Origin of the sequence: Nitrosomonas sp. (assembly GCA_016703745.1) — a bacterium.
Lineage (GTDB): Bacteria > Pseudomonadota > Gammaproteobacteria > Burkholderiales > Nitrosomonadaceae > Nitrosomonas.
Genome location: JADJBK010000006.1, coordinates 2,420,759 through 2,478,429, shown reverse-complemented (window position 1 = coordinate 2,478,429; position 57,671 = coordinate 2,420,759). Strand labels below are relative to the sequence as shown.

65 protein-coding genes, 3 pseudogenes and 2 riboswitches (2 of these 70 running past the window's edge) are annotated in these 57,671 nt (G+C 45.8%); of the genes and pseudogenes, 12 read left to right on the top strand and 56 right to left on the bottom strand.

Annotated features, from left to right (window positions below; all coding sequences use genetic code 11):
- The 3 genes in view from IPG31_13030 to apaG are tightly spaced (at most 2 nt apart) and all read right to left on the bottom strand, a layout consistent with a single transcriptional unit that may run on beyond the window.
- Nucleotides 1–55, bottom strand: partial view of a hypothetical protein gene (locus IPG31_13030; protein MBK6619224.1) — the start only. 467 nt of this gene lie to the left of the window's left edge; the window shows 55 of its 522 coding nt (coding positions 1–55); it begins with the start codon at nt 53–55; its stop codon lies beyond the left edge, outside the window.
- Between the two features lie 2 nt (nt 56–57).
- Entirely contained in the window at nt 58–783 is a 726-nt protein-coding gene (locus IPG31_13025) for an SAM-dependent methyltransferase (protein MBK6619223.1), read from the bottom strand.
- Nucleotides 780–1,163, bottom strand: a complete 384-nt coding sequence (apaG, locus tag IPG31_13020; protein ID MBK6619222.1) for a Co2+/Mg2+ efflux protein ApaG — start codon at nt 1,161–1,163, stop codon at nt 780–782. Before apaG ends, IPG31_13025 begins: the two co-directional genes overlap by 4 nt.
- Nucleotides 1,164–1,284: 121 nt before the next feature.
- Nucleotides 1,285–1,367, top strand: a riboswitch (cyclic di-GMP riboswitch).
- 79 nt (nt 1,368–1,446) lie between these two features.
- Here apaG and IPG31_13015 point away from each other — a divergent pair.
- Entirely contained in the window at nt 1,447–3,252 is a 1,806-nt protein-coding gene (locus tag IPG31_13015; protein MBK6619221.1) for a S8 family serine peptidase, read from the top strand.
- Nucleotides 3,253–3,313: 61 nt separating this feature from the next.
- On the opposite strand, the gene ppa is transcribed toward IPG31_13015, so the two are convergent.
- The 18 genes from ppa to leuC form a co-directional block, all read right to left on the bottom strand.
- Nucleotides 3,314–3,862 carry an inorganic diphosphatase gene (gene ppa, locus IPG31_13010; GenBank protein MBK6619220.1) on the bottom strand — a complete coding sequence of 183 codons (549 nt, stop codon included), beginning with the start codon at nt 3,860–3,862 and terminating at the stop codon, nt 3,314–3,316.
- Between the two features lie 129 nt (nt 3,863–3,991).
- On the bottom strand, nt 3,992–5,503 hold the full coding sequence (ilvA, locus tag IPG31_13005; protein MBK6619219.1) for a threonine ammonia-lyase, biosynthetic: 1,512 nt from the start codon (nt 5,501–5,503) through the stop codon (nt 3,992–3,994).
- A gap of 16 nt (nt 5,504–5,519) precedes the next feature.
- A complete protein-coding gene (locus tag IPG31_13000) occupies nt 5,520–6,692 on the bottom strand; it encodes an O-succinylhomoserine sulfhydrylase (protein MBK6619218.1) in 1,173 nt (390 codons plus the stop codon).
- Between the two features lie 16 nt (nt 6,693–6,708).
- Complete coding sequence (purF, locus tag IPG31_12995) at nt 6,709–8,226, bottom strand: amidophosphoribosyltransferase (protein ID MBK6619217.1); 1,518 nt, start codon at nt 8,224–8,226, stop codon at nt 6,709–6,711.
- A 92-nt stretch (nt 8,227–8,318) separates the two neighbouring features.
- Complete coding sequence (locus IPG31_12990) at nt 8,319–8,816, bottom strand: CvpA family protein (GenBank protein ID MBK6619216.1); 498 nt, start codon at nt 8,814–8,816, stop codon at nt 8,319–8,321.
- Nucleotides 8,817–9,482: an SPOR domain-containing protein gene (locus IPG31_12985; protein MBK6619215.1), complete on the bottom strand. Its 666-nt coding sequence runs from the start codon at nt 9,480–9,482 to the stop codon at nt 8,817–8,819. It lies immediately after the preceding gene.
- A 16-nt stretch (nt 9,483–9,498) separates the two neighbouring features.
- Nucleotides 9,499–10,782 (bottom strand): bifunctional tetrahydrofolate synthase/dihydrofolate synthase, encoded by a 1,284-nt coding sequence (gene folC, locus IPG31_12980; GenBank protein MBK6619214.1) that lies wholly within the window; start codon nt 10,780–10,782, stop codon nt 9,499–9,501.
- 116 nt (nt 10,783–10,898) lie between these two features.
- A complete protein-coding gene (locus IPG31_12975; protein ID MBK6619213.1) occupies nt 10,899–11,768 on the bottom strand; it encodes an acetyl-CoA carboxylase carboxyltransferase subunit beta in 870 nt (289 codons plus the stop codon).
- A gap of 3 nt (nt 11,769–11,771) precedes the next feature.
- Entirely contained in the window at nt 11,772–12,599 is an 828-nt protein-coding gene (locus tag IPG31_12970) for a tryptophan synthase subunit alpha (protein ID MBK6619212.1), read from the bottom strand.
- Between the two features lie 55 nt (nt 12,600–12,654).
- Nucleotides 12,655–13,854, bottom strand: a complete 1,200-nt coding sequence (gene trpB / locus IPG31_12965) for a tryptophan synthase subunit beta (protein ID MBK6619211.1) — start codon at nt 13,852–13,854, stop codon at nt 12,655–12,657.
- The gene (locus tag IPG31_12960) at nt 13,841–14,467 is read right to left on the bottom strand and encodes a phosphoribosylanthranilate isomerase (protein ID MBK6619210.1); all 627 of its coding nucleotides are present in this window, start codon (nt 14,465–14,467) and stop codon (nt 13,841–13,843) included. The genes trpB and IPG31_12960 overlap by 14 nt, the downstream gene beginning before the upstream one ends.
- A 32-nt stretch (nt 14,468–14,499) precedes the next feature.
- Nucleotides 14,500–15,282 carry a tRNA pseudouridine(38-40) synthase TruA gene (truA, locus tag IPG31_12955; protein ID MBK6619209.1) on the bottom strand — a complete coding sequence of 261 codons (783 nt, stop codon included), beginning with the start codon at nt 15,280–15,282 and terminating at the stop codon, nt 14,500–14,502.
- A 263-nt stretch (nt 15,283–15,545) separates the two neighbouring features.
- Nucleotides 15,546–17,117 (bottom strand): hypothetical protein, encoded by a 1,572-nt coding sequence (locus IPG31_12950; protein ID MBK6619208.1) that lies wholly within the window; start codon nt 17,115–17,117, stop codon nt 15,546–15,548.
- Nucleotides 17,118–17,972: 855 nt separating this feature from the next.
- Entirely contained in the window at nt 17,973–19,085 is a 1,113-nt protein-coding gene (asd, locus tag IPG31_12945; GenBank protein ID MBK6619207.1) for an aspartate-semialdehyde dehydrogenase, read from the bottom strand.
- 122 nt (nt 19,086–19,207) lie between these two features.
- Nucleotides 19,208–20,281 carry a 3-isopropylmalate dehydrogenase gene (leuB, locus tag IPG31_12940; protein MBK6619206.1) on the bottom strand — a complete coding sequence of 358 codons (1,074 nt, stop codon included), beginning with the start codon at nt 20,279–20,281 and terminating at the stop codon, nt 19,208–19,210.
- A gap of 15 nt (nt 20,282–20,296) precedes the next feature.
- Nucleotides 20,297–20,935: a 3-isopropylmalate dehydratase small subunit gene (gene leuD / locus IPG31_12935; GenBank protein ID MBK6619205.1), complete on the bottom strand. Its 639-nt coding sequence runs from the start codon at nt 20,933–20,935 to the stop codon at nt 20,297–20,299.
- Nucleotides 20,936–20,960: 25 nt separating this feature from the next.
- A complete protein-coding gene (locus tag IPG31_12930; GenBank protein ID MBK6619204.1) occupies nt 20,961–21,089 on the bottom strand; it encodes an entericidin A/B family lipoprotein in 129 nt (42 codons plus the stop codon).
- 30 nt (nt 21,090–21,119) lie between these two features.
- The gene (gene leuC / locus IPG31_12925; protein ID MBK6619203.1) at nt 21,120–22,523 is read right to left on the bottom strand and encodes a 3-isopropylmalate dehydratase large subunit; all 1,404 of its coding nucleotides are present in this window, start codon (nt 22,521–22,523) and stop codon (nt 21,120–21,122) included.
- A 142-nt stretch (nt 22,524–22,665) separates the two neighbouring features.
- Between leuC and rluD the strand changes: the two genes are divergently transcribed.
- The 10 genes from rluD to IPG31_12875 all read left to right on the top strand — a co-directional run bounded on the left by rluD (nt 22,666) and on the right by IPG31_12875 (nt 31,647).
- Nucleotides 22,666–23,676, top strand: coding sequence for a 23S rRNA pseudouridine(1911/1915/1917) synthase RluD (gene rluD, locus IPG31_12920; protein MBK6619202.1), 1,011 nt, complete (start codon nt 22,666–22,668; stop codon nt 23,674–23,676).
- Between the two features lie 93 nt (nt 23,677–23,769).
- Nucleotides 23,770–24,204, top strand: coding sequence for a 50S ribosomal protein L13 (rplM, locus tag IPG31_12915; protein MBK6619201.1), 435 nt, complete (start codon nt 23,770–23,772; stop codon nt 24,202–24,204).
- A gap of 14 nt (nt 24,205–24,218) precedes the next feature.
- The gene (gene rpsI, locus IPG31_12910) at nt 24,219–24,611 is read left to right on the top strand and encodes a 30S ribosomal protein S9 (GenBank protein MBK6619200.1); all 393 of its coding nucleotides are present in this window, start codon (nt 24,219–24,221) and stop codon (nt 24,609–24,611) included.
- Between the two features lie 95 nt (nt 24,612–24,706).
- Entirely contained in the window at nt 24,707–25,075 is a 369-nt protein-coding gene (locus IPG31_12905) for a hypothetical protein (protein ID MBK6619199.1), read from the top strand.
- Between the two features lie 61 nt (nt 25,076–25,136).
- A complete protein-coding gene (lnt, locus tag IPG31_12900; protein MBK6619198.1) occupies nt 25,137–26,630 on the top strand; it encodes an apolipoprotein N-acyltransferase in 1,494 nt (497 codons plus the stop codon).
- Between the two features lie 33 nt (nt 26,631–26,663).
- Complete coding sequence (locus tag IPG31_12895; protein ID MBK6619197.1) at nt 26,664–27,593, top strand: glycine--tRNA ligase subunit alpha; 930 nt, start codon at nt 26,664–26,666, stop codon at nt 27,591–27,593.
- Nucleotides 27,590–29,713, top strand: a complete 2,124-nt coding sequence (locus IPG31_12890; protein MBK6619196.1) for a glycine--tRNA ligase subunit beta — start codon at nt 27,590–27,592, stop codon at nt 29,711–29,713. The genes IPG31_12895 and IPG31_12890 overlap by 4 nt, the downstream gene beginning before the upstream one ends.
- 7 nt (nt 29,714–29,720) lie before the next feature.
- Nucleotides 29,721–30,260 (top strand): D-glycero-beta-D-manno-heptose 1,7-bisphosphate 7-phosphatase, encoded by a 540-nt coding sequence (gene gmhB / locus IPG31_12885; GenBank protein ID MBK6619195.1) that lies wholly within the window; start codon nt 29,721–29,723, stop codon nt 30,258–30,260.
- Complete coding sequence (locus IPG31_12880; GenBank protein MBK6619194.1) at nt 30,250–30,999, top strand: 1-acyl-sn-glycerol-3-phosphate acyltransferase; 750 nt, start codon at nt 30,250–30,252, stop codon at nt 30,997–30,999. The genes gmhB and IPG31_12880 overlap by 11 nt, the downstream gene beginning before the upstream one ends.
- 123 nt (nt 31,000–31,122) lie before the next feature.
- The gene (locus tag IPG31_12875) at nt 31,123–31,647 is read left to right on the top strand and encodes a cytochrome P460 family protein (GenBank protein ID MBK6619193.1); all 525 of its coding nucleotides are present in this window, start codon (nt 31,123–31,125) and stop codon (nt 31,645–31,647) included.
- Nucleotides 31,648–32,057: 410 nt separating this feature from the next.
- Here the strand turns inward: IPG31_12875 and IPG31_12870 are convergent, their stop codons facing one another.
- From IPG31_12870 to btuB, 12 genes and pseudogenes are all read right to left on the bottom strand, one after another.
- A complete protein-coding gene (locus IPG31_12870; protein ID MBK6619192.1) occupies nt 32,058–32,933 on the bottom strand; it encodes a CBS domain-containing protein in 876 nt (291 codons plus the stop codon).
- Nucleotides 32,934–33,033: 100 nt separating this feature from the next.
- The gene (gene ybeY, locus IPG31_12865) at nt 33,034–33,480 is read right to left on the bottom strand and encodes an rRNA maturation RNase YbeY (GenBank protein MBK6619191.1); all 447 of its coding nucleotides are present in this window, start codon (nt 33,478–33,480) and stop codon (nt 33,034–33,036) included.
- A gap of 6 nt (nt 33,481–33,486) precedes the next feature.
- Nucleotides 33,487–34,479 (bottom strand): PhoH family protein, encoded by a 993-nt coding sequence (locus IPG31_12860; GenBank protein MBK6619190.1) that lies wholly within the window; start codon nt 34,477–34,479, stop codon nt 33,487–33,489.
- 8 nt (nt 34,480–34,487) lie between these two features.
- A complete protein-coding gene (gene miaB / locus IPG31_12855; GenBank protein ID MBK6619189.1) occupies nt 34,488–35,816 on the bottom strand; it encodes a tRNA (N6-isopentenyl adenosine(37)-C2)-methylthiotransferase MiaB in 1,329 nt (442 codons plus the stop codon).
- 163 nt (nt 35,817–35,979) lie between these two features.
- A pseudogene (locus IPG31_12850) lies at nt 35,980–36,674 on the bottom strand (NapC/NirT family cytochrome c).
- Nucleotides 36,674–37,383: pseudogene (locus IPG31_12845) on the bottom strand (cytochrome C554). The pseudogenes IPG31_12850 and IPG31_12845 overlap by 1 nt, the downstream one beginning before the upstream one ends.
- A gap of 178 nt (nt 37,384–37,561) precedes the next feature.
- Nucleotides 37,562–38,618, bottom strand: a pseudogene (haoB, locus tag IPG31_12840) (hydroxylamine oxidation protein HaoB).
- Complete coding sequence (locus IPG31_12835) at nt 38,615–40,333, bottom strand: hydroxylamine reductase (GenBank protein ID MBK6619188.1); 1,719 nt, start codon at nt 40,331–40,333, stop codon at nt 38,615–38,617. Before IPG31_12835 ends, haoB begins: the two are co-directional and overlap by 4 nt.
- Nucleotides 40,334–40,457: 124 nt before the next feature.
- A complete protein-coding gene (locus IPG31_12830; protein ID MBK6619187.1) occupies nt 40,458–41,669 on the bottom strand; it encodes a porin in 1,212 nt (403 codons plus the stop codon).
- A gap of 188 nt (nt 41,670–41,857) precedes the next feature.
- Nucleotides 41,858–42,475: a cob(I)yrinic acid a,c-diamide adenosyltransferase gene (gene cobO, locus IPG31_12825; protein MBK6619186.1), complete on the bottom strand. Its 618-nt coding sequence runs from the start codon at nt 42,473–42,475 to the stop codon at nt 41,858–41,860.
- On the bottom strand, nt 42,468–43,052 hold the full coding sequence (locus IPG31_12820) for a hypothetical protein (GenBank protein MBK6619185.1): 585 nt from the start codon (nt 43,050–43,052) through the stop codon (nt 42,468–42,470). The genes cobO and IPG31_12820 overlap by 8 nt, the downstream gene beginning before the upstream one ends.
- A gap of 22 nt (nt 43,053–43,074) precedes the next feature.
- Complete coding sequence (gene btuB, locus IPG31_12815; GenBank protein ID MBK6619184.1) at nt 43,075–44,916, bottom strand: TonB-dependent vitamin B12 receptor; 1,842 nt, start codon at nt 44,914–44,916, stop codon at nt 43,075–43,077.
- Between the two features lie 150 nt (nt 44,917–45,066).
- Nucleotides 45,067–45,297, bottom strand: a riboswitch (cobalamin riboswitch).
- Between the two features lie 72 nt (nt 45,298–45,369).
- Between btuB and ggt the strand changes: the two genes are divergently transcribed.
- Nucleotides 45,370–47,124: a gamma-glutamyltransferase gene (ggt, locus tag IPG31_12810; GenBank protein ID MBK6619183.1), complete on the top strand. Its 1,755-nt coding sequence runs from the start codon at nt 45,370–45,372 to the stop codon at nt 47,122–47,124.
- 85 nt (nt 47,125–47,209) lie between these two features.
- Here the strand turns inward: ggt and rplQ are convergent, their stop codons facing one another.
- The 23 genes from rplQ to rplV form a co-directional block, all read right to left on the bottom strand.
- Nucleotides 47,210–47,596: a 50S ribosomal protein L17 gene (rplQ, locus tag IPG31_12805; protein MBK6619182.1), complete on the bottom strand. Its 387-nt coding sequence runs from the start codon at nt 47,594–47,596 to the stop codon at nt 47,210–47,212.
- The gene (rpoA, locus tag IPG31_12800; protein MBK6619181.1) at nt 47,583–48,584 is read right to left on the bottom strand and encodes a DNA-directed RNA polymerase subunit alpha; all 1,002 of its coding nucleotides are present in this window, start codon (nt 48,582–48,584) and stop codon (nt 47,583–47,585) included. Before rpoA ends, rplQ begins: the two co-directional genes overlap by 14 nt.
- A gap of 23 nt (nt 48,585–48,607) precedes the next feature.
- A complete protein-coding gene (gene rpsD / locus IPG31_12795; protein MBK6619180.1) occupies nt 48,608–49,234 on the bottom strand; it encodes a 30S ribosomal protein S4 in 627 nt (208 codons plus the stop codon).
- A 12-nt stretch (nt 49,235–49,246) separates the two neighbouring features.
- Nucleotides 49,247–49,636, bottom strand: a complete 390-nt coding sequence (gene rpsK, locus IPG31_12790; protein MBK6619179.1) for a 30S ribosomal protein S11 — start codon at nt 49,634–49,636, stop codon at nt 49,247–49,249.
- 42 nt (nt 49,637–49,678) lie between these two features.
- Nucleotides 49,679–50,038, bottom strand: coding sequence for a 30S ribosomal protein S13 (rpsM, locus tag IPG31_12785; protein MBK6619178.1), 360 nt, complete (start codon nt 50,036–50,038; stop codon nt 49,679–49,681).
- A 26-nt stretch (nt 50,039–50,064) separates the two neighbouring features.
- Complete coding sequence (gene rpmJ, locus IPG31_12780; GenBank protein MBK6619177.1) at nt 50,065–50,178, bottom strand: 50S ribosomal protein L36; 114 nt, start codon at nt 50,176–50,178, stop codon at nt 50,065–50,067.
- 47 nt (nt 50,179–50,225) lie between these two features.
- The gene (gene infA / locus IPG31_12775) at nt 50,226–50,444 is read right to left on the bottom strand and encodes a translation initiation factor IF-1 (GenBank protein MBK6619176.1); all 219 of its coding nucleotides are present in this window, start codon (nt 50,442–50,444) and stop codon (nt 50,226–50,228) included.
- Between the two features lie 2 nt (nt 50,445–50,446).
- A complete protein-coding gene (gene secY, locus IPG31_12770; GenBank protein MBK6619175.1) occupies nt 50,447–51,769 on the bottom strand; it encodes a preprotein translocase subunit SecY in 1,323 nt (440 codons plus the stop codon).
- A gap of 8 nt (nt 51,770–51,777) precedes the next feature.
- Nucleotides 51,778–52,215, bottom strand: coding sequence for a 50S ribosomal protein L15 (gene rplO, locus IPG31_12765; protein MBK6619174.1), 438 nt, complete (start codon nt 52,213–52,215; stop codon nt 51,778–51,780).
- A 1-nt stretch (nt 52,216) separates the two neighbouring features.
- The gene (gene rpmD, locus IPG31_12760) at nt 52,217–52,402 is read right to left on the bottom strand and encodes a 50S ribosomal protein L30 (protein ID MBK6619173.1); all 186 of its coding nucleotides are present in this window, start codon (nt 52,400–52,402) and stop codon (nt 52,217–52,219) included.
- Between the two features lie 5 nt (nt 52,403–52,407).
- A complete protein-coding gene (gene rpsE / locus IPG31_12755) occupies nt 52,408–52,869 on the bottom strand; it encodes a 30S ribosomal protein S5 (GenBank protein ID MBK6619172.1) in 462 nt (153 codons plus the stop codon).
- A 90-nt stretch (nt 52,870–52,959) separates the two neighbouring features.
- Nucleotides 52,960–53,316, bottom strand: coding sequence for a 50S ribosomal protein L18 (gene rplR / locus IPG31_12750; protein ID MBK6619171.1), 357 nt, complete (start codon nt 53,314–53,316; stop codon nt 52,960–52,962).
- Nucleotides 53,317–53,323: 7 nt separating this feature from the next.
- Nucleotides 53,324–53,866: a 50S ribosomal protein L6 gene (rplF, locus tag IPG31_12745; protein ID MBK6619170.1), complete on the bottom strand. Its 543-nt coding sequence runs from the start codon at nt 53,864–53,866 to the stop codon at nt 53,324–53,326.
- Between the two features lie 16 nt (nt 53,867–53,882).
- The gene (gene rpsH / locus IPG31_12740) at nt 53,883–54,278 is read right to left on the bottom strand and encodes a 30S ribosomal protein S8 (GenBank protein ID MBK6619169.1); all 396 of its coding nucleotides are present in this window, start codon (nt 54,276–54,278) and stop codon (nt 53,883–53,885) included.
- Between the two features lie 27 nt (nt 54,279–54,305).
- The gene (gene rpsN, locus IPG31_12735; protein MBK6619168.1) at nt 54,306–54,611 is read right to left on the bottom strand and encodes a 30S ribosomal protein S14; all 306 of its coding nucleotides are present in this window, start codon (nt 54,609–54,611) and stop codon (nt 54,306–54,308) included.
- Nucleotides 54,612–54,617: 6 nt separating this feature from the next.
- A complete protein-coding gene (rplE, locus tag IPG31_12730) occupies nt 54,618–55,157 on the bottom strand; it encodes a 50S ribosomal protein L5 (protein MBK6619167.1) in 540 nt (179 codons plus the stop codon).
- Nucleotides 55,158–55,168: 11 nt separating this feature from the next.
- Entirely contained in the window at nt 55,169–55,486 is a 318-nt protein-coding gene (rplX, locus tag IPG31_12725; protein MBK6619166.1) for a 50S ribosomal protein L24, read from the bottom strand.
- An 8-nt stretch (nt 55,487–55,494) separates the two neighbouring features.
- Nucleotides 55,495–55,863, bottom strand: a complete 369-nt coding sequence (rplN, locus tag IPG31_12720; protein ID MBK6619165.1) for a 50S ribosomal protein L14 — start codon at nt 55,861–55,863, stop codon at nt 55,495–55,497.
- Nucleotides 55,864–55,920: 57 nt separating this feature from the next.
- Entirely contained in the window at nt 55,921–56,169 is a 249-nt protein-coding gene (gene rpsQ / locus IPG31_12715) for a 30S ribosomal protein S17 (GenBank protein MBK6619164.1), read from the bottom strand.
- A 6-nt stretch (nt 56,170–56,175) separates the two neighbouring features.
- A complete protein-coding gene (gene rpmC, locus IPG31_12710; GenBank protein ID MBK6619163.1) occupies nt 56,176–56,361 on the bottom strand; it encodes a 50S ribosomal protein L29 in 186 nt (61 codons plus the stop codon).
- A 1-nt stretch (nt 56,362) separates the two neighbouring features.
- On the bottom strand, nt 56,363–56,773 hold the full coding sequence (gene rplP, locus IPG31_12705) for a 50S ribosomal protein L16 (GenBank protein MBK6619162.1): 411 nt from the start codon (nt 56,771–56,773) through the stop codon (nt 56,363–56,365).
- Between the two features lie 60 nt (nt 56,774–56,833).
- Nucleotides 56,834–57,487 (bottom strand): 30S ribosomal protein S3, encoded by a 654-nt coding sequence (gene rpsC / locus IPG31_12700; GenBank protein ID MBK6619161.1) that lies wholly within the window; start codon nt 57,485–57,487, stop codon nt 56,834–56,836.
- Between the two features lie 25 nt (nt 57,488–57,512).
- Nucleotides 57,513–57,671 carry the end of a 50S ribosomal protein L22 gene (gene rplV, locus IPG31_12695; protein MBK6619160.1) on the bottom strand. The gene runs 171 nt beyond the window's last position, so only the last 159 of its 330 coding nucleotides appear in the window; its start codon lies beyond the right edge, outside the window — the gene reads right to left on this strand; it ends in the stop codon at nt 57,513–57,515.

Sequence of the window (57,671 nt, the reverse complement as noted above, 5' to 3'; positions counted from 1 at the left end):
TACCCCAACCAGCGTATAAGCTTCGTGTTGTTTTTATAAAAACCGAATTTGACATCCTTATCCCTGCAATAAAAAGACAGCCGGTTGCTTGTGGATGACTGGCAAGCTATTCTGACGCCACTCACCCACTGTCCGAGTGGAAACATATTCGTTTGTCAGCGTCAGGTTACATGCCAGACACAGTTGTGTCTGCGCGTTACAGCAACATAGCAGCGCTTCCAGTAAACGCAGATTGCGGTATGGCGTTTCGATAAATATCTGCGTTTCATTTTCCTGCCGGGAACGCTTCTCAATTTGCAGGATTTTCTGATCACGTTCATCCTGCGGAACCGGCAAATACCCGTGGAAGCAAAAGTGTTGTCCGTTCAGGCCAGAAGCCATCAATGCCAGAAGAATGGCCGATGGCCCAACAAGTGGCACTACTTGGATGTTCTGTTGATGCGCGAGCCGCACCAGTGCCGCACCCGGATCAGCAATCGCTGGACAACCAGCTTCTGACAGCAATCCAACATCCCACCCATTCAGCAGCGGCAAGAGTAAATCCGGGAGCATTTTTGCTGCCGTGTGCTCGTTGAGTTCTGCGAGTTCAAGAGATGCCAGTGGTGGCAACCCATTAATCTGTTTGAGAAAATAACGAGCAGTTTTTGGATGCTCTACCACAAAGTGCCTGATGGTAGACAATCGCCGCTGCACATCGGCTGGAAGAACCGACGTGATCTCATCCTTACCCAGCGGAGTGGGAATCAGATAGAGCTTACCGCTTAGATTCGCTCCATCAGTCAATGCAGCACCCTCGGCACACTCAGAATAAACTCGGGTATCTCCACGGAAAAACAGAAGCCATCCTCAGCCACCATCTGGTAGCTACCCTTCATGAAACCCACTGGTGTAAGAATTGCAGTTCCACTGGTGTACTCAAAACACTCTCCAGATTTCAGTAGAGGTTGTTCTCCCACCACCCCCAGTCCCCTCACCTCGTGCACGCTGCCATCCCCATCCGTGATGATCCAGTGGCGACTGATGAGCTGTGACGCCACACTACCAATATTAACAATAGTGATTGTGTAGGCAAAGACGAAGTGCTCTGCCTCAGCATCTGATTGATCCGGTAGATAAGTGGTTTTGACCTTGACTTCGATACGGTATTTTTCGTTGTTCGTCATTAGGTTATTTCATCTCAATATGTTATTTGTCGAATACTAACAAGTCGTTTCACAGAAAAGTATTTGTCACGTCTCAAAAAGAATATCTTAAGTTTACCAGTCTACCGCCGTCAGTAACTCTTACCGATAAAGGCTAACCTATCGTGAGGTAGGGGCGCAAAGCTTCCGATCTTGACAAATGCTCAAGAAAGCGGGGTTGCCGAAGTTCGCATTTCATGCTTTCCACTCAAGCGTGCTTGCAAACCTTTAGTCGGCATTTTTTCAACTACAGGAGCCAAGCATCATGCAATCTTTTTTGTTTCCCAAACACCGTATTACCATTCATTTGCTATTTCTGGGTTTATTAGTTGCGTTTCCTGGTGCAAGTACTGCCAAAGTAACCAAAGAAGCAAACGGCAAGCAGCCCGTTATTTCAAAGTCATCCCCCGATTCCGGCAAATGGGCCAAGGGTCGCTTGCTGGTCACTCCACGCGCGGGTGTGACTGCACAATCCCTCGATAAGGTGGATGGTATCAAGTCCCGACGCAAACTGGCAAAACTCAATGCCCATATTTATGAACTGCCGGATGGCGTGGATGAAGTCAAATTCATGAACAAGCTCCGCAAAGACAAGCGTTTTAAGTTTGTCGAACTTGACAGACTGATCGAACCAGAACAAATCGTCACCGATCCCTCCCTGGGAAATAGTTGGGCGCTACCCAAGATAGGCGCACCTGCTGCATGGGATATTACATCCGGTGATGGCATCACCATCGCGATTCTCGATACCGGAGTAGATAGCAGCCACCCTGATCTCGCAGTCAACATGGTTCCTGGCTGGAACATGTACGACAACAATGCAGACAGTTCGGATATTTACGGCCATGGCACCAAAGTAGCTGGTGCTGCGGCTGCAGCCGCCAACAATGGCCAGGGCAGCGCCGGAGTAGCGTGGAATGCGCGTATCATGCCGATTCGCATTGCTCGTCCTGACGGCATGGCCTACATCAGCACTATGGCACAGGCAATTCGCTGGGCGGCAGATAACGGTGCGCAAGTGGCTAATCTCAGCTACGGTGGCGCAGACAGCACAACGATTCACAATGCTGCCAATTATATGCGCAGCAAGGGTGGGGTTGTCGTCATGTCGGCTGGCAATACCGGTGCACTGCTAAACTCTCCTCCTACTGATGCCCTGATTGTCGCCTCTGCCACTGGCAGCAATGATGCCCGCGCCAGTTGGTCGACTTATGGACCGCTGGTCGATATCGCCGCACCAGGCGTCAGTATTTACACGACAACCAATGGTGGTGGCTATAGTTATGTTTCCGGCACCTCCTTTTCCAGCCCGATTACTGCCGCCACTGTCGCGTTGATGTTATCGGCTAATCCAGATCTCACGCCTGCAGATGTCGATGAACTACTCAAGACAACGGCGATTGATTTAGGCGAACCCGGATTTGATCAATATTATGGTCATGGACGTATCGATGCTGCGCGCGCTGTGGAAGCCGCTTATGAAAAAATTAGTGTAGATAACATATCACCCGAGATCAGTATTGCATCCCCGACAGGTGGGCAAATATCAGGCAGTGTTCCAGTGGATGTGAATTATTCTGACAACAAAGGGGTGGTGCGAGTAGAGTTGCGCGTCAATGGACAGTCGACCATTAGTGATATCAATGCACCTTTTGCCTTTATGCTTGATACCACCCAACTGCAAGAGGGAGAACACACTATAACCGCCCATGCGTTCGATGCAGCTGGTAATCAAGGAAACTCTGCACCGGTCATTGTCACTGTAAAAAATTCTGATAAATCAGATGATCCCGTTACCGACCCGGCATTACCTGAAATTACAGAGTTCAATCTTACTGACGGCATGAAAGTGAAACGTAACCAGACGGTAATCGCCAAAGCCAGTGAGACCACGGAAAAAATGACGTTGTCTATCAACGGCAACCTCGTTGCTTCCCACTCCGGCAATACAGTAGGCTATCGCTGGAGAAGCTGGGATGATGCCCCACGTGGTACATGGTTCATCATCACGGTAGAGGCCAGTGATGCGGAAGGCAACACCACCCAAAAAACTGTCAATGTGATCAACTAAATCGGCAACGCCTGCTGGGTAATTTTATCCAGCAGGCGTCTTGTTTTTGCTCAATATTAAATCAGAAATTAGGCTTGACGGGTGCTTCCTTGTACATAGCAATACTCGACAGAATTTCCTGTTTAGCATCTTCAAGCCCGCCCCAGTCCTGTACACGAACCCATTTCCCTTCATCCAGATCCTTGTAATGCTCAAAGAAGTGTGCGATCTGCTCCAGTAATAAAGGAGGCATATCATCCAGCAACTGCACTTTCTGGTAGGCCTTGCACAACCGGTTGATTGGAACCGCAAGTATCTTCGCATCGTCACCCGATTCGTCTGTCATTTTCAGCACCCCAATTGGTCGGCATTGAACAACTGAACCAACAATCAACGGTACGGGCGTCACTACCAGCACATCCACCGGATCACCATCCTTCGACAAGGTATGCGGCACATAACCATAATTACAGGGATAGTGCATCGCTGAACTCATGAAACGATCAACAAACATCGCGCCCGTTTCTTTATCAACTTCGTATTTAACGGGATCACTTAAGGCAGGTATTTCGATAATGACATTAATTTCATCGGGAAGATTGTTACCGGAACTGACTCTATCTAAATTCATAAAATATTTTTAATAAGTATTAAGAAGGGAAGAGGGATGTTACCAAAAACCGAACACGGAACAGTATTAACAATGCTCGCAAGGTGTTAATACGTGAACAGCCTAAATTTATGGAGCTTAGCCAAGAATTCAAGACAAAAAAAGCTTATATGCCGGGTTGTCACTTTCATCCCAATGACGATAGCCAAGTTTGTCGAGAAAAACACCAAACTCATTTTTTTCATCAGGCGGCACTTGCATGCCGACCAGTACACGCCCAAAATCTGCGCCATGATTACGATAATGGAACAGGCTGATGTTCCAGTGACTGCTCATCTGGTTCAGAAAATTTATCAGTGCACCAGGACGATCCGGAAATTCAAAGCGGTAAAGAATTTCGTTTTTTACCTGATACGAACGCCCACCAACCATATGACGCACATGCAGCTTAGCCATTTCATTGGTGGTCATATCTTCCGTCTGCAGAGCATTTGCCTGCAGGCGCTGAATCAGATCCAGCGCTTCTCCTTTGTTCCTGACCGACACACCGACAAATACGTGCGCTTCGCTGGTATCGGCATAGCGATAGTTGAATTCGGTAATGCTTAACATCCCCAGCAAGTTACAGAAATTCTTGAAACTACCTGGTTTTTCCGGAATGGTGACTGCCAGGATCGCTTCACGCTGCTCACCCAATTCCGCACGCTCGGAAATATGACGTAAGCGATCAAAATTCATATTGGCCCCAGAGGCAATCGCCACCAGAGTTTCATGCTGCAGATGCTCGCGCTCGACATAAGCCTTGAGCCCGGCAACCGACAGCGCACCAGATGGTTCAAGAATGACGCGCGTATCCTCGAAAATATCCTTAGTTGCCGCGCAGATAGCATCAGAATCGACCAGGATAATTTCATCCACCCACTCCTGACATAAGCGGAAGGTTTCTTCCCCAACCTGACGAACCGCTACGCCATCAGCAAATAACCCAACCTGCGAGAGAGTAACACGTCGTCCAGCTTGTAATGACTGAAACATGGCATCGGAATCGATTGGCTCTACACCAATTATTTTTGTTAGTGGGTGAAGTTGTTTGATATAGACAGCGATACCGGCAATCAATCCCCCACCACCGATCGGGACAAAAATAGCATGTATTTTGTCTGGATGTTGACGCAGAATTTCCATACCAATGGTTCCCTGACCAGCGATGACGTCAGGATCATCGTAGGGATGCACGAAGGTAGTACCTTCCCTTTCCGCCAGTTGTAATGCGTATTCGTAAGCATCATTGTAGGAATCCCCATGCAGCAGCACAGTTGCACCACGTGCCATCACGGCGTTAACCTTGATCTGCGGAGTAGTAGTCGGCATTACAATCGTGGCCGGACAACCAAGTTTTTGCGACGCCAGCGCCACACCCTGGGCGTGATTCCCAGCAGAAGCTGCAATCACGCCATGCTGCAGCAGCTCGGGTGTGAGTTTGGCCATTTTGTTGTAGGCGCCTCGCAGCTTGAAGGAGAAGACCTGCTGCAGGTCTTCTCGCTTGAGATAAATCCGGTTATGCATGCGCGAGGAAAGTAGTGAAACCTCCTCGAGTGGGGTTTCTACTGCGACATCATAGACAGAAGCAGTCAGTATTTTTTGTAGATAATCATGCTTCATTTACGGAGCATCGTTTTCATAGGCCGCGTGACAAATCTGCCTTGATATCCTCAGGTGACTCCAGCCCTACCGCAATACGCAACAGTCCTTCGGTGATGCCGGCTGCATCCCGCGCCTGCTGGCTGATGCGCCCATGTGTTGTGGAAGCAGGGTGAGTAAGCGTGCTTTTGGTGTCTCCCAGATTCGCGGTAATCGACAATAGCTGAACAGAATCGATAACTTGCCATGCTCTACTTCTGCCACCCGTAATTTCAAACGAAACGATTCCACCACCCGTTTTCTGCTGCTGCATCGCGAGCGTATGCTGCGGATGCGAGGATAGCCCCGGATAGTAAACCCGTGCAACATTCGGATGAGTTTCGAGCCACTGCGCAATTTCAAGCGCATGCGCAGAATGAGCCTGCATTCTTAAATTCAGGGTTTCCAATCCTTTCAGGATGACCCAGGCGTTGAATGCGCTCAATGTCGGCCCCGCCGTACGCAAAAAGGCGAATACTCCCCCATCCATCAGCAGATCTTTATTACCTAATACGGCGCCACCCAGCACCCTACCCTGACCATCCAGATATTTGGTCGCAGAATGAATGACGATATCTGCTCCCAGCTTGAGTGGCTGTTGTAATGCAGGCGTACAGAAACAGTTATCAACCACTAGCCATACCCTGTGTTTGCGAGCAATGTCTGCCAATATTGCAATATCGGAAATTTCTGTTAACGGATTGGAAGGTGTTTCCAGAAAAAACAAGCGGGTATTGGATTTGATGGCTTGTTGCCATTCAGTTGGATCAGTCGCTGAAACAAAGGTGGTTTCGATATTAAAACGACTGATAATATTAGAGAAAAGATTGACGGTCGAGCCAAAAATACTGCGTGAGGCAACAACGTGATCTCCTGCAGACAGCAGGCCCATGACACACGACAAAATAGCCGACATACCCGATGCGGTTGCAATACAGGCTTCAGCACCTTCCAGCGCAGCAAGGCGCGTCTGCATCATCGAAACTGTTGGATTGGTGAACCGGGAATAGATGTTGCCCGGCTCATCTCCAGAAAAACGTGCTGCCGCCTGTGCGGCACTATCAAAAACGAAACTGGAGGTCAGATAGAGTGCCTCAGAATGTTCATTGAATTGACTGCGCTCAATTCCAGCATGGATGGCCAGTGTCTCCAGCTCCAGTTCTTTAGTCATTTTAGCTTCCTACAAATCAATCGGACAGTACAAGACCAAGATCCAGCTGAGTCGCATGTACGGCCTGAGCTGAACCCACATTCTGGCGCTTGGATTCAATTCTGGAAAGATAATCCGGGGTAACATTACCTGTTATGTAATGACCATCAAAACAGGATGTCTCGAAGCTTTTTACCGACAAATCTGCGCGGGTTATGGCCTGCTTAAGCGCATCCAAATCCTGGAAAACCAGAAAATCTGCACCGATCTTGTGACAGATTTCTTCATCAGTAAGACCAGTCGCGATCAGTTCCTGGCGGGTGGGCATATCGATTCCGTAAACATTCGGGTACCGCACCGGTGGTGCGGCAGAGGCAAAGAAAATCTTATTTGCGCCTGCTTCGCGTGCCATCTGTACAATCTCACGACTGGTCGTACCGCGCACGATGGAATCATCCACCAGCAACACATTTTTACCACGAAACTCAATTTCAATCGCATTCAGTTTCTGGCGTACTGATTTTCTGCGCTGCTGCTGTCCCGGCATAATAAATGTACGACCAACATAGCGATTCTTGACAAACCCCTCACGAAATTCGATCCCAAGCCGGTTGGCCAGCTGCATTGCGCTCGGGCGGCTGGATTCAGGAATTGGAATCACCACATCGATATCCTGATGACGCATAGCTGTACTGATCTTGTCCGCCAGGTTGATACCCATGTTCAACCGTGTTTCATAAATCGAGATTCCATTCATCATGGAGTCCGGGCGCGCCAGATAAACGTATTCAAATATGCACGGATTCAAACTAGCCGGACCAAGGTAATGCTGGCTGTAAAAACGACCATCGACATCAATAAAAATAGCCTCTCCAGGAGCAACATCCCGGATCAGACGAAACCCAAGTGTATCTAGTGCCACGCTCTCTGATGCCACCATGTATTCTGTACCATTCCCGGTTTCAATCGAACCGAATACCAGCGGACGGATACCATGAGGATCACGAAACGCCAACAGGCCATAGCCGGCAATCATGGTAATGACGGCGTAGGCACCCTGGCAACGCTCATGCACACCGAATACAGCCGAAAAGATTTCAGCAGGGTCAAGCTGATAACCCGTCACCCGTTCCTGCAGTTCGTGTGCCAATACATTTAGCAATACTTCGGAATCGGAATTGGTGTTGACATGACGACGATCAGCCAGAAACAGTTCCTGGTTGAGCGCATCGGCGTTGGTCAAATTACCGTTATGGGCCAGTACAATGCCAAACGGGGAGTTGACATAGAATGGCTGAGCCTCAGCGGGCGAGTTGGATGACCCGGCAGTTGGATAACGAACATGTCCGATACCCATATTTCCGTCCAAGGCACGCATATTACGAGTACGAAACACATCACGCACCATACCAAGCCCTTTGTGCATATGAAACGTGTTTCCCTGGGCGGTAACTATTCCCGCAGCATCCTGGCCACGATGCTGCAGCATCAACAGGCCATCGTACAGCAGTTGATTAGCGGGTGTCCGCGCCACCACACCTAGAATCCCACACATAACGCGCTCACCGGAAAAAGTCGTTCAGTAGAAAATTGTGCCACCATTTACTGACGGCCGTGCCAATTGCAAGATTCCGTCATCGTTACATTTTACTTCTTTTCGAAATCAATCAGCTCTCTGAAACTTGTCGGTAGCCATGGAATGATGTCAGTTGCCAGAATTTCAAGTGGCTTACTCAGTACAGCCTGTTGCCAGACAGGTAATTGTGGCAACGGTGTCAATCCAGCGGCCAACACTAAAGCAATCACAATGATTACACCACGCGCCAAACCAAATATTGCCCCCAACATCCGATCTACCAGGCCCAACCCAACACTTCTGGTCAAAGTGGACAATAACATCGATAACAGCATCACTATAACCAGAACCATGAAAAAAGTGAGTGCATAGGCTACCAGCATACGCAGCGAGTTATCCTCAATTAAACCAGATAATAAAGGTTCAACCTCAGCGGCATAACGACTGGCCGCAAAAAAAGCAATAATCCACGCCAGCAACGAGACAATCTCTTTAACCAGACCGCGAGTGATACTTAGCAGCGCAGAGATCGAGACGACCCCAATAACAAAATAATCAAAAACAGTCATTTATTTACTAGTAACAACGCCGCTCAAGCCGAGTTGTTTTAGCCGGTCATGCTCAATTTCTGCCAGTTCACGAGTGGCAAACGGGCCAATACGTACACGTGTCATTTCATTGCCGCCAATATTGATCGTCTCCGTATAGGCATTCACTCCGCCGGCTATTAAATTCTGTTTTTGCAGACCTGCTTTGGATGGATCGGAGAACGCACCCAGCTGAATGACATACGCACCCTCGGAATTCTTAACCGAGCTAACGCTCTCTGGAGTAGTTTTTTTCTCAGGTGATGACTGTGTAACCGTGAGTATGCGCGCAGGTTTTCTGACAGGAACCGGAATCCGACCATCCGTACTCACGGAATCAGGCACGTTATCAGCAGTCATAGCGGATATTTCATCACTGAAAGGTAACGGCAGCCCCTCCTGCGGCAGATCAGGCTTATGATCATCTGAAGCCACATGATTTTCCGGGGTTATCCACGGATAAGACTCATCCACCAAATTTTCGGGTGGAATCAGAATATCGATTTCCTGTTGTTCCGGTTTGGGTTCATCATCAAGAATCATCGGCAAAAAAACCACTGCCAGAATAACAAGTGTTATCGCGCCGACCAAGCGTCTCCTTGCTCGCTTCCGCAGCAGATTTTCTTCTTCACTAATATTTCTGTTCATATTGATTTACGCTTTTTCAACGGTTGACAGCCCCAAATGCTCCCAGCACAACACCAACCGTGTGGAACGACCCGAACACGCATATTCTATCATTTTCATCGGCATAGTCACAGGCATAAGCATAGGCAAGCGAAACATCGGGGAAGACACCGATTAGACGATGATGCTCAATGCCCGCTTGTTGAAGCCCAGTCCGGATTTCACTGGCTGAGGCACCGCGTGATACTTCCAGCCCAGCGACTACCCAGCGATCCACTGAACTGGCCAATTCACGTATCGTATTAACGATATCTTTGTCTTTCAGCATGGCCACAACTGCAATGGTGAGGCCATCGATTACCGTGGCATTCAGATTAACAGCAAGCTGTCGCGCTGCTCCAGGATTATGTGCCACGTCCAGTATAACCGATGGATTGATGGCAATCCGCTGATATCTCCCTGACAGACTGACTCTTTCCAGGCCCCGGCGAACGCAGTCCTGGGCGACCGGGAGTTTCATCTCGATTGCTTCCAGCGCTGCCAATACGGCGCTGGCATTTTGTAACTGGCAAGCGCCGGTCAGAGCGGGAAACGGCAAATTACGATCATGGCGTTGACGACTTTGATAATGCCAGCATGTCTCTTCCGACTGATAGCTAAAATGCTTGTTCAACAGAAAAAGCTCCGCTCCCATCGCCTCCATATGTTGACGAACAAGGGGCGGGATTTCCGGTTCGGCACACACGGCCGGTTTATGCTCACGAAATACTCCGGTTTTCTCCAAACCAATCGCCTCACGAGTGTTGCCGAGGTAATCCTGGTGATCCAGATCAATACTGGTCAGCACAGCGCAGTCTGGATCAAACACGTTAACCGCATCCAGACGCCCTCCTAATCCCACTTCCAGGATTGCAACTTCTACTGGTTGCCGTACAAAAAGCCACATGGCAGCAAGCGTACCGACTTCGAAATAAGTCAGTGAAGTTTGGCATATCTGTCGCGTTGATTCTATTGCAGAAAATGCGGAACATATTGCGTCATCGGAGACTTCATGGCGGTGAATGCGTATCCGCTCGTTATAACGCAGCAGGTGTGGTGACGTATAACAGCCAACGCAATAGCCAGCTTCACTCAGAATTGCCTCAAGCATAGCGCAGACCGAACCCTTTCCATTTGTCCCTCCTACCGTGATGACTGGAAATTGAGGATTAAGACCGACAGCCAGTCTGACCTGCTGCACTCGTCCCAATCCCATATCAATCATCTTGGGGTGAAGTTGCTCCAGGTAAATCAGCCAGTCTTCTAGCGATCTAGCTGCCATGATTCAACGATAGTCGCAGCAAAAACAAGGTTATTTGGCGCCATAACCGATTGAATTATCGACAGACACATCCAGGAATGGATAGCGTTATTACAAAACGAAGCATCTGGTTATCGCTATTTTCGTAGCGCAGGTGTACGCAGCAGCAAATTACATAAATTGGCCAATCGTTCTCGCATTTCACGACGATCCACAATCAAGTCAATTGCACCGTGCTCAAGTAAGAATTCGGCCCGCTGAAATCCTTTGGGTAACGTTTGCCTGACGGTTTGTTCAATCACGCGCGGCCCGGCAAATCCAATCAAGGCACCTGGTTCTGCAATCACCACATCACCAATAAAAGCAAAACTTGCTGACACGCCTCCCATTGTGGGATCAGTCAGCACTGATATGAAAGGCAATTTATTTTTTGTCAATTTTCCCAGTGCTGCGCTGGTTTTAGCCATTTGCATCAGTGAAAATAGCCCCTCCTGCATCCGCGCACCGCCGCTTGCACTAAAGCAGATAAAAGGCGAATGCTGATTCAGCGAGACCTCAACGGCGCGAACAAAACGCTCGCCCACTACTGATCCCATGGATCCACCCATGAAACCAAATTCAAATGCAGCTGTTACGACCGGCACCGATAGAATGCTACCTTGCATCGTGACCAAAGCATCCGTTTCATTAGTAGATTCACTTGCTTGCGTCAACCTCTCGGTGTAGCGTTTACCATCCTTGAATTTGAGCGGATCCAGCGGAATTACATCTGCCCCAATTTCCTTGCGATCAGCTGGATCCAGCAATAACTCGAGCCGTTCACGTGCAGCAATACGATTGTGATGCCCGCATTTCGGGCAAACGTTAAGATTTTTAACCAGATCTGTATAGTAAAGCACTGCTTCACAAACTGCGCACTTGCTCCACAAGCCTTGTGGCACAGCCTTTCTCTCGCCGTTTTCCTTACGTTTTATTTTGGGTGGAATAATACTGTGGAACCAGCTCATGACTTATTTTTCCGTGACAACATCATCAATATTCGCGCGATCAATGGCGCAGCGCAAGGAGACAACCAGATTGCCAACAACTGTCAGCAGGTCATCGCGGGAAGCCTGTTCGATTTCTTCGACAATGCGACTACCAACCACCACTGCATCAGCGAATTGGGCAACCGCGTGAGCAGTTGCCTCATCCCGAATACCAAAACCCACTCCAATTGGAAGACTAATATACGACCGAAGTTGGCCAAGTTTATTTCTGACACTATCCAAATTGAGGTGTGACGCACCCGTCACACCTTTTAATGAAACATAGTAAACATAGCCACTGGCTAACTGGGCAACCTGCTCTAGGCGCGACTCCGGTGTCGTGGGGGACAATAAAAAAATCGGATCAATACTCATTTTTTTTAATTGCCGCACCCACTCGGCACACTCTTCCGGTGGATAATCGACAACCAGAACCCCATCAACTCCTGCATGACTGGCAGTATTAGCAAACACCGCATATCCCATCGCTTCAACAGGGTTAGCGTAACCCATTAACACCACCGGTACCGTTTGGTTCTGCTGGCGAAACTCAGCCACCATGGCAATCACATCTTTCAAGCCAACATGATGCTTTAATGCCCGCTCTGAAGAACGTTGAATAGTCGGGCCATCCGCCATTGGATCCGAGAACGGCACACCTAATTCGATAATATCCACACCAGACTGTGCCAGCTGATGCATCAGCGCCACCGTAGCAGCAGGATCAGGATCACCAGCTGTGATAAAAGAAATCAAGGCTTTTCTCTTTTGTTGCGCTAATGCTGCGAAAGTTGATGCGATTCGGTTCATTCCATTCTCTGGTGAAATAAATTAGACAGCAGACAAGTTAATAATCACCACGTGATCAGAGCTCAATTCCCGATTGCTCCGCAACAGTTGCCATATCTTTATCACCCCGTCCTGAAAGATTGATCAGCAACAATTTATCTTTATCCAGCGTGGGAGCCAGCTTGGCAGCGTAAGCCAGCGCATGACTCGATTCAAGCGCGGGGATAATGCCCTCAAAACGGCAAAGAGCATGAAAAGCCGACAATGCCTCCTCATCTGTTACCGCGACATATTCGGCGCGTCCACAATCCTTGAGCCAGGAATGCTCAGGCCCAACGCCTGGATAATCCAACCCGGCAGAGATGGAATGAGTCTCTACTATCTGACCATTCTCATCCTGAATCAGATAGGTACGGTTACCATGCAGCACACCCGGCCTGCCAGTAACCAGTGTAGCGGCATGCTGGTGCGTACTAATACCTTTACCTGCCGCCTCGACGCCAATCATACGCACGCTATCGTCATCAACGAATGGATAAAAAAGTCCGATTGCATTTGATCCCCCACCAACACAGGCTATCAGGATATCCGGCTGACGATCATAATCCTGCTGCATTTGTATTTTGGCTTCCTGACCGATAACAGCCTGAAAATCTCTGACCATCATTGGATAGGGATGTGGCCCGGCTACGGTACCGATAATATAGTAGGTATTTTCGACATTGGTTACCCAGTCGCGCATGGCCTCATTGAGAGCATCCTTAAGCGTGCGCGAGCCTGACTCCACAGGTATGACCGTTGCACCCAGCAATTTCATGCGGTAAACATTGGTTGCCTGTCGTTTAATATCTTCCGCACCCATGTAAACCACGCACTCCATGCCGTAACGCGCAGCCACCGTAGCACTTGCTACACCATGTTGACCAGCACCCGTTTCTGCTATAACGCGTGTTTTACCCATACGCCTCGCAAGAAGTGCCTGACCAACCGTATTATTAATTTTATGCGCACCAGTATGATTGAGATCCTCACGTTTTAGCAGGATTTGTGCGCCACCCAAGTAATCTGACCAGCGCTTCGCATGATATACCGGACTAGGACGTCCTACGTAATGTTTAAGTTCTTGAGAAAATTCCGCTTGAAATACTGGATCATTACGACAAAACTCATAATGCTCGCATAGCTCGTTCAGTGCCGTAATCAGCGTCTCTGCTACGAACGTACCACCGTAAGGGCCAAAATGACCATGTTTATCAGGTAGATCATAAATTTTCACAAGCTCTGACTCCTTGCATAAATGCAGCAATTTTATTGATATCCTTAATACCGGGTGCCAGTTCAACTCCGCTGGACACATCCACAGCCGGCGGGCGCGTCTGCCGAATTGCCTCAATAATATTTTCCGGGTGCAACCCACCCGACAGCACCCAAGGCACGGATAACGCAGCAGGAATCAGTTTCCAATCGAATACCTGGCCTGTACCGCCCGGCATACCTGCCCGATAAGCATCCAGCAGCAGTCCACGCGCATTCGCATATCGCCGTGCGCATTGTAGCAAATCCAACCCTTCCCTGACACGAAACGCCTTGATATAAGGCAAATGGAATTGACTGCAGAATTCGGGGGATTCATCGCCATGAAACTGCAACAGACTTAAATTTGCAGTCGTTATACTTTCCTCCACCCACGCCCTTTCTGGATTGACATACACACCCACAGCATGCACAAAAGGCGGTAAAGATTCGACAATTTTTCTGATATCAACGGGAGCAATAAAACGCGCACTCTGCTCCCATAGAACGAAACCAATCGCATCTGCTCCAGACGCCACAGCTGCCAGCGCATCTTCCAGACGAGTGATGCCACATATTTTTATGCGAGCATTCATAGGGAGAACCTTCCTTATTCTTTTGCCAAATATTACGATATGCCCGTGTGCAGTGTCTCTATTGAGGGTAAGCGCCACATATCAGGATAATGCACTCCCGCCAGATATAAGCCGTCCGGCGAAAAAGTTGGAGCCGCCAAAGCACGATCACGTTTATCCAGAATCATGCGTATCCACTCGACAGGATATCGGCCCTTGCCAATATAAATGAGGCTGCCAACAATATTGCGAACCATGTGCTGCAAAAACGCATTGGCGTAAAGCTCAAAAATCAGGAGTGGTCCTTGCTGCGTAATCTCGAGCTTATATAGCTGACGTACCGCACTTCTTGCCTGACACTCGGCAGAACGAAATGCACTGAAATCATGCTCCCCAACCAACCATCTCGATGCAGCCCGCATTAAATCCAGATCGAGAGGATCGTGAACCCAACCAATTTTTCCATGCAGAACTGCCGGACGAACGGGGCGATTCAATAAGCGGTAAACGTAAGTACGCCCATTTGCACTGTAGCGGGCATGAAAATCGCGACAAACCTCGCCAGCCCACAGCACCGAGAGTGAGGGTGATACCAGTGCATTCACCCCCCTAACCCAGGCGGTCATTGGACGCATGGCGCTGGTTTCAAAATGGACAACCTGATATAAGGCGTGCACACCCGTATCGGTACGCCCTGCGGCCACCGTAAAAATTGGCTGACAAGCAATGAGTGATAACGCATTTTCCAGTTCAGACTGAATGGATGGATGCGTGGGTTGTTTCTGCCAGCCACAGTAGCCCTGTCCATCGTACTCCAGTACTAGAGCAATTTTCATGAGGAAGAGAAATGATTGCCAGCGGTTAATTCCAAATAGCGATTACGGAATAAGAAGACTCGACTAAAGGCAACCCCAAAATATCGTTGTATCTACACAATACGTACAATACATTCTTTTTTCGGACTTAGTCTTCATGAAAACTGTTTATTTACGGAAACCCTTGAAGAACGCAACACTAATCAATTGGAAAGCCACCTAAAATAACAATCCGAGCCCCAGCTAGATCGCATCTTAGCAAATTATCTATCCGGTTCAACAGGTTAACCACCAATCTCAGACAACATGGTTCGAGCCGTCGTTTGTTGTTCAACATCACCTTCCTGCAGAACTTCCTGAAGAATTTCCCGTGCACCATCCCAGTCTTCCATTTCAAGATAAGCTTTCGCCAGATCAATTTTAGTTGCCACTTCCTGCCAGTGATCGTTTTCTGTTTCCACCACATCGTCGACTGCCGGTAATGCTGCGGATGCATCGCCAAGATTAAGATCAATATGAGCGAATTTCTCGCCGAGGCCGGTCAGTTTATTCTCAGATTTTTCCGTATAGTCTGAATAACCCGATTCAAAATCAATCTGGTTATCTTCTCCAGGAGTCACAACCTCATCAACCAAGGTATCCTCCTTAAAGATATTTTTTTCGGCATTCTCAGCTTCATGAGTTTCGTTATTTGGGAATCGCCACTTATCGAGTGTGTCCTCAACCATAATGTCAGCAAGTTGCTTATCCTCCTCTTCTCTGTCATCAGAATTAATATTAATTTTAATGTCATCCTGAAACATTCTCGATATTTCGGTCGAATCGTCCTGATTGATCTGAGAAGATTGGTCTGTAACCACTTCTTCTGTAAACGGATTCTCATCCAGCTTCTTACCAAAGAAGAATGCCGGGTTGGGAGTCACTCCTTCAGACTCACCCTTTTCTGCATCCCGATAAAAACCAGACGGATCAGCAGCCTCTTCTTTATGCTTAGCAACGGCTTCCGAATCACTTCCAAGTCCAATCACTTCATAGTCGTCAATGTCATTGTATGCTTCCATCTCCGCTTGTTCCTGGCGACGGCGAAACATAGAAACACCAAGCCAGGTAGCCAGCAAAGCCGCCAGCCCACCACCAACCAGCATAATATTTTCAACTACAAAATTAATGAGTTCATCCAACCAGGCGAACTCATCCGTCTCAGCAAGACCGGGCTCCAAAATAGCCATAGACAACGGGTCTGTTACTGATTGAGCCGGAATTGTAAATTCCGGCATAACTGAGTTCCTTGCCAGATCCTGATCAGTCAATTCAACTACAGGTACTGATGGTGCTTCTGCACCAACTGAATCAACCGACGGCAATACTGGCTTAGAAAGTTGTTCGAGCGGTGTCGACTCGATTCCTTCATCCTTAAGCTGCATTAAGCGCTGCAACCGATTAACATTCTGTTCCAGCTGAGAAACGCGTTCATTTGCCTCTCGCAACGCGCGTCCTTCAGCGATGGCGTCTTCTTCCATCATTTGCTGATACTGCTGAGTTGAGTCTTTAGTAGCTTCAGCATTGGCTGGCTGTTTGTCTTGGAGTAACTCTCCTTTAGAAAGTCGCAATACCTCCTGGGATACAGCACCTTCTGCCAGATCGCTCTCATCGGTAACTGATGTAATTTTTCCCGATGCTGACTGCTGTGATTGCACACTGGTAAGCCCGCTGGCCATATCAGCCACTCTTTGCCGATAAGCATGCCAATCGACTGTCTGCGTCCTAACTTCACGCACTGCTTCTTTGGGTGAAATTGAAGCAATTTCCTGCTGCGCAGGAATACGAAGAATTGCTCCCACTCGGAGCAAATTCATGTTTTTTTCAATAAAAGCATCCCGATTGGCACGGTATAGCGCAACCAACATCTGGTTAAGATCAACACCATCCGGTGTGATTTGCCGTGCAATCCGGGTCAGGTTGTCACCTGGCACTACAGGACCATAATTGGTTTCACTCCAGTCACGAGCAGAGGGTGACGCCACACTTGATGCTGTCGGCTTGGCGCTTGGCGCCTCTTTGACAGATACTCCCTCAGATTTTTCGGTTACCACTTTAACCGCATCATTTTGTGCAACAGGGGCTTGTGGTGTGAGTGGCATTTCTGCCGGATCCAGCAAAACAGTATATTCCCGTAGTAAACGACCAGCCGATGAATTCAACTCAATCAGCAAGTTAATGAAGGGCTCATTCACACTTTGCGAAGAAAGTATCTGCAAGTAGGGGCGGCCATCAACTCGCCGTGCTACCGTTATCGATAGACCAGCATGATAATCAAGATATTTCAGCCCAGCTTGTCGGAATGCCTCCGGAGACGCCAGTTTCGCTGCCAAGGCCGGAATGTCACTCTCCTTAACCGCAACCAGCTCCACTTCAGCTTTAAATGGTTGCCCTAGATAAGAGCCCACGGTCAGTTTACCCAGGCCCGCAGCCAACACCATCCATGGCATCATGAACAGACAAATCAATAGCGACACATTGAGTAGCAAGCGGGGACGAAATATTACCTTCCGCATGGATTTAATTTTTTTCACACATATACCCCTGATATTTCTCAAAATAATTTTTTGATACTAACACCGAAATATGCCACATGGAATTAGAATTAATTGTTTAAATCAGCTTAATTTATCGGTTCCATTTAAAAATTTTCTGTAAAAATATCATTGCACTTATTCATTGATAATCATCCGCATCATGCGACGCAATGGTTCTGCCGCACCCCATAACAACTGATCCCCTACTGTAAAGGCCGATAGATACTCTCCACCCATATTTAATTTACGAATACGGCCGACATGAATGTCCAGCTTACCGTTTACAGCAACCGGGGTGAGTTCTTTAGTCGTAATTTCTCGCTCATTGGGAATGATTCGCACCCAGTCATTAGCTGTCGCAATCATGTCATCAATCTCATCCAGTGGAATATCCTGCTTGAGTTTAATTGTTAACGCCTGCGAATGGCAGCGCATGGCGCCTACCCGTACACAAATACCATCAACCGGAATCGGACTGGCAGCATGATCAAGTATCTTGTTGGTTTCAGCCTGGCCTTTCCATTCTTCGCGGCTTTGTCCATGCGCAACTTCACGATCAATCCATGGAATCAAGCTGCCAGCCAGCGGCACGCCAAAGTTTTTGGCTGGAAAATTCTGATCACGTAATTTTTGTGAAACCTGGCGATCAATATCCAGAATATTCGATGCTGGATCTTCCAGCAAATCCTTGGCAACCTGATAAGTCTGCCCCATTTGGGTCAGCAATTCACGCATATTTTGCGCACCCGCACCTGAAGCAGCCTGATAAGTCATGATACTTGCCCATTCAACCTGATCATGCTCAAACAACCCCCCAACCGCCATCAGCATCAGACTGACTGTACAATTCCCCCCAATAAAATTTTTCACTCCGCGATGCAAAGCACTCTCAATGACGGAACGATTGACCGGATCGAGCACAATGACGGCATCTTCCTGCATTCTAAGGGTAGAAGCCGCATCAATCCAGTAACCACCCCAGCCGGCAGCACGCAGCTTTCCAAAAACATCATTAGTATAATCACCGCCTTGGCAGGAAATGATGATATCCATCTTCCGTAGCGCATCGACATCGAAAGCACTCCTGAGAGGAGGAGCAGCTCGCCCGATTTCGGGAGCAGCTCCACCCGCCTGCGAAGTCGAAAAAAATATCGGCTCGATCAGATCAAAATCATTTTCTTCCCGCATCCGCTGCATCAATACGGAGCCAACCATCCCTCGCCATCCAACCAAACCAACTCTTTTCATTTGATTATTAGAACCCGTATCGTGATTAATTTAATTGATAGGTAACCCTGTGGGAAATACTCGCAACATGGGTCTTCTGAAGAACCTAAAAAGGATGATTACGTAAGTTTTAACTACCAGCTTTAGCAATCTGTTCGCAAATGACTCAGTACCGCATCACCCATTTCAACCGTACCGACCTTACGCTTACCCGGCTCAAAGATGTCAGCTGTACGGCAACCCTCTGCCAATACCCGCTGTACCGCATGTTCTATTCTGGCAGCCAGCTGATTTTCAGCAAAGGAATAACGCATCATCATCGCTACAGACAAAATTGTAGCCAACGGATTGGCAATATTTTTGCCGGCAATATCCGGCGCCGATCCATGTATCGGTTCATATAACCCCTTGCCATTCTCATCAAGAGACGCGGACGGAAGCATGCCGATCGAACCGGTCAACATGGATGCCTCATCCGAGAGAATATCGCCAAAAATATTACCGGTCACTATGACGTCAAACTGCCCGGGATCCCGCACCAGTTGCATGGCAGCATTATCTACCAGCATGTGCGTAAGCGTAACGTCCGGATAAGTCTTGGCTGTTTCAATGACAACATCTCGCCATAGTTGTGTACATTCCAGTACATTCATTTTATCGACAGAGCATAACCTGCCACTACGTCGGCGGGCAGCCTGGAAGGCGACGTGCGCTATCCGCGCAATCTCCGACTCTGAATAAATCATAGTATTGAAACCAACACGCTGACCTTCCCTGATTTCAATACCACGCGGCTGTCCAAAATAAATATCGCCCGTTAACTCACGCACAATCAGAATATCGAGACCGGAGACAACTTCCGCTTTTAGCGTGGAAGCATTCACCAGTTCAGAAAACAGCATGACAGGTCGTAAATTAGCAAATAGATTCAGAGTCTTGCGAATAGACAACAATCCCTGTTCCGGGCGTTGGTTGCGAGGCAACAAATCGTAACGTGGCCCACCAACCGCGCCCAATAAAAGCGCATCAGCATCGACAGCCAACTGTTGCGTTGCAGATGGAAAAGGCTCACCAAAAACATCAACCGCACACCCACCTAGCAAACCGGGTTCAACCTCGATTTTGTGCCCCTCTTCAATAAAAAAGAGCAGCACTCGCTCAGCCTGCGCAATGATTTCCGGTCCAATGCCATCACCTGCCAGTAATGCAATTTTCATTTTGATTCGCTTTTGTCAGGAAAATAGCCAGGGCTGCTCCACCCGCCGTTTTTTTTCATAGTCTTTGATTTTTTCAGTATGTTGCAAAGTTTGCCCAATCTCATCCAGACCATTCAACAGACAATGCTTGCGAAAAGCATCTAACTCAAAATGATGAATCTCACCCGAAGGAGTAGAGACAGTCTGCGCATGGAGATCCACGAGCAAACGATAGCCAGTAGTCACCTCCGTTTCCTTGATCAGCCGATCTACAATCGCCTCATCCAGAACTATCGGCAATAAGCCGATTTTGAAACAATTATTGAAAAAAATATCGGCAAAACTGGGGGTGATGATGACTTTGAATCCATAATCCTGCAACGCCCATGGCGCATGCTCACGGCTGGATCCACAACCAAAATTATCGCGCGCGAGCAGAATTTCTGCACCCCGGTATCTTGGTTGATTGAGCACAAAATCTGGATTGATCTGGCGTTGGGCAACCGTCATCCCCGGTTCACCATGATCAAGAAACCGCCATTCATCAAACAAATATTGCCCAAAACCGGAACGTTTGATTGATTTAAGAAACTGCTTGGGAATAATGGCGTCGGTATCAACATTAGCACGATCCAGCGGAACCACCAGACCATGACACTGCTCGAATTTCTTCATCTATTCATTCACAACCGGTTTAGGTTTACTGCGCTGTTTTCTCAATTACTTCACCACCCCGCTGCACATCCTTACCCAAACCCTGCATGGTATTACAAGCTGACAGCGATAACATCAGGACCAACAACGAGAGCAATAAGTAGTTATTTTTCATGGGTAAACTCCTCCGAAATGGAATATTAAATTACGAACTGATATCAACAAAATGACCGGCAATAGCCGCTGCCGCTGCCATTACCGGGCTGACCAAGTGCGTTCTTCCACCTGGACCCTGCCTGCCTTCAAAATTACGATTGGAAGTAGAAGCGCATCGCTCCCCTGGACTCAATCGGTCTTCGTTCATAGCCAGGCACATCGAGCAGCCTGGATCACGCCACTCAAATCCTGCCTCCAGAAAAACCCTGTCTAACCCTTCCTGCTCGGCTTGTGATTTTACCAGACCCGATCCCGGCACAACCATGGCAAGCTTGATGTTGGAAGCGATTTTTTTTCCAGCCACCACCGCTGCCGCCGCACGCAGATCTTCAATACGCGAGTTGGTGCAGGAGCCGATAAAAATTTTGTCGAGATAGATTTCCGTAATGGGCATATTGGGCTGCAGATTCATGTATTCAAGCGCACGAATAACAGCATTTCGCTTGACCACATCTGCAATATCGGATGGAACAGGAACACGACCATCCACTGGCACAACCATTTCGGGCGAAGTCCCCCACGTCACTTGCGATTTGATCCTGGTCGCATCCAATCTTACCGTTTGGTCAAAAAAGGCATCTTCATCACTTCTGAGCGTCCGCCAATAAGCTACTGCCTGCTCCCATAGCAAATTTTTTGGTGCAAAAGGTCGATCTCCGAGGTAATCGATGGTCACATCATCCACCGCGACCATACCTGCGCGCGCTCCAGCCTCAATTGCCATATTACACAGCGTCATGCGTCCTTCCATACTCAGCGCCCGGATTGCACTACCAGCAAATTCAATGGCATATCCATTCCCACCTGCCGTGCCAATTTTGCCAATTACTGCGAGGGCAATATCTTTAGCAGTCACACCCGGGGGCAACACACCTTCCACCAGCACCTGCATCGCTTTGGATTTCTTGGTCACAAGACACTGCGTTGCCAGCACGTGCTCAACCTCCGAAGTACCAATACCAAAGGCCAGACAGGCAAATGCCCCATGTGTGCTAGTGTGAGAGTCTCCACAAACCACAGTCATCCCTGGCAAAGTAGCACCTTGCTCCGGCCCAATCACATGCACGATTCCCTGGCGCTGATCATCCATCTTGAATTCAGTGATGCCAAATTCATCACAATTCTGATCGAGCGTCTCAACCTGTAAGCGCGATACGGGATCACTGATACCGTGCCGGCGATCTGTTGTTGGAACATTATGATCCGCCACCGCCAGAATTGAACCGGTTCGCCATGGCCTGCGCCCAGCTATCCTCAAACTTTCAAATGCCTGCGGACTTGTCACCTCATGCACCAAATGCCGGTCGATGTACAACAGAACCGTGGCATCAGTACCACTTGACTCTGCATGCACAACATGACTTTCCCATAATTTATCGTACAGCGTTTTCATGACTTCAATTTTAACCCAGATAACCACCCAGACTTTCAGGAATACTTTTATAGTAGAAGATTACAGTCGCCTGGATTTTTCAGAACAACCACGCGCCAAAAGCAATGAAATTCCAGCCCCATTTCAAAAACCGAAGCAAATAATGAGTCATATCAGACGCAAACCTCACCACGTGAATTATAACGCAAAGCAAACACTTTCCACGCCAACTGAACGGGATAGCGATACGCTTGATCTGGATGCTCCCGAAAGCACTGCTGGCCTGCGTCTTGATCAGGTCCTGGCTCATTTATTACCACAATGGTCACGCAGCAGGCTGCAAGAATGGATTAAACAGGACCGCGTCAGTATAGACGGCATGATTGCCAATACCCGGCAGAAAATATGGGGGGGTGAGAAAATCCGGATTTTCCCCAACCTGATCGATGCAAACCACTGCCATTATCCTGAAGCGATACCGCTAAATATTGTATACGAGGACAATCAGCTGCTGGTAATCGACAAGCCTGCCGGGCTCGTCGTTCACCCGGGAAACGGCAACTGGCAGGGCACCATGCTTAATGCACTGCTCAATCATGCAGAGCAACTCAACCACGTCCCCCGAGCGGGTATTGTTCATCGCCTGGATAAGCAAACATCTGGATTACTTGTTGTTGCCAAAACCATTGAATCACAGCTCAACCTAGTCAGGCAATTACAGCAACGATCTGTAAAAAGAGATTACCTGGCAATTGTGCTGGGTAATATCAAAAAAGATGGGGTAGTGGATGCGCCCATTGGCAGACACCCCAGACAGCGGACACGGATGACGGTTATCGAAAACGGCAAGCCTGCACGAACTTACTACCATATTCTGGAAAATTTCTCAGCATATACACTGCTGCGCTGCAGCCTGGAAACCGGACGTACGCACCAAATACGCGTTCACTTACGCGCAATTGGTCATTCGTTAATAGGGGATCCTGTCTATGGTGGAAAAATTCCCAGCCTAACCGATGCTCATCTGGCTGAAACGATTTTGCAATTTCCAAGACAGGCGTTACACGCACAACAACTTGAGCTGAACCACCCACAGACCGGACAATGGATGCAGTGGAATTCACCCATACCGGATGACATTGCCGATTTATTGAAAAGACTAAGATCTGTCTGATGGGTGCTTGACAAGACTCCTTCAGAAGATTGACATTTTCATGGTGCTGGTTGATAATCGCGCTTCATTTTTGTACCCAAAGGAAAATCAGTAGTGAAGACCTTTTCTGCCAAGCCACATGAAGTCAATCACGAATGGTTTGTGGTTGATGCAACCGACAAAGTTTTGGGCAGATTGGCTGCGGCCATCGCCCACCGCCTGCGCGGAAAACATAAACCGATTTATACGCCGCATGTGGATACGGGCGATTACATTGTGGTGATCAATGTTGACAAGCTGCGAGTGACAGGAAATAAAGCTGAAGACAAAAAGTATTATCGCCATAGCGGTTATCCAGGCGGCATTTACGAAACCACTTTCCGCAAGATGCACGCGCGCTTTCCTGACAGACCACTACAAAAGGCTGTTAAGGGCATGCTCCCCAAGGGTCCTCTTGGATACGCCATGCTTAAAAAACTGAAACTTTATGCCGGAAATACGCATCCCCACGCCGCTCAACAACCACAATCTCTTGAAATTAATACATAACAACCAAACCACTTATGGCAATCCAATATAATTACGGTACCGGACGCAGAAAGAGCGCTGTCGCACGAGTTTTCATCAAATCTGGAACAGGTATTATTACCGTGAACCGTAAGCCCATAGATGAGTATTTCTCACGAGAAACAGGACGCATGGTGGTGCGGCAACCCCTTGAACTGACCGGCAATACCAATAACCTTGATATCATGGTCAACATACATGGTGGCGGTGAATCTGGTCAGGCTGGCGCTGTTCGCCACGGTATTACGCGCGCACTTATTGATTACGATGAAACCCTTAAGCCAGTTCTAAAGAAGGCTGGGCTTGTTACACGCGATGCACGTGAAGTGGAACGGAAGAAAGTTGGCTTCCGCAAAGCTCGCCGACGCAAGCAATTCTCAAAACGTTAAGCCTGGTCTCATCAACAAAGCCGCCTTATGGGCGGCTTTGTTGTATCTACATTACCGTAACTTCTACCCTACAATATAAATTATTTTCTCCAGCAATGTCTAAACTCCTATTTAAACTACGAGGGGTACCAGATGATGAAGCAGATGAGATCCGCGCGCTGCTGACAGAAAAGCAAATTGAGTACTATGAAACATCCGCCGGCAACTGGGGCATTTCATTACCGGCACTTTGGCTTCAAGATGACTCACGTTATTCAGAAGCCAAAGAGTTGCTGGATGCTTATCAGATAGCACGCACCCAACGTATTCGTGCAGAATATGCCAGACTGAAACAAGCCGGAAAACAAAAAACACTAAGAGATAGTTTTCTGGAAAACCCGCTTGTATTTGCAGGCTATATTTTTATTGTTATCGTATTGCTTTATCTTCCGGTCAAGATTGTGGTGGAGCTTGGCAAATGGTAGATCAATCAGATAATCTCCAAGTCAATTGAGGGTGCAAGAATTTTTGTTTAACCAGACTAATTTGAAACCCATCTCAAAACTTTTATCCGCCTGTCTGCTTGGTGTCCTGACAGTGCCAGGTTTTGCACCACTCTATTTTTATCCGCTACCACTGCTCACATTGGCATTGCTGAGCATATTACTGCGTCAAACCACCTCCTCTTTTCAGACAATCTTGATCAGTTTCAGTTTTGCCATGGGATTATTTGGCGTGGGTGTAAGCTGGCTCTACATCAGCCTACATGATTTTGGAAGTATGCCACCGCCACTCGCAATCATTGCGCTGATACTACTATGCATCTATCTTTCCCTATTTCCCGGCCTGGCTGCCGGTATTGCCAGTATTGCTGCTTTGCGCAGACCACTGGTTTGGCCGTGGATCATTGCTGCTCTCTGGACATTAAGTGAATGGTTACGGGGTGTGCTATTTACCGGTTTTCCATGGCTGGCAGTCGGTTACTCTCAGGCACCGGCCAGTCCGCTATCCGGTTTTGCATCAATTATTGGCGTATACGGCGTTTCTTTCTTGCTGGTATTGACCGCTTCATGGCTAGCCTGCTGGCAGGAACGATGGCGAAACTGGAAATTTGGTCTGCCACTGATTGCAATCTGGTTAGTCGGATGGGGATTACATCAGGTCAGCTGGGTTACGCCATCCGGTGAACCTATCAAGGTAAGCCTGCTACAGGGCAATATTTCGCAGGATCTAAAATGGCGCCCCGATCACACACTGACGTCTTTGCAGACTTACCTGCAGCTGGTGAATGAGAGCTCGACCCAGCTGATCATCACGCCTGAAATCTCGTTTCCATTGTTCAGCGAAGAATTACCCGCCTCATATCGATCGATTTTCGCAGATCATGCCCGACGCAATCAGGGAGATGTACTGATTGGTATGGTGGAACGGGGGGCAACTGATGGCGAGTATTACAATACGATGTTTAGTTTTGGAACATCACCCGAACAAAAATACCGCAAGCATCATTTGGTTCCATTTGGAGAATATATTCCACTAAAACCAGTATTTGGGCGTATTGTCGAGGTGCTGAATATCCCATTATCAGATTTTTCCCGTGGCAGCAAAAACCAGCAGCCGATGCAGCTTGCGGGCAGACAAGTGGCGATCAATATCTGTTATGAAGACGTATTTGGTGAAGAAATCATCTGGCAACTACCCGAAGCCGAACTACTGGTAAATGTCAGCAACGACGCCTGGTTTGGGCAGTCAATCGGCCCCTGGCAGCATTTACAGATTTCGCAAATGCGCGCACTCGAAACCGGACGCTACATGCTTCGCGCCACCAATACAGGTGTCACCGCAATCATAAATGAACGTGGCCAGGTGCTACAAACGCTGGAAATGTTTACGACCGGCGTGCTAAATGGGGAAGTACAGGGGTTCAGTGGCAGCACTCCGTACGTACGGTATGGCAACGGACCGGTCCTGAGTCTGATCGGCCTGCTATTGCTAACAGGTGGCATCATGGTATTTTCGGCATCCCGCAAAAACCTGTAGAATCGTCGTGTTTTAAACCATACAGGTAAGAGCATGACTGCACCTACTTTTCAGGAAATCATCCTGACACTGCAGCAATACTGGGGACAGCAGGGATGTGCCCTTCTACAACCCTACGATATGGAAGTCGGTGCAGGTACAAGCCATACCGCCACATTTCTACGGGCCATCGGCCCTGAACCATGGAAGGCGGCTTATGTGCAGCCCTCACGTCGTCCTAAAGATGGGCGTTATGGCGACAATCCTAACCGGTTACAGCATTATTATCAGTTCCAAGTCGTTCTCAAACCTGCGCCACGCGATATTCTGGATCTATATTTCTGCTCTCTAAAAACATTGGGGCTGGATCTGCAGCAGAACGATGTGCGTCTGGTAGAGGATGATTGGGAAAATCCCACACTGGGTGCCTGGGGGTTAGGCTGGGAGGTATGGCTAAATGGCATGGAGGTAACGCAATTCACTTATTTTCAACAAGTAGGCGGGCTAAACTGCCGGCCAATCACCGGTGAAATCACCTATGGATTGGAGCGCCTGGCCATGTATTTGCAGGGCGTAGAAAATGTATTTGATCTTACCTGGACCAAAGGACTCAGTTATCGCGATGTCTATCACCAGAATGAAGTGGAACAATCCACCTATAACTTTGAATACAGTGATATCCGTTTTCTATTGCTTGCCTTTGGCGAGTATGAAATGCAATGCAACCACCTGATGGATGTACAACTCGCATTACCCGCCTATGAGCAATTGTTAAAAGCAGCACATACATTCAATCTGCTCGATGCACGCAACGTCATATCGGTAACTGAACGTGCCGCTTATATCACGCGCATTCGCAACCTGGCGCGACGTGTTGCGAATGCCTATCACGACAGTCGCGCACGTCTGCACCCCCCCTTTCCACTGGCACCCAGGGAATGGGTAGAAGAACTGCTTGAGCAATTACATACCGCGTCCGCATGAATTCTCCCAATCTACTGATCGAACTGCTAACGGAAGAACTGCCGCCCAAGGCACTCAAAAAACTCGCTGCAGCATTTGCAGCAGGCATCGAAAAAAGTCTGCGTGGGCAGAATCTCGTAACGGAATCATCCCATACGACAATATTCGCCACACCCAGGCGACTGGCTGTCCACATGACAGCAATACTGACGCAAGCCCCCGAACAACTTATCTCGCAAAAACTGATGCCAATTCAGGTTGGCCTGGATGTACAGGGTCAGGCAACGCCTGCCCTGCTGAAGAAACTGGCGGCGCTTGGTGCGGAGGAGACAGATGTATCACAACTCAGGAAGGTGTGCGAAGCAAAATCCGAGGTATTGTTTCTGGATCGCATCCAGCCCGGAAAATTTCTGACTGAAGGCTTGCAAATTGCCCTTGATGAGGTCATACAGCAACTGCCGATTCCCAAGGTAATGGCCTATCAATTGGCTGATGGCTGGCAGAATGTGAATTTCGTGCGGCCTGTACATAAATTGCTGGCGTTGCATGGGAATGTAGTCGTTCCAATTCGGGCGTTTGGACTGGTTGCAAACAATGTGACACAGGGGCACCGCTTCGAGTCCAAAGCCGATCAACTTGTGATCGATGATGCAGATCATTATGAAGCACGCCTGCAAACCGATGGTGCGGTAATCCCTCATTTCGACCGACGTCGCGAACTCATCTGGAACGGATTACGAGACACCGCTAACAGCCTTGGTTTGACCGTAATCGAGGATGATGCTTTGCTTGATGAAGTGACTGCACTGGTCGAGCGCCCCAATATCCTCACCGGAACATTTCCGGAAAAATTCCTGCAGATACCTGCAGAATGTCTGATTCTGACGATGAAGGCCAATCAGAAATACTTCCCACTGATGGATACCGCTGGTCAGCTCGCCAATCGCTTCCTGATCGCTGCCAATATCACACCAACTGATGCAACCGCGATAATCACCGGCAACGAGCGCGTCGTCCGCTCAAGACTTGCGGATGCACAGTTTTTCTTTGAGAAGGATCGAAAAACTACTCTAGCCTCGCGTCTGCCCGGCCTTGACAAGGTTGTTTACCACCATCAGCTAGGTTCACAAGGAGAGCGCATTGCCTATCTGTGTCAACTCGCGCAGGCATTCGCCAATCAACTGGGTGGCGATGAGCTGGCAAAACAGGCAAAACAGGCTGCCAGTCTTGCAAAGGTGGATCTGTTGACGGACATGGTAGGCGAGTTTCCTGAGCTGCAGGGAATTATGGGACGTTACTACGCCCAATACGAAGGCATTACCGATACCATCGCCTTTGCCATCGAGGATCATTACAAACCCCGGTTTTCCGGAGACCAACTGCCACGAAACCCGGTTGGAGTATGCGTGGCGCTTGCTGATAAACTGGAAACCCTGGTCAGCATGTTCAGCATCGGACTTGCCCCAAGTGGGGATAAGGATCCTTATGCGTTGCGCAGACATGCTCTTGGTATCATCCGAATCTTGATTGAAAAAAACCTGCCGCTGCAGCTCGATGCATTGCTCTCAACAGCGATGGATATTCTTGGCGATCCGAGCACTAGCCAGGCGCGGCCAGTTTCAGCACAGCTCACTGCGCAACTGAAGGAATTCCTTTTTGACCGGCTTGCTTATAATCTACGTGAACAAGGTTATCGACCGCAGGAAATCGAAGCCGTACTCAGCCTGCAGCCACAGCGTCTGGATGATATTCCCAAGCGTCTCGCGGCCGTGCGGGCTTTTACAACATTACCGGAAGCGGCCAGTCTGGCATCGGCAAACAAGCGTGTTGGCAATATTCTCAAAAAATCAACTGATCCAATCATGCCGCTGCAGCAGGACAATCTACAGGAACCAGCAGAAATCACCCTCTATCAGGTTCTCTCCACGATTGAAAAAGATGTTGATAATGGTTTTGCCAACGGAGATTATTTCAGTGCATTGCAAAAATTAGCGGCGTTGAAGGATCCGGTAGACCATTTCTTTGATCAGGTATTGGTCAACTGCGAAGACCCGCTGTTACGGCAATCACGCATTGCCCTACTGGAAAAATTACAAACTGCAATGAACCGGGTAGCGGATATTGCCTGTCTTGCAGGGTAAATTTGCCATGAAACTGATCATTCTCGACCAGAATGGCGTCATCAGTCAGGTACGTGATACCTATATTAAATCACCCGACGAATGGCTACCGATTCCGGAAAGCCTGCGGGCAATTGCACGTTTGACACACGCCGGTTACCGGGTAGTCATTGCGATGAATTGCGCAACAATCGGTCGTGGATTACACGACATGAGCACGTTAAACGCGATTAACGACAAGATGTTTCGCATGGTGCAGCAGGCAGGTGGAAGAATTGATTCGCTATTTTTCTGCCCTCATGCTGAGAGCGACCAATGCGCCTGTCGCAAACCCGGTATCGGCATGTTCGAGGAAATTAGTCAACGCTATGGTATCGGGCTCGATCGTATACTGGCTGTGGGTGATTCACCTCGCGACCTGCAGGCGGCTGCCAAAGCGGGAGCCATACCGGTGCTGGTACTGACCGGACATGGCGAAAATACTTACAAAACCGGAGAATTGCCTGAAGGCACGCAAATTTTTCTGAATCTGGCTGCAGTGGTGGATAGTCTTGGCATTGGCGCATAGAAAGAAGTGGCTTGCGGGTGCCCGCTCGCTGGTTTACCTGTTGCTGCAGGCGATTATCACGCCACCGTATGCACTGGTTACGCTCGCCTGTTATCCGCTTTCTCCCCATCAGCGCTATCGCGTCACCTACGGCTGGACCCGGCTGATGCTGCTCCTGTTATGGCATATCTGCGGTCTGCACTATCGCGTTATTGGTCGGGAGAACATACCCGGACAACCCGGCATCATTCTATCCAAACATCAATCTGCCTGGGAAACACTCGCCTTACAGCAGATCTTCCCACCGCAAGTCTGGGTACTCAAAAAGGAATTACTGCGCATTCCTTTCTTTGGCTGGGGGCTGGCAATGACTAACCCGATTGCCATCGACCGCAGCGCGGGTAAAGCCGCACTGGAGCAGATTGTCGAGCAAGGTAAGGAACGATTGAAACAGAATTTCTGGATTGTAGTCTTTCCAGAAGGCACGCGGGTTCCTCCTGGAAGCAAGGGGAAATACCGCATCGGCGGTGCCTGGCTTGCGGTACATGCCAATGCGCTGATTGTCCCCGTTGCGCATAATGCGGGTGAATTCTGGGGGAAAAACTCCTTCATCAAATACCCTGGCACGATCACGGTCAGTATCGGTGAGCCCATCAACCCGGCTGGTATGGAACCCACCCAACTGATTCAGAAAATGGAAGTATGGATCGAATCAGAAACCACACGTATCAGCAACGCTGAGAGCAGAAATAGCAATTAATCAAAATGGCTGCTTTCGAGTTTCAGTCTGTATGTCTATAATGAAATCGAAAACGGCGAGAGTTGCCCATCCGCTACTCCCGACCGTTTTTGATCATCAATTCAATAATGAGGAGAAGCGTAAATGAAATCAAGAATATGGACTATTACCCTGATGACTTTGTTGCTGCCATTCCATGCCAATGGTGGCGGAAACCCGGATTTCGTCAAACTGCCGGAGGGCTATGAGCAGATTTTTTCTCAATATAGTGTCGCCAACCGTGCCAATCAAACTCAGGTAGCAAAATTCTACGCCAACCAGATCGCTGTGGAGAGCTATAAGAAAGGCGAAGAAGCAGCTCCGGGTTCGATCGTCATCATGGAAATCTATGAACCTAAAAAGGATATCAGCGACAAGATAATATCCGGGCAGGACGGTCTTTTCGAAATCGACAAGCTCGCAGCTGTAGCCGTCATGGAAAAAAGAAATAACTGGGATAGCGCTTATCAGACCTCTGATCGTACAGGAGACTGGGGTTTCGCCGTCTACAATCCAGATGGCACGATAAAAGTAAATGACCTGAACTGCGTACAGTGTCACACTCCACTACAACAGCAGGACTATTTATTCAGTTTTCAGAAATTGATAGACTTCGCCACCGGACATTAATCACTATTTTACTATTAAGACATACCATTCCTGCAGAAGCAAAATGGTATGTCTGCCACCTCGAAACTTTAACTAGTGTCTGCCCGAAAACCCCATTTTCACCCTCAATCCGCCTGATTCCTGATCACCCTGAGTAAAACATAGCCGAGCGATATCGCCAGCAACACGCCCATTTATGATTTTTAGGAAATATTTCCGAAGAAGACGGTTTTTCCCGCCCAGCAGTCACCGCTGATTGTTCACAATCATGTCTCGCGTCAATTATCTTGGCCGCTTTGGCGATAATTATGATGACCGGTCTTGGAAGGAAACATTATCCAATTTCTGAATGGTTGATCTCAAGTATTCGAAGGGCGTTATTTGATAAACATGTCCGGCTACGGTATCTGATACCGCATAAATAAACTAAGTTATTGATTCAATGTATTAGATTCAGCCTCATCTGTTTTCATATCTGGATCTGCGTCTATTCTCTCAACCTTCAATAAATGTAAACGACGACTATCTGCCCTCAAAACTGTAAATTGGAACTGATCAATCACGATTGACTCATCATTTTTGGGTAATCGACCAAATTGATGAATAACATAACCACCAATCGTATCAAACTCTTTATCACTAAAATCTGCGCCCAAGGTTTCATTGAAACTCACAATCTCAGCAATTGCCTTCACCCGGTAATACCCATTAGTATCTGCAACAATATAATCGCCGGCCTCATCAAAATCATATTCATCCTCAATTTCGCCTACGATCTGTTCGAGAACATCCTCAATTGTCACCAATCCAGCAATACCACCATATTCGTCAACCACAATTGCCATATGGTTTCGGTTCCCACGAAAATCCTTCAATAAAATATTCAATCGTTTGGATTCGGGTATGTGCACCACAGGTCGCAACATATCACGCACATTGAATTCTCCTGCGTCAGCGTAGTAGCGCAGCAAATCTTTAGCCAGCAAAATACCGACAACCTGGTCTTTACTGCCATCTGTCACTGGAAAACGAGAATGGGCAGCTTCAATCACAAACGGAATAAATTCCTCGGGTTTATCACCAATATCAATAGTATCCATTTGCGAACGAGGCACCATGATATCGCGTACTTGCATTTCTGAGACGTGGAGCACACCTTCGATCATAGTCAATGCATCCGCATCAAGCAGATCACGCTCATAAGCGGAATGGAGCAGAGTAATCAGCTGTTCACGATCTTCAGGTTTACGCAACAGCAACGTGCCGACACGTTCAAACCAACTACTCTTGGACATAGAATCATTCATGAAAAAATATTAACGTGACAAGATTAAATGGTGGCATGGATATCCAATAGAGAGAAAAACAGGTAGGTGTATCTTATGTTTTATAAAAATAAATAATAAGTTATACGATATCGTAGGGATTAGAGAATCCAAGTTTACTCAAAATATCAATTTCGAGTGCTTCCATTGTTGCAGCCTCAACATCATCTAAATGATCAAAACCCTGCAAGTGAAGCAGCCCGTGGACAGTCAGGTGGGCATAATGTGATTCCAGACTTTTTTGTTGCTGTATCGATTCAGCGTGGATAACCGGCACACATAGTGCAATGTCGCCATGTATAAATATGTCGTTAACATAGACAAACGTCAGTATATTAGTAGCTGTGTGCTTGCCACGGAATTGGCGGTTAAGTGACTCTCCCTCTTGCTGATCAACCAGACGTATTGTGACCTCTGCCGGTTTCCGTAGCGTGGCCTGCGCCCATTTAGTAAACATTTGTTTATCAGGTAAGCCAGATTTATCTACCACATATTGTATTGCCAGGGTTAACTCTGTTTTAGCCACCATAAAGTATCAAAGAGGCTGTTGATCGGCGGTATGCCTTTCGTAAGCATCTACAATCCGCTGTACCAAAGGATGACGCACCACGTCATCAGTTTTAAAGCGCGTGAAAGCGATGCCTCTAATATCATTTAGCACTTGTTCCGCTTCAATCAAACCACTTTTTTGATTTTTAGGTAAATCGATCTGTGTAGTATCACCCGTAATCACCGCTTTGGAGCCAAAACCGATACGGGTTAGAAACATTTTCATCTGAGTGGGAGTCGTGTTTTGCGCTTCATCCAAAATAATAAAAGACCGGTTAAGTGTTCGCCCGCGCATAAAAGCCAATGGAGCTATCTCAATCGCACCTCGCTCAAACTGTTTTCCAGTTTTATCGAATCCCATCAGCTCATACAGAGCATCGTAGAGCGGCCGCAAATAAGGGTCAACTTTCTGAACCATATCGCCTGGCAGAAACCCTAAATTCTCTCCCGCTTCTACTGCTGGACGCACCAGGATAATTCGACTAACAGTCTCTCGCTCCAGTGCATCCACCGCACTTGCAACGGCAAGATAGGTTTTTCCCGTTCCCGCTGGCCCTATACCAAAAGTAATATCATGCGTCTGAATTTGCTGCAGATAAACTGTCTGACGTAAAGTACGGCCGGCAATGCTGCCACGACGAGTAATAAGTGATGGGGAAAGTGCTGAATGAATTTGAGATGGAAGTTCTGGCTGCGCCTGGCTCTCAGAAGCATGATTCTTGATCTCAGTCAGACCTAGTTGGATCTGCTCAATACTGATATGCTGCCCGGATTGACTATAGAAGCTTTTCAGCGCCTTCACCGCAAGTCGCGTTTGATCAACAGCGCCATACAGGCTGAAATGCTCCCCACGATGGGAAATCTCCACATCAAATGCGTTCTCCATCTGCTTAAGATTTTCATCTAATACGCCACAAAGATTAGCGAGACGCTGATTATCAGCAGGTGAAAAAGATATCTCTACAGGCTCAGATTTCAATTAGTTAACTATTTAGCACACAAAATACCGCGTAATGTATGGGTTAACGCTTGCGTAATTTCAATATTGGCAAAGGAGCCTATTAAATTGACATCTCCGGGAAAATTAACCGTTCTATTATTATCCGTTTTCCCATAATATTCACCATTATTTTTCTTTGAGATACCTTCCACCAATACGCGTTGATTAGTCCCAATCATACCCTGGCTGATGGCATCAGCTTGCTGCTGAATCTTTGCCTGTAGCTGATGTAGACGACTCAGTTTAACTTCATGGGGTGTATCGTCTATAAAATCTGCTGCCGGTGTTCCAGGACGAGCGCTATATATAAAGCTATAAGATTCATCAAAGTTAACCTCTTCAATCAACTTGATAGTTGCAGCAAAATCAGCATCAGTTTCACCTGGAAATCCAACAATAAAATCTGAAGAAACAGATAGTTGCGGTCTTAAGGCTCGTAGTTTATGAATAATATTCTTATATTCCACAACGGTATATCCACGCTTCATGGCAGCTAGAATTCGATCCGAACCTGATTGCACCGGAAGATGTACATGATTCACCAATTTTGGCAACGATTTATAGATATCGATCAAGCGCGTGGTAAATTCGCGCGGATGTGAGGTTGTAAATCGGATGCGTTCAATACCTGGAATATCTTGAATATAATCGAGTAACAAAGCAAAATCCGCTACGGTATTCTCTGCTGTTTTTCCAGTATACGCATTGACATTCTGTCCTAGCAGCGTAATTTCCTTGACACCTTGAATCGCTAATTCAGCAATTTCTGTCAATACATCATCAAGCGGTCTGGAAACTTCTTCTCCTCTTGTGTAGGGAACCACGCAAAAACTACAATATTTACTACACCCTTCCATAATAGATACGAATGCAGTAGCACCTTCGGTGCGTGCGGATGGCAGATAATCGAATTTTTCTATTTCGGGAAAGGAGATATCAATTTGTGGGCGCCCTGTTTCATGGCGAGCATCGATCAGGGCGGGTAATCGATGCAACGTCTGGGGTCCAAATACCAAATCAACAAACGGGGCACGTTTGATGATCTCGGCACCTTCCTGGCTGGCAACGCATCCACCAACACCTATCAACAAATTTGGATTACTGTTTTTAAGATGTCTCACGCGACCCAAGTCGTGAAAAACCTTTTCCTGCGCTTTTTCCCGAACTGAACAGGTATTAAACAAAATCAAATCAGCCTCATCAGGAATTTCTGTTCTTTCCATCCCTTTTTCAGCATGCAGCAGGGATGCCATTTTGGCAGAGTCATACTCGTTCATCTGACATCCGAACGTCTTAATATAAAGTTTAGCTGTCATCGCAAATAACTTACGCGGAAAACATTAATTCAATATGATATTGGTGACTTATCTTAAATACAGACCATCTAACAAAAACGAGCTATCCACCAGTTAAACTACAAATACCGAGTAGAAAAACCGGTTATAGCTCGTTATTTAGTTATAGGTTAACTTTCAAACCTTACTCATCATCATCTTCGGAGTCATCTTCATCAGAAGACTCGACTGCTGTATCACTTTCTTCAGCATTTTCATCGTCTTCGTCTTCGTCTTCGTCTTCGTCTTCGTCGTCATCATCCTCTTCGTCTTCTGGTTTCAGTACCATTTTCCCAGTAGCCAGACTAGCGTTCAGATCGGTCATGGGCGCTTCTTCATGCACCAGATTCTGATGACAATCTATGCAGGTCGCGCCCTCTGTCTCCATTTTCTTATGGGCAGCCTGGGCATCTTCTCCGGGCGGATTCGGGTTTTTGTGACAGGTACGGCAAGTGATGCTATCCCACTTCTTAAGATTCATGCGTGCATCATGTGCCATGATCAATCTACGCTCGTTGAATTTCTCCAGCGTGGAATAATCATTCACCAGTTCCAGATATAGCTCGCGCGCGCCATCCACTATGTGTGTGGCTACCGCCAGATGGAAGTTTTCTATCCCTTGCGGAATATGGCAGTCCTTACAGCCAGGATTGACCCCAGCGCGCCATAATGGGTGGAACGTTTGAGTTCTTCCTGCGGGTAGGTCATGGAATGACAGCTGGTGCAGAATTCTTCGGTGGATAATGCCGCTTCTCCACCAAATACAACTACCAGCAACACAATACCCAGCAATCCGCCTACCAGCAGAGTGCCTATCGATCCTTTCTGTAGAGTAGTCATCAGTCTTTTCCTTTTTTGGTTTCTTTAGCACTGGCCTGAAATTCGTCGTGATATTTGAATTTAGGCTCTCCGCTAAAAACACCATCCAGTTTGTAATGTTCGTGCATGGCTTTTTCGTTTTTGACCATTTCATCAAATTTAAAAGTATATTTCGCGTCCACATCTGGTGTAAACGGGGTATAAGGCGGTTTGGCACCTTTCCACGGAGAACCTTCGTAATTCAGGTGGCAGGCATTGCAGCTTTCTTCAAAATGGAAGTCCTGTCCTTTGTCCGCCAGTGTTTTACGCGGGGTGGTCTTGCCGGATTTCTCAAAGGTTTGTCCCGCCTTGCGATGATCACCACGATATTGTCGCCCAGCACCATGGCAGGATTCACAACCAACCGCTGCCAGCATTTTGTTCGGGGCGTCGATGTTGTAGCCGCCTTTTTGTTAAAACCATCTACATGGCAACCTACACAGTCTTTGTCTTGGGTGTAGTCTTTGGCCGGATCAAGTTTGGCTTTGATCTTGGCTTCTTTTTTGACATTGGGTTCTAGTGATTTCATCGCACTGGCATGCGCCGTGCTGTTCCAGGATTTCGCCTGCGCCTTGTGGCACGAGCTGCATTTCTTGCGGCCTTCAAACGGTGCTTCCGCTGCCATGAGGTTGCCAGCTATCAGGGTGATGAGCGCGACCGCCAGCAGTTTGGCGGTAGTGATGAGTTTCATTGTTTCTCCTTTTGTGGGGGACGGTTGGTCAAGTCGCCAGTTAGTCGCCTGTTTTTCGGGCGACTAATTGGTTTGCAACTGTCCTGGTTTTATCAAAATGACCTGCGATTCGCTCGCCGTCCGCTATTGTACCCGATCACGACAGGCTGTAAATCATTGCAAACAGGGTATCCCGTAATCATTCTCCACTCTGATCGGATGGCTCTGCCAGCAGTCTGTATACCCAATACCCACCTTGCTGGTAGATCAGTCTCGGGGTGTCAAGTTCCAGCGGCGGCGGTCGGTCGGTTAGGGGCAGTAGCGGTGCAATCAGGGTCTGGTCACTCGCTTCATCTGTCAGAAAAAAAGCACGAATCAGTTCTTCCGATAGTGATTGCAGGGGTGTAGGTGGTGTAGCCGCGCCGCCCCATTTCAGTTTTGAGGTGGCTGATCATGCCGTGAATGTTACCGGTCATGCGGTAGTTTTTGTAAGCTACTCCGAGTTTTTCCGGGTATAGCAATCCCAGTTTGTACAGGTCGGTGACGTGTACTACCAGGTAGGTTTCCCGCTCAGGATCACTTAATGCGCGCAATTCAGCCAGTCCGATTTCATGCGGTTGGGCCAGTGCGTGGGTGAAACGCTGAAACTGGGTGCGCTCTTCATCACTCACTACGGTGGCAACCTGTTCACTCTCGTAATCAAGGATGGCAGCGCGCTGTGTCTGCCAGACTTCCGGGATAATGAGCGGTTCATGTAACGGGCTGCGGGACAGGACATGACGTCCGGTCAGTAAGGCCAGTTGCGCGGAGGTGTCCCACCAGGCAAGTATCGTGGCATCTGCTGCGGCATGTTTCTCAATAGCCGCCGCCAGTGCACTCAATTCAGCTGGTTTGCGATCAAGTATTAATAGCGGTTCGCTGGTGAGATTCTGCCAGTCAAGCAACACCGGGGGATGTTTCGCACGCCGTCCAAAATAGGCGTAGGCAACGACCTGGTCTACCTCCGGTACACGCACTTCGTATTGATCAATGGTCAGGTCAGGCTATGCGCTCAGTTCCAGTTGCGGAAATTTGCTGCTATCTCCCGTCTCCAGCAATTGATACTGATATGGGGCCGTTCCAGGAGTGAACCATAGCCAGGAAAACCAGGCGAGTAAAATAAATCCTCCCGTTACCAGCAGGATGCCGAGTAACGGGAGGATCTTGTCCAGCCAGCCCGCTCGCGCGCGCTGGCCAGTCGTCAGTGGCTCGCTCAAGCCTGTTTCTGCTTGCGGCTGCGCCAGCCAAGCAAGGCCAGTGTGCCCGCGAGCAGCATGCCACCACCCAGTCCACCCAGGGAGATTTTGTCCTCAGGGGTCGTGATGTCCAGCAGGCTGGTTTTCTTGCTCTCCAGTTTGTTCACCCGTTCCTGCAGAGCAGCCATTTCCTGCATTTTGGTGTGTTCATCCTGAATTTCAACATAGGCACGGTTGATCGGACCCCAACCTTCGGTATAGGTCCAGCCACCCGGGTTGGTATGCGCCAGACCAACGTGCATTTTTGCCAGGTCGTTTTCAGCCATTTCCAGTACTTTCAGTTCGATCGAGGCCGGGTTGTTGCCTTTCGACCAGAAGAGCTGGGTGAAAATATGGAAACCAGGTTTCTCTGGCTCCGGAGGAGCAGGACGATTGGTTTTCTGTCCCGTCAGGTTGCCTGCCTTGTACAGCTTTTCAACCAGTTCATGGGCTTCCTGATATTTGGCCAATCCTTCCAGTGTGCCTTTGTCCATCAGTTCCAGGTAGGAGCGGGCAAAACGTTCGGAGTGACACTGGGTGCAGGTGACAACCCAGGAGTCAAGCCGTGCTTCTGACCAGTCGCTGGTGATGTTTTCTGCAATGCCCGGAACAAATGGGTAGTTCGCCCAACGAATCTTGCGTGTGATGTTGTGGGTGTATTCGCCTTCATACTCGAAATGGCAACCCGCACAGGTCGGTGCATTTTGTCCACCAACAGCGTAGGCATCTTTCAGCGGTGCTTCCCAGTTCCATTTATCGCCCAGCATGGCAACCATCTTGCCGTGCTTGGACATGGAATAGGTTTCCCAGTTGTTGTGGTCTACTCCGCTGTGGCAGGTGGCGCACGCTTCCGGTTTGCGCGATTCGGCTGCAGAAAATTCGTGACGTGTATGGCAGGAGTCACATTTGTTCTGGTTGGTATGGCACATGGTGCAGCCTTCCGCAACTTCTCTTTGCGGCATCGCGGCCCAGACGGTGGTCTCAACGTTGGCGCTGTAGTCAAGCGCATGGGATGGACGTCCGTCCGGCCATTGTCCATTCGGCCAGATCATGGTGTCACGCTCGGATTCACGTTCGGCAAATTCACGCAGGTGGCAGGCACCACAAACATCTGCTGTCGGCATGATCAGGTCTTTGCTGTGATCAATCTTTTGCTTCGAGTCCGCATTGATCGATACGTGACAGTCTATACAGCCAACTTCTTTCAAAGGTTCTTTCTCGCCTAACTTACCCATCGAACGCAGATTGGCTTCGACTTCTTCTAACTTGGCTTTCTTGTAGTAGGTCGGATCACTCGGCTGCAGTTTGCGAACCTTGTCCAGGTTCGCATGGGTGCTGCGCTTCCACGCCTGTACCCATACCGGCGACTCATCTGTGTGGCATTCTACACATTCCTTCCGGCTCGCCTTGTCGCGCATTGAGGTCGGTGGCTTGTAAAACGTGGCCGGATCCAGGTACATGCTGTACGGTATCGGCTCCCAGTATTCCCCCATCGTGCCCTTACCCGCCCCTTGCGCCGGATCCTTGTAACGCTTCACCAACGCTTCGTGCGTCTCTTTCGGCGTCGCCTTGCTACGATCCAGACCCAACGCTTCATACGTTACATCCGGCACCGTCGATATGTTCGCCTGCACCCCACCAGCCAGCGCTAATCCACAAGCTAGCAGTACTCCCTTCAGCCAAAATCCGGCATGCATGTCTCTCTCCTTATTTATTGTTAAAAATATATTGCATCAATAACCAAAATTACACCTATACCACGCTCGTTTGCCCAAGCACAGCAATAGACATCTATCATCTCATTCCGTAATGACTAGCACTCTAAAACCGAAAAATACCACTTATCGATAATAGAATCTGGTCATTGTCTCTACCATCTTTAAATGCTGCATCTTTTGTTGAGCGATCATATCGCACCTCCGGACGCAGGGTGAACCCAGCCAGCGGAGTATAGTTCAATCCACCCGTCACCCCAATAAAATTTTCGCCCCTGCCATTACCAAGCACTCTAACACCGTCATCATCTCGGAACCACTCAACACGTAAACCGCTACTCAGGTTCGGTAAAATATCATAAAACAAGTATTGATTTACACCATACCATTGCGCCGCGCGACCCAAAGCAGTTTTTGCCTCGATACCTAAATCATGCTGTAACACGTAATGCAGCTTATCCGTAATATCGTGCTCCAGTACAAGGCTGTACATAGTTCGATTATGCTCATTATTCAGGCCATCCGTTTTCACGTTGCCGGTAATTAACGATGCGGTTAAAGATGTTCTCTCATCATCTGTGGTATAGGCCATGCTGCCAAGAAAATTGGCAGGTTGCTTGAAAAATGCATCCCAGCCAGATACAACGCCCGCTTTGACTACAATATTGTCATTAACAGGGTATGACAATACTACACCGGTGTGCGTAAATGGCTCACCATACTGCATGGTATAAGCGTGAGAGAAAAAGAAATTACCGGTGGAAGGTACAACCTCGTAGCCGATTAGTGTATAAAAGTGACCAACGGTAGCCGTTATACCGTTTCCAATTGGTAGAAAAGCATCGACATAAACTTGTGGAAATACCAGTTTACGCTCGCCAGTACTGTTTAGAATATTTACATCAAAATTTGACGCTGTTGCAAAACGGGCATCAGTGCCATATAACAGGTCGGCTCGAAAACCGAAATTAACTGTGCTTGAGTTAGTATCTACTTCTCGTTGAATAAAACCATAGACCTGATGCAATTTAAATTCATTGGGACCAGTATTAAACGTAACAGGGCCGTTCGCATCTTTAGGATTATCAGGATTGCCAGTAAACCCGATTTCTGTCCAGCCTCCAAATTTAATTCCTAACGATTTCATGAAATTTGTTTCGTTATATTTAAACCCGGTCAGACTTTCAACCAATCCCCGATCATAGTCATTTTCAAAACCAGTCCTATAATCTGTTTCAGCATATACACAAGTGGCAATAAGAAAAATACCACACAGCCCAAAAGGCAATATTTTCAAGTTATTAAGATTTATTTGCAAAACGAAGCCCTCCTTTGATTATTATGGTCGACAGCTACCCCACAACTTTTGACAGAAACAAAGCATTCAAAAGATTTTTTGCAAAAACTGCAAAACAATTCCATGCTAAAAACATGGTTAATGCTACTCAATTTAAAACCAGGTTGCAAGCCATTTTTAAGTCAGCTATTTTTGAGCCTGTATTAGCATTACAGATCAATACCAGCTTGTGCCTGAATACCCGCCTGAAAAGCATGTTTCTTGTCATACATCTCCGTGACGGTATCCGCTATTGCATATAGCGCTTCCGGTGCGCCACGTCCAGTAATAACAACATGTTGCATTGCTGGACGGTTATTTAGATCCTCCACTACGGCCGCCGAATCCAGCCAGCCATACTTGAGCGGGTAAGTCAGCTCATCCAGCAGGATTAAATTTAGCGATGAATCCCGCAACATCTTCTGAACAATTTTCCAGCCATGCTGGGCAGTTTCCGTATCACGTTTCAGGTCCTGTGTCTCCCATGTAAAACCCTCTCCAAGCACGTGCCAGACGACATTACTCTGTTTCCGGAAAAAAGCTTCCTCACCCGTACTCGATTGTCCCTTGATAAACTGGGCTACACCAACACGCATATCATGACCTAAGGCGCGAGCAATCATGCCGAAACCGGAACTGGATTTACCCTTTCCGTTGCCGGTTAATAGAAGAAGCAGTCCTTTTTGTTTATCCGCACGCGCAATAGCTGAATCCACAGTTATTTTCTTTCGTTGCATACGAGTACGATAACGCTCTTCCCGCGCGATTGATTCTGCTGTTTTATCCATTGGCTGATTGCCGTAGATCGCGAATACTATCGATTACTTTAACAGCACTGTGCATTATTATTGCCGTCATGATGTAAAACAGAAAAGACCCTACGTAAAGTGGAAAATAGCTTATAACACGCTGACTAAATTCTACTAATGTAGTACTTGCAAACCGGTCTGAAAAGAAATAAAAACCACCGCTGGAAAATAACTCACAAAGAACCAGCCCTGCAGTCATACTCCAAAGAAGTGGCTGCAAGGTACGCCAGGTAAATTGATATTGATAAGCATACCAGCGGCCAGCCAACCACAGTGACGCGTATGCTGGCATCAAAAAGGCGTAGGCATATGTTAAGCAGTAATCGCTCACGCCATCACCTGATGCATAGGCCGCAAAATCCAGTATCCAGGTTAATACAAAAAATCCAAGCAAGGGTAGTGCAGAACGAAGGTACACCCCTGCCAGAAAGAAAACTACCCAGGAAGCCCCGGGCAACGTGTGCATCGCAGCAAAATGATGACTGCGTGTGATAATCATCAATACCATCAGGATACTACCTATGATTATTTGGTGACGAATGGATAGTGCAAGCATACTGGAACTCCTCTACAAAGAATTAGGGCTGATAGCGTAGCGTAGCAAAAAAATTCCTGCCCGGTTGATTGAAAAATGCAGCAGTTTCATATTGTTTATCAAAAATATTTTCAACACGCCCTTGTAGCCGCCAATGTGAATTAATTTGATACTCAGCTCGCAAGTCAACTTTAGCATAACCATCGAGCTCACTCGTATTGCCCGGATCATCGTAGCGCCGACCTTCCGCCAGTAGTAACGCACCAGTCGTAAATTTGCCAAAGGTACGGTAGGTATCAAGACGGAATGATTGCTGGGCACGACGCGCCAGAATATTACTTCGATTGAATCCGGCAGATCTATCAACAGGATCAAGTAAAGTGAGATTCATATTGATATGCCAGCCCTTGATCAGAATGATGATTGCACCCTCTGCTCCACGAATACGTGCCTGATTGACATTATCAATACCGCCTGTAGTTAGATTGAATGAAATTAAATCCTTGATACGGGTTTCATAAAGACTCAGCGACCAGCCCCCCCAGCCAGTATTACCTTTGGCACCCAGCTCAACACTATGGGATTTTTCCGGCTGTAGCTCTGCGTTACTGAAATTCGGAAAGTAGAGTTCATTAAAGGTAGGTGCCTTGAAGGCATTACCAAAACTAGCAGTCAGACGCATGCTGTCCGTTAGAGCATAACCCCAGGCAATGCCACCTGTCACATGCCTGCCAAATTGCTGATTGTTATCCAAGCGCAATGATCCCTGCAGGTTATGACGAGACAAGACTGCCTGATGTTGCGCAAAAACACCCCAGTTATAGCGTGAACTCACCGTATAACGGGTCGTACTATCAACATGATCATGTTGGTAATCTCCACCAAGGGTTGTTAGTTGATTAGTGAACAACGCCAAATCATTTTGTAACAAAACGGTATCACGCTGGGTATTAAAACGAGACTTAAAGGCTTTATCCTCAAAGGAATCCAGATTTTCCCGACTTCGTCCTGTGGTCAATTTGATCCGCCAGACATCCAGCGGGGAGAAGCTTGCTGATCCACCAAAAACCTGTTGCGTGATTAACGATTTGTTGAGCGCAAAAGATGGACTACCATCAAACTCGGTTCTGCCGGCAGCATGAAGAAAATTAGCCGCTATTTCAAGACCATTAGCAAAGCGATATCCTGCCTGGGCTGCACCGGAGACATTACGATAGCCATCTCTGTCTTGATCGGGAGCAGAGTTAAAACAACCAGAAATCGCTGAACCACGGCAGGCATTGAATCCTGCTGTACCAATTCCACTAAGCCCAAGATTAAGCCAGCCTTGCGCATTACCTATAGAAAGGTTAGCCGAGCCATTCAACGTGCCATAACTGCCACCACCCAAACTCAAACTGAGCTTGCGCCCTCTTTCACCCTTACGGGTGAAAATCTGAATAACACCTCCGATCGCCTCTGAACCATACAAACTGGAACGTGGACCACGCACAATTTCAATACGCTCAATCTGTTCAATTGGAATATTCTCAAATGATGTTGTACCGGAGGTGGCCGAGCCAACGCGGATACCGTCAATCAAAACCTGAACATGATCAGACTCTGTTCCTCGCATGAAAACTGTCGTAAGCTTTCCTGGCCCCCCACTATTGGCGATACTAATACCGGGCAAACCACGAAATAAGTCTTCAATAGACCTGACTTGCAGACGCTCAATCTTCTGGCGAGTAATCACGGTAACCGCTGCCAGCGTCTCATCTGTTGTCTGCGCAGTGCGAGTTGCCGTCACTACGATGGGTTTTTCGTAAACATGGTTAGCTGGAAATACCGTGGTAGCATAAACAATCAGTGACAAAAAACCAGTTACCAGTAAAATAATTTTCATTATATTTGTTATCCTCCGCGCACACCCGCGCGATATCTATTAATAAAATCACGGTATGTAGAGAAGTAACAAATAGATACAAACAAACAACGGAAATGCCGCTATAACCAGCACCCGCTATTCGTGCAAATATTACCCTCCGTAATATCGTGCTAAAAATAGCTTTCGGGCCGGTCTCCGGGCTTATGAGCGATACTGCTAAAAGTTTGCGCCTTCCCATGCAGTTGCACAGTGACATATTGCAAACAATGAACTCAATTACCGTTGCGGGGGCAGCACTAGAATGATCTTTATTAAGCTATGGAAGAAAGACTCACCAGTTTCCCGTTTCACCTTCAAGAATACTGCGGTCTTGAAGACACCTGAAGCTATAAGCCGCGTGATGCTACAGTTACGGCCTCTTCGTGTCAAATAAACAAGCTACCCTTATTTCCATTATTTCGGAATAGAGAAATGGACGTCGCCATTCACAAACAAATCTATCGTAACCATCTGAGACTAATTTTTTGCCTGTTATTGGGCTTATACACGTTAGCGAGTCATGCGAACTATGCCGTAGTAACAGCACATCCCCTGGCAACCAGAATTGGTGAAAGGATATTGGAGCAAGGCGGCAATGCATTTGATGCAGCAGTAGCTGTAGCCGCAGCATTAGCAGTAGTCGAACCTTATGCATCAGGCTTGGGCGGAGGCGGTTTCTGGCTATTACATCGTGCTAGTGATGGTTTTGAAGTCATGATTGATGGGCGTGAAACCGCACCTGGGAATGCTCATGAAGCCATGTATCTTGATGATAATGACAATCCCATTCCCCAAGCCTCATTAACAGGAGGATTGGCCGCCGCTATCCCAGGTACACCTGCAGCACTCGCTCACATTACCCGGAAATATGGAAATAATACCCTGATACACAACCTGACACCCGCGATTCGACTGGCACGCCTTGGATTTATAGCTGATTCTCGTCTTATCAGCGCCATTGCAAATCACCAACAAAAACTTGCTCTTTTTAACGCTAGTGCCAGAATTTTTCTCCCCGAGGGGCAAATTCCCCAAAAAGGAGAACGTTTTTATCAGAGAGATCTAGCCAGAGCAATGGCAAAATTAGGAAAATATGGCGAAAAAGGATTCTATCGAGGAACAATTGCAACCAATTTAGTACGCTCGGTGAATTCAAATGGTGGCATTTGGACAAAGACTGATTTGGAGAGATATCAAGTTATCGAACGATCACCAACGTATATACGTTATCGAAACGCAAAAATTACAACAACGAGCCTTCCATCGGCAGGAGGATTAACGCTTGCACAGGCACTCAATATTCTGGAACAATTTGATCTTAAAAGCAAAGACGAGATCGAGCAAGCCCATCTTATCATTGAAGCCATGAGGAGAGCATTTGAAGACCGAACCAACTGTTTTGGGGATTCAGATTTCGTTACAGTTGATGTGAGTAAATTTATAAGCAAAACCTACGCACGTAAAAGAGCTACCACAATCGATTTAAGCAGAGCATCACAATCAAAGAACAATACATCGTCATGTAATAAGTATGCGCCAACTCGGTCAAGATTAGACTCGTTAACTCCGAAAAATTATCAACATTTAGAACTGACGCGAGAGGGGGAGAATACAAGTCACTTTTCAATAATGGATAGCGAAGGAAACCGCGTAGCCGCCACCTTAAGCATTAATACCTTTTTTGGATCGGGGCTTGTGGCCAACGATACCGGCATTCTACTCAACAGCGAAATGGATGATTTCTCAATCGCATTAAATATACCCAATATTTATGGATTACGTGGCAGCCTCGCAAATGGAATCAAACCGGGAAAACGACCTCTATCGAGCATGTCACCAACTTTTATTGAAAATGATCATGAAGTTCTAATAGGAGGAACACCAGGTGGGTCGCGTATTATCACTAGCATGCTACTGTTAATTATAGGGTTTGTCGATCAACAAAATAATCAGACAAGCACACTAATCAAGAACCCACGATACCACCATCAATACCTTCCTGATGAAGTATTCGTTGAGAGAGACGGCTTTAATGATAAGTGGGTAAATGCCCTAAAAGAAAAAGAGCACAAGATTACAACTATCGACCGCAAATGGGGAAACATGCAGTTGATAATTTACAATAATAAGAAAAATGAGTTTTATACAGGAAGTGACCCTCGCGGAGAAGAATACATTTCGTACTAACTCCATCTTACTGATCACTTCAAGGTTATTTTTACTCCGCCCAATACAGCCTAATAAGGCTACAGGCACTATAAAGCAAAAAAAATTAATCTAAGCTACTTGGAGCATCACGATCTGACTGATCGAGAAGCTCTACCACCGCCATTGGTGCATTATCACCCTTCCGATAACCATTCTTAAGAATTCTTAAGTAACCACCATTTCTGGTTGCATATCGCTCAGCAAACTCAGAAAAAACCTTACCTACCATGTCCCTATCGCGCAAACGATTAAATGCAAGACGTCTATTAGCAAGTGATGGCTTTTTTCCAAGGGTAATAATTGGCTCAATTACTCTTCTCAATTCTTTTGCTTTAGGAAGTGTTGTCACTATCGTCTCGTGAAGCAATAAAGAATTAGTCATATTCCGAAACATTGCTAAACGATGACTTGAAGTTCTATTAAGCTTACGCAGTCCATTACGATGTCGCATTACCAGTTTCCTTTACATAATTTTCAAGATTCGCTGGAGGCCAATTATCTAATTTCATACCAAGTGATAAGTCCCTTGCGGCAAGCACTTCTTTAATCTCATTCAATGATTTTCGGCCCAAATTAGGCGTTCGTAAAAGTTCATTTTCAGTTCGCTGAATAAGATCACCTATATAAAAAATATTCTCTACCTTAAGACAATTTGCTGATCTAACAGTCAGTTCCAAATCATCAACAGGTTTAAGCAAAACAGGGTCAATAGCAGGAGACCTAGGAAGTTCTTTAGGAACAGGTGTACTCTCAAGGTCTGTAAAAAATGAAAATTGATCAACCAAAACACGCGCACCAAAACGAATAGCTTCTTCCGGATCAACAGATCCATCAGTTTCAATATCAATAATCAGCTTATCCAAATCAGTTCTTTGTTCAACACGAGCATTTTCAATATTGAAACTTACTCGCCTGACCGGACTAAAAGAGGCATCTAAAACAATTTCACCTATAACAGCATCTAAACAAGGACGAATACTAGCAGGGTAATAGCCTCTACCCTTCTCAATAGCGATTTGCAAATCAAGTTTTCCACCACTAGTAATATGCGCAATTACATGATCAGGATTTACAACCTCCACATCATGAGTAGTCACCAAATCTCCAGCGACAACCACTCCAGGCGTGTTTCTATTTAATTTTAAGCTAGTAGTCAGTTGATTATTATGAAGTTTGATAACTATGCCTTTTATATTCAAAATAAGATCAACGATATCTTCTTGCACACCATCCAAGGTAGAATATTCGTGAACAACTCCGGCAATACTCACCTTTGTTGGAGCGCAACCAGGCACTGAAGACAAGAGCACACGGCGAAGTGCATTTCCCAAAGTATAGCCAAATCCTCTTTCAAAAGGTTCCATAACGACCCTTGCGCGAACAGGCGTTATATTATGAACCTCTACAATTCTAGGTGTAAGAAAACTTAAAGATGACATAAAAATGACCAAAGTACCACAAATTATTTAGAATAAAGCTCGATTACCAGAGATTCATTAATAGATGACGACAAATCACTTCGCTCTGGTTTATTTTTATATACACCAGTTAAGTTTTTAGCATCAACCTCTATCCACACAGGATAGTTTCGAGACTTAACCATCTCACTCGCCGATCTTATTCTCAAGTGATTTTTCGCACGCTCAGCAACCTGAACCGTATCGCCAGGGGAAACTTGGAAAGAAGGTATATTGACTTTAACACCATTTACTAGAATCGCATTATGCTTAACCACCTGCCTAGATTCAGCTCTAGAAGCACCAAAACCCATATTAAAAACAACATTATCTAAACGACACTCCAGTATTTGAAGCAGGTTTTCACCAGTGACGCCTTTTTGCCGATCAGCTTGGTAATAAACCCTTCTAAATTGTCGCTCCAGCAACCCATAAATTCTACGTATTTTTTGTTTCTCACGAAGCTGCAGCGCGTAATCTGACAATCTAGCTTTCTTTTGTCCATGCTGTCCAGGAGGATAATTACGACGATCTATCGCACATTTATCCGTAAAACACTTTGCACCTTTGAGAAACAATTTCTCACCTTCACGCCTACATTGCCTACATTTTGGAGTTAAATTTCTTGCCATTACAAATTTTCCTTAGATTCTTCGTTTTTTTGGCGGTCTGCAACCATTGTGAGGTATCGGTGTTACATCCGTAATACACGTGATTTTAAAACCTGATGCATTCAGTGCTCTTACCGCTGAATCTCGTCCCGGTCCAGGTCCATTAACATGAATCTCAAGGTTTTTCACTCCACAATCAAGAGCTGCTCTTCCGGCTTGTTCCGCCGCCACTTGAGCTGCAAAAGGCGTGCTTTTACGTGACCCCTTGAAACCAACTCCTCCAGATGTTGCCCAAGAGAGAGCATTTCCCTGTCGATCCGATATAGTCACAATAGTATTATTGAAGGAAGCATGGATATGAGCAATCCCCTCAACAACATTTTTTTTTATTTTTTTTTTGCCTTTAGAAGCAGCCTTAACCATTGATATAGTATCCTAATCTCATAATAATCAAATTAAACTTTTTTAACGAGCACGTACAGCTTTACGTGGACCTTTTCTAGTTCTGGCATTAGTTTTCGTTCTTTGACCACGTACCGGAAGTCCCTTGCGGTGACGCAATCCCCGATAGGAACCCAGATCAATCAATCTTTTAATATTCATTGATATCTCTCGACGTAGGTCACCTTCTAAAACTAATTTACTCACATATTCTCGTAGTTGATCAAGTTTTTGATCATGAATATCCTTGGTTTTAGTAGAAGGAACAATATCTAACGAACTACAGATTTTTTTTGAAGCAGAAAATCCAATCCCATATATGGCAGTTAGGGCTATAACTATATGCTTGTTATCGGGAATATTAACACCAGCAATTCGAGCCATTCATATACCTCACAAAAATATAAAATCTAGCCCTGACGCTGCTTATGTCGTTTATCTGAGCAAATCACACGAACAATTCTATTTCTTCTGATCATTTTACAGTTTCTACAAATTTTTTTTACTGATGCTCTCACTTTCAAAGGATTCTCCACATTATTTATATTAAAAAACCAAGTATTAATCTTTATTATTTTGTTCTAAACGTAATACGCGCTCGAGTCAAATCATAAGGCGTCATATCAACAGTAACTTTATCACCAGGAAGAATCCGTATATAATTCATGCGCATTTTCCCAGAAATATGCCCTAATACAATATGATCATTCTCTAATTTTATTTTAAAAGTTGCATTTGGCAATGTCTCCAACACCTCACCCTGCATTTGAATGGTCTCTTCCTTAGCCATATTTAGTGTGAAGCACCCAAACTAGCTTTAAAATTAGCTTTCTTTAATAGGCTATCATATTGGCTCGACATTACATGAGATTGCACCTGTGCCATAAAATCCATGGTAACAACAACTATTATAAGTAAAGACGTTCCCCCAAAATAAAAAGGAACATTCCATTTAAGAATCATAAACTCAGGCAAGAGGCACACTATAGTCACATAAAAAGAGCCGACAAGGGTTAAACGCAGCATTATACGCTCAATATGTTTAGCGGTTTGGTCTCCAGGTCTTATGCCAGGAATAAAAGCACCACTTTTCTTCAAATTATCCGAGGTTTCTCTAGGATTAAATACTAAGGCGGTATAAAAAAAACAAAAGAAAATAATTAAACAAGCATAAAAAGTGACATAAATAGGCTGACCAGGTGAGAGAGCGGCACTAAAATCCTTCAGCCACAAAGCAGACTCCCCATCAGAAAACCACCCAGCTAAAGTAGCTGGAAACAAAATTAAGCTAGATGCAAAGATCGGTGGAATTACACCTGCCATATTTAACTTCAAAGGCAGATGAGAAGCCTGACCACCTACAATCTGCTTTCCAACCTGTCTTTTAGCATAATTAACCAATATCTTACGCTGACCACGCTCAACAAAAACCACAAAGGTAGTAACCAATAAAGCGCCGATAAAAATTAAAATTGCGATCAAAAAGTGCATCGAGCCTGTATTCACAAGTTCCAAAGTTCCGCCTACAGCACTTGGCAAACCCGCAGCAATACCAGCAAAAATAATTAAAGAAATACCGTTACCTATACCTCGCTCAGTAATTTGCTCACCCAACCACATTAAGAAAATAGTTCCCGTTACCAATGTAATTATCGTAGTTATCAGAAATAAAAACCCAGGATGAATAACCAAACCCATCTGAGATTGTAATGCAATAGCAATCCCGTAGCTTTGCATTGAAGCCAATATCAAAGTACCGTAACGCGTATATTGTGTTATTTTACGACGACCAGACTCACCTTCCTTTTTTAGAGCCTCCAATGATGGAACAGCAACGGTACCAAGTTGCATAATAATCGATGCAGAAATATACGGCATTATACCGAGGGCAAAAATAGAAAAACGAGATAACGCGCCACCAGAAAACATATTAAACATTCCCAATATGCCTCCCTCTTGCGATTCAAACAAATCTTTTAATACAACCGGATCAATACCAGGAACAGGAACGTGCGCACCAATACGATAAACTATTAAAGCAAAAAGCAGAAACCACAGTCGTTTTTTAAGATCATTAAACTTACCCGGTGCAGCTGGTCTTGGTCGAGAGGACATTATTGAACTTAGTTAATTAAAAGTTTGCTGACTTTTTCAATTGCCAATTTAGAGCTTTCCGATGCTTCTATACCTCTCAGCTCTATGGGTTTAGTTGGTATAAATCCATCATTAATAACTTTTACAAATTTACAATTATTTTTTATAATTCCACATTTTTTCAGCACGCTAATATCAACCATGGACTCTTCTAGAGATGCAATCTTACTCAATTTAATCTGAACACACTCTATAGAACCAAAAATTTTAAACCCTCTTTTAGGCAGCCGTCTTTGAAGAGGCATTTGCCCACCTTCAAATCCAACTTTATGGAAACCACCGGCCCTAGATTTCTGTCCTTTATGACCCCTTCCACATGTCTTACCAAATCCAGATCCGATTCCTCTCCCAACTCTTTTCTTTACCGAAAACGAGCCCTTAGCAGGTTTAATACAATTAAGTTTCAATTCATCCCTCAATTTTAAGTAAAAACGAAACCTTATTTATCATTCCTCTGTTAGCAGAGTTATCGGTTATCTCAACACTACTATTTATTTTCGAAAGACCCAAACCAATAACATTTTTTCTAAGAGTCCGTCTAGTACCGACCAAACTCTTAATTAATGTTACTTTAACTAATTTATCAGAAGACATTATTACTAAGGCTCCATTATCTCATCAATAGTTTTATTACGTTTAGCAGCTATCATGGCAGGCGTTCTAACCCTAACAAGTCCATTAATAGTAGCGCGAACGATATTATAAGGATTAGTAGATCCTATGCATTTAGCCAACACATTATGCACACCCATTACTTCAAAAATTGCACGCATAGGGCCACCAGCTATGATACCAGTACCCTCTGAAGCAGGCTGCATATAAACTTTAGCTGCGCCATGGTGCCCTGTAATTGCGTGATGGAGGGTACCGTTCTTAAGATTAATCTTAACCATCTTAACGCGCGCTTCCTCCATTGCCTTTTGAACAGCAACAGGAACCTCTCTTGACTTTCCTTTTCCCATCCCTACAGATCCATTTCCATCCCCTACCACAGTTAAAGCGGCAAAACCAAGAATTCGCCCTCCTTTAACTACTTTCGTAACACGATTGATGGAAACCATTTTTTCTTTAAGTCCATCATTCTTAACTTCCTCACGATTTTTTTCGCCTGAAGTAGATGATTTAGATGCTTTTGCCACTAGATACTCCTTTTAAAACTTCATACCAGCGCTACGAGCACTGTCTGCCAGCGCCTTAACGCGTCCGTGATATTTAAATCCAGAGCGATCAAAAGCAACTTCTGCTATATTTTTTTCTATAGATTTTAGAGCTATAGCCTCACCCACAATTTTTGCTGCCTCGATACCGCTTCCATTAACAATTTTTGATTTAATCAATTTTTCAGCAGTAGACGCACTGGTAATTGTTATATTTTTATCGTTATCTATAATTTGTGCATAGATATGTTTATTTGTTCTACTAATCACTAAACGCATCATTCCTGAATTATTTATTTTTGCACGCGTTGATTTAGCACGCCTCAATCTATTGAGTCTAGTATTTTTCATAAAAAATCTATTTTTTCTTAGTCTCTTTCAATAAAATAACTTCATCAGAATATCTTATACCTTTACCTTTATAAGGCTCTGGTTTACGGAAAAATCTTAATTCCGCACTCGCTTGACCAACTTTTTGTTTATCAATACCCTTAATAACTATCTCCGTTGGAATGGTCACGACCGCATCCACTCCATCCGGGAGATCATACACCACTGGGTGCGAAAACCCAAGGTTAAGATTAATACTTCTACCACTGAGCTGCGCCCGGTAACCAACACCAATAAGAAGTAGTTTTCTCTCGAAACCAAGGCTTACCCCTTTAATCATATTTACTATTAACGCCCTAACAGTGCCTAACATAGCTCTCGCGTGCTGCGAGTTATTTATCGCATGCAAGCGCACGATCAGCCCATCAAACTCAATTGATATACAATCCATGTTAAAAGTTTGATCTAACTTACCCAAGGGGCCTGACACTTTAACAATATCACCGGAAAGCTCCACCTGAATATTTGAGGAGTACTCAATTGGCTTAGCGGAATAACATATAGTGGACATTAATTTATCACCAAAATTAAGCAACAATGCACAAAAATTCGCCACCTATTCCCAAAGACTTTGCGTTACGACCAGTCATAACGCCCTTTGAAGTAGAAAAAATTGATATACCAAGACCATTCATGACCTGCGGTATTGTATTATGACTTTTATATACTCTCAGGCCAGGGCGACTTTTCCTCTGTATAATTTCTATGACCTTTTGATTATCATGATACTTAAGATAAACAGTTAATGAAGCTTTACTCTCTTCAGTTTTGACATTGTAGCCGCCCACGTACCCCTCAGACTGCAAAACATTCAAAATTGAAACTTTTAACTTAGAAGACGGGATTTCCACGCTAATCTTGCCAGCTAACTGACCATTACGTATTCTAGTTAGCATGTCTGAAACTGGATCGGATTTAGACATAAAATTTATAAATAAAATACAAAAAAACTACCAACTGGCTTTGGTTATTCCTGGAACTTGCCCAGTCATAACAATTTCTCTTAATTTAATTCTGCACAAACCAAATTTTTTAAAAACACCCCTTGGTCTACCAGTTAATGCACATCTTCTGCGATAACGTACTGGGGATGAGTCTCTAGGAAGTTTCTGCAACTGTTCGCGCGCCACAGTTTTCGCTAATTCATCTGCGTTAACATCCTTCAATATAACGAATATCTCTTTGCGTTTTAATACAAAAGTATTTATTATTTTTGATCTTTTTGTGTTGCGATTGATTACCGATATCTTAGCCAAAATAAATCACACCTTAAAAGGGAAGCGGAATGCCGAAAGAAGAGCATTGGCCTCTATATCTGTTTTTGCATTCGTTGCTACAGTAATATTCAACCCCCTTAGCTTATCGATTTTATCATAGTCGATCTCAGGGAAAATAATTTGCTCCTTGATACCCATATTAAAATTACCACGCCCATCAAATCCCTTACCTTGCAACCCCCTAAAGTCACGAATCCTAGGAATAGCAATGTTAACAAGCCGATCTAGAAACTCATACATTCTCTTTCCTCTCAAGGTCACCATACATCCGACAGGATAGTTTTCACGTATCTTAAAAGCAGCTATTGATTTTCTAGCTCTAGTAACTACCGCCCGCTGTCCAGCAATCTTTTCCAAATCCTTTATTGCATTCTCAACTATCTTTTTATCAGTTGACGCCTCTCCAAGCCCCATATTCAGAACAACTTTATTAATTCTAGGAACTTCCATAACAGACCGATAATCAAATTTATTCTTTAAATCTTTAACAATCGTCTGTTTATAATATTCAAATAATCTCGTCATATACTTTATTTCTAGTTATCAACAGCGCTACCATTACCCTTAAAATAGCGATATTTATTACCCGCCTCATCAAATTTAAAACCTACACGATCAGCCTTTTTTGTATCAAAGTTATACAACGCTATATTAGATATATGAATTGGTTTGTAAATATCCTTAATACCACCGATCTCATTTTTTTGAGGATTGGGCTTAATGTGCTTTTTAACCTTATTGACATCTTGCACTAAAACCAATTCCTCAGACTGAAAACCTAATACAGTCGTTTTTTTTCCTTTATCTTTTCCAGCGATCACTACAATTTTATCGCCCTTTCTAATTTTTTTCATATTAGTTCTTATATTACTTCGGGTGCCAATGAAACAATCTTCATAAATTTGGCAGTTCGCAATTCACGAGTAACCGGACCAAAAATACGAGTTCCCATAGGTTCCAGCTTTGAGTTAAGAATAACCGCCGCATTATTGTCAAACTTGATCAGCGATCCATCCGTACGGCGTATACCCTTAGCTGTACGAACCACTATCGCATTATAAACCTCACCTTTTTTAACTTTACCCCTAGGCGCCGCATCTTTGATAGCAACCTTTATAACGTCCCCAATATTGGCAAAACGCCTTTTTGATCCTCCCAAAACTTTGATGCACATCACTGATCGTGCTCCAGTATTATCCGCCACCTGCAGCCTAGTTTGCATTTGTATCATAGTTTAATTATCCAAGTCCGCTAATCAGGGTAAATCATAAGTGAAACCAAATAAATACTAACCAACTCGTGGTATAACTTGCCAAAACTTGGTTTTTGATATTGGTCTAGTTTCATAAATAGTAACAATATCACCTACTTTATATTGATTACTCTCATCATGCACATGAAATTTTTTAGATTTTATAAGTATCTTTCCATATAATGGGTGCCTAACCTTCCTGTCGATTTTCACGATTATCGTCTTATTGCAACTATTACTAACAACTCGTCCAATCAAATGATTCGATAACTTATTTTTATCCATATGTAATTACAGCTTTTGACTTATAAATGTTTTTATACGAGCAATATCTCTACGCACCGATTTAAGTTGAGCAGTATTTCCAAACTGCTGTGTTCTATGTCGCAGTCTTAATCCAAATTGTATTTTTTTAAGATTAATCAGTTCGTTATTTAAATCAACAACACCCTTAGAATTAAATTCAGATATTTTCATATTAAAATTGCCGCGAAACAAAAGTTGTCAAAATTGGCAATTTAGCCGATGCTAGCCTAAAAGCCTCGCGTGCCAATATCTCATCTACTCCATCCATCTCATAAAGCATTTTACCCGGCTGAATCTCAGCAACATAATACTCTGGATTTCCTTTTCCTTTACCCATTCTTACTTCAGCAGGTTTTTGAGAAATAGGTTTATCTGGAAAAACTCTTATCCAAATCCGCCCTCCCCGTTTTATATGTCTTGTCATTGCTCTCCGAGCAGATTCAATTTGACGCGAAGTCAATCTTCCTCGACCAACAGCCTTTAATCCATATTCACCAAAACTAACCTTTGCGCCTCTTGTAGCAACACCGGTATTTCTGCCTTTATGCTGTTTTCTATATTTTAATCTTGCTGGCTGGAGCATCTCAACTAATCCTTTAATTCAAAACTTTTTTGGTTTTAAGTAGAATAAGGCATCAATCACCTAAGAGAGAACACGCGTCTCTTTTGAAGAACTACTTTCTCCCTTATACAACCAAACCTTGACACCAATAATACCGTAGGTTGTTTTTGCCTCGGCTGTAGCGTAGTCTATGTTAGCACGCAAAGTATGAAGAGGCACGCGACCCTCACGATACCATTCGGTTCTAGCTATCTCAATTCCATTCAGTCTACCCGAACTCATAATTTTAATGCCTTGTGCACCAAGCCTCATCGCATTCTGCATCGCGCGCTTCATCGCACGCCTAAATAGAATACGCTTTTCAAGTTGATGGGTTATGTTCTGTGCAATCAATTTCGCATCAATTTCTGGCTTCCGTATCTCTTCAATATTTATATGAACAGGTACATTCATCAATCTTTCAACCTCACGGCGAAGAAGCTCAATATCTTCGCCTTTTTTTCCAATTACTATGCCTGGTCTTGATGTGTGAATGGTTATACGTGCATTTTTTGACGGACGCTCGATTACTATGCCACCAACTGAAGCATTGACAAGTTTATTGTTCAGAAACTCTCGAACTCTTATGTCTTCTCTCAAAAATTCCGGGAATTTTCTTGAATTAGCATACCAGCGCGATGACCAATTTTTTAAAAATGCCAGTCTAAATCCCGTCGGATTAATCTTTTGACCCATACTTATAGATACCTACAATTATTTTTTAGCTACCAACAGCCAACTCTATGTGACAAGTTGGCTTGACAATTCTGTTACCTCTCCCCTTAGCCCTTGCACTAGTTCGTTTTAACGATGTTCCCTGATCAACACAAATCTTTTTAACCAGAAGCTCATCTACATCAGAACCATCATTATGCTCAGC

Excerpts from the sequence above, each read along its gene's own strand:
- rpsK (MBK6619179.1), bottom strand. The coding sequence starts at position 49,636 with ATGGTTAAGGCTGCTTCTAAAGGCAAAAAAAAAATAAAAAAAAATGTT.
- btuB (MBK6619184.1), bottom strand. The coding sequence starts at position 44,916 with ATGAAAATTATTTTACTGGTAACTGGTTTTTTGTCACTGATTGTTTAT.
- IPG31_12835 (MBK6619188.1), bottom strand. The coding sequence starts at position 40,333 with ATGCATGCCGGATTTTGGCTGAAGGGAGTACTGCTAGCTTGTGGATTA.
- IPG31_12970 (MBK6619212.1), bottom strand. The coding sequence starts at position 12,599 with ATGAACCGAATCGCATCAACTTTCGCAGCATTAGCGCAACAAAAGAGA.
- ilvA (MBK6619219.1), bottom strand. The coding sequence starts at position 5,503 with ATGAAGCATGATTATCTACAAAAAATACTGACTGCTTCTGTCTATGAT.
- ggt (MBK6619183.1), top strand. The coding sequence starts at position 45,370 with ATGGACGTCGCCATTCACAAACAAATCTATCGTAACCATCTGAGACTA.
- leuD (MBK6619205.1), bottom strand. The coding sequence starts at position 20,935 with ATGAAGAAATTCGAGCAGTGTCATGGTCTGGTGGTTCCGCTGGATCGT.
- gmhB (MBK6619195.1), top strand. The coding sequence starts at position 29,721 with ATGAAACTGATCATTCTCGACCAGAATGGCGTCATCAGTCAGGTACGT.
- rplQ (MBK6619182.1), bottom strand. The coding sequence starts at position 47,596 with ATGCGACATCGTAATGGACTGCGTAAGCTTAATAGAACTTCAAGTCAT.
- IPG31_12870 (MBK6619192.1), bottom strand. The coding sequence starts at position 32,933 with ATGAATGATTCTATGTCCAAGAGTAGTTGGTTTGAACGTGTCGGCACG.
- leuC (MBK6619203.1), bottom strand. The coding sequence starts at position 22,523 with ATGAAAACGCTGTACGATAAATTATGGGAAAGTCATGTTGTGCATGCA.
- rplR (MBK6619171.1), bottom strand. The coding sequence starts at position 53,316 with ATGAAAAATACTAGACTCAATAGATTGAGGCGTGCTAAATCAACGCGT.
- IPG31_12960 (MBK6619210.1), bottom strand. The coding sequence starts at position 14,467 with ATGAATGCTCGCATAAAAATATGTGGCATCACTCGTCTGGAAGATGCG.
- miaB (MBK6619189.1), bottom strand. The coding sequence starts at position 35,816 with ATGACAGCTAAACTTTATATTAAGACGTTCGGATGTCAGATGAACGAG.
- ppa (MBK6619220.1), bottom strand. The coding sequence starts at position 3,862 with ATGAATTTAGATAGAGTCAGTTCCGGTAACAATCTTCCCGATGAAATT.
- purF (MBK6619217.1), bottom strand. The coding sequence starts at position 8,226 with ATGTGTGGGATTCTAGGTGTGGTGGCGCGGACACCCGCTAATCAACTG.
- IPG31_13015 (MBK6619221.1), top strand. The coding sequence starts at position 1,447 with ATGCAATCTTTTTTGTTTCCCAAACACCGTATTACCATTCATTTGCTA.
- rpsM (MBK6619178.1), bottom strand. The coding sequence starts at position 50,038 with ATGGCTCGAATTGCTGGTGTTAATATTCCCGATAACAAGCATATAGTT.
- rluD (MBK6619202.1), top strand. The coding sequence starts at position 22,666 with ATGAGTCATATCAGACGCAAACCTCACCACGTGAATTATAACGCAAAG.
- rpsI (MBK6619200.1), top strand. The coding sequence starts at position 24,219 with ATGGCAATCCAATATAATTACGGTACCGGACGCAGAAAGAGCGCTGTC.
- infA (MBK6619176.1), bottom strand. The coding sequence starts at position 50,444 with ATGGCTAAGGAAGAGACCATTCAAATGCAGGGTGAGGTGTTGGAGACA.
- rplX (MBK6619166.1), bottom strand. The coding sequence starts at position 55,486 with ATGAAAAAAATTAGAAAGGGCGATAAAATTGTAGTGATCGCTGGAAAA.
- IPG31_12975 (MBK6619213.1), bottom strand. The coding sequence starts at position 11,768 with ATGAGCTGGTTCCACAGTATTATTCCACCCAAAATAAAACGTAAGGAA.
- IPG31_12890 (MBK6619196.1), top strand. The coding sequence starts at position 27,590 with ATGAATTCTCCCAATCTACTGATCGAACTGCTAACGGAAGAACTGCCG.
- IPG31_12950 (MBK6619208.1), bottom strand. The coding sequence starts at position 17,117 with ATGAATTTGCTCCGAGTGGGAGCAATTCTTCGTATTCCTGCGCAGCAG.
- rpmD (MBK6619173.1), bottom strand. The coding sequence starts at position 52,402 with ATGTCTTCTGATAAATTAGTTAAAGTAACATTAATTAAGAGTTTGGTC.
- rpsE (MBK6619172.1), bottom strand. The coding sequence starts at position 52,869 with ATGGTTTCCATCAATCGTGTTACGAAAGTAGTTAAAGGAGGGCGAATT.
- rpsD (MBK6619180.1), bottom strand. The coding sequence starts at position 49,234 with ATGGCAAGAAATTTAACTCCAAAATGTAGGCAATGTAGGCGTGAAGGT.
- secY (MBK6619175.1), bottom strand. The coding sequence starts at position 51,769 with ATGTCCTCTCGACCAAGACCAGCTGCACCGGGTAAGTTTAATGATCTT.
- ybeY (MBK6619191.1), bottom strand. The coding sequence starts at position 33,480 with ATGGTGGCTAAAACAGAGTTAACCCTGGCAATACAATATGTGGTAGAT.
- IPG31_13000 (MBK6619218.1), bottom strand. The coding sequence starts at position 6,692 with ATGACTAAAGAACTGGAGCTGGAGACACTGGCCATCCATGCTGGAATT.
- asd (MBK6619207.1), bottom strand. The coding sequence starts at position 19,085 with ATGAAAAGAGTTGGTTTGGTTGGATGGCGAGGGATGGTTGGCTCCGTA.
- leuB (MBK6619206.1), bottom strand. The coding sequence starts at position 20,281 with ATGAAAATTGCATTACTGGCAGGTGATGGCATTGGACCGGAAATCATT.
- truA (MBK6619209.1), bottom strand. The coding sequence starts at position 15,282 with ATGAAAATTGCTCTAGTACTGGAGTACGATGGACAGGGCTACTGTGGC.
- IPG31_12820 (MBK6619185.1), bottom strand. The coding sequence starts at position 43,052 with ATGCTTGCACTATCCATTCGTCACCAAATAATCATAGGTAGTATCCTG.
- IPG31_12930 (MBK6619204.1), bottom strand. The coding sequence starts at position 21,089 with ATGAAAAATAACTACTTATTGCTCTCGTTGTTGGTCCTGATGTTATCG.
- rpmC (MBK6619163.1), bottom strand. The coding sequence starts at position 56,361 with ATGAAAATATCTGAATTTAATTCTAAGGGTGTTGTTGATTTAAATAAC.
- IPG31_12875 (MBK6619193.1), top strand. The coding sequence starts at position 31,123 with ATGAAATCAAGAATATGGACTATTACCCTGATGACTTTGTTGCTGCCA.
- rpsH (MBK6619169.1), bottom strand. The coding sequence starts at position 54,278 with ATGTCTAAATCCGATCCAGTTTCAGACATGCTAACTAGAATACGTAAT.
- rpsC (MBK6619161.1), bottom strand. The coding sequence starts at position 57,487 with ATGGGTCAAAAGATTAATCCGACGGGATTTAGACTGGCATTTTTAAAA.
- IPG31_12895 (MBK6619197.1), top strand. The coding sequence starts at position 26,664 with ATGACTGCACCTACTTTTCAGGAAATCATCCTGACACTGCAGCAATAC.
- rpoA (MBK6619181.1), bottom strand. The coding sequence starts at position 48,584 with ATGTCATCTTTAAGTTTTCTTACACCTAGAATTGTAGAGGTTCATAAT.
- IPG31_12990 (MBK6619216.1), bottom strand. The coding sequence starts at position 8,816 with ATGACTGTTTTTGATTATTTTGTTATTGGGGTCGTCTCGATCTCTGCG.
- cobO (MBK6619186.1), bottom strand. The coding sequence starts at position 42,475 with ATGGATAAAACAGCAGAATCAATCGCGCGGGAAGAGCGTTATCGTACT.
- rplF (MBK6619170.1), bottom strand. The coding sequence starts at position 53,866 with ATGTCCACTATATGTTATTCCGCTAAGCCAATTGAGTACTCCTCAAAT.
- rplE (MBK6619167.1), bottom strand. The coding sequence starts at position 55,157 with ATGACGAGATTATTTGAATATTATAAACAGACGATTGTTAAAGATTTA.
- apaG (MBK6619222.1), bottom strand. The coding sequence starts at position 1,163 with ATGACGAACAACGAAAAATACCGTATCGAAGTCAAGGTCAAAACCACT.
- IPG31_12985 (MBK6619215.1), bottom strand. The coding sequence starts at position 9,482 with ATGAACAGAAATATTAGTGAAGAAGAAAATCTGCTGCGGAAGCGAGCA.
- rplP (MBK6619162.1), bottom strand. The coding sequence starts at position 56,773 with ATGCTCCAGCCAGCAAGATTAAAATATAGAAAACAGCATAAAGGCAGA.
- rplN (MBK6619165.1), bottom strand. The coding sequence starts at position 55,863 with ATGATACAAATGCAAACTAGGCTGCAGGTGGCGGATAATACTGGAGCA.
- rpsQ (MBK6619164.1), bottom strand. The coding sequence starts at position 56,169 with ATGGATAAAAATAAGTTATCGAATCATTTGATTGGACGAGTTGTTAGT.
- IPG31_12905 (MBK6619199.1), top strand. The coding sequence starts at position 24,707 with ATGTCTAAACTCCTATTTAAACTACGAGGGGTACCAGATGATGAAGCA.
- folC (MBK6619214.1), bottom strand. The coding sequence starts at position 10,782 with ATGGCAGCTAGATCGCTAGAAGACTGGCTGATTTACCTGGAGCAACTT.